40 protein-coding genes and 1 pseudogene (1 of these 41 cut by a window edge) are annotated in these 51348 nt (G+C 73.0%); 34 read left to right on the forward strand and 7 right to left on the reverse strand.

What is annotated here, in order from left to right:
• The 6 genes from AAW13_RS23350 to AAW13_RS23375 all read left to right on the forward strand — a co-directional run.
• On the forward strand, nt 1-344 hold the 3' portion of the coding sequence (locus tag AAW13_RS23350; protein WP_079178926.1) for an ABC transporter ATP-binding protein. 688 nt of this gene lie to the left of the window's left edge; the window shows 344 of its 1032 coding nt (coding positions 689-1032); its start codon lies beyond the left edge, outside the window; it ends in the stop codon at nt 342-344.
• Complete coding sequence (locus AAW13_RS23355; protein WP_052768441.1) at nt 341-1369, forward strand: ATP-binding cassette domain-containing protein; 1029 nt, start codon at nt 341-343, stop codon at nt 1367-1369. Before AAW13_RS23350 ends, AAW13_RS23355 begins: the two co-directional genes overlap by 4 nt.
• On the forward strand, nt 1366-3771 hold the full coding sequence (locus tag AAW13_RS23360) for an MGH1-like glycoside hydrolase domain-containing protein (RefSeq protein ID WP_052768440.1): 2406 nt from the start codon (nt 1366-1368) through the stop codon (nt 3769-3771). The genes AAW13_RS23355 and AAW13_RS23360 overlap by 4 nt, the downstream gene beginning before the upstream one ends.
• Complete coding sequence (locus AAW13_RS23365; RefSeq protein WP_046727092.1) at nt 3768-5381, forward strand: FAD-dependent oxidoreductase; 1614 nt, start codon at nt 3768-3770, stop codon at nt 5379-5381. The genes AAW13_RS23360 and AAW13_RS23365 overlap by 4 nt, the downstream gene beginning before the upstream one ends.
• Complete coding sequence (locus AAW13_RS23370; protein ID WP_079178927.1) at nt 5381-6424, forward strand: dihydrodipicolinate synthase family protein; 1044 nt, start codon at nt 5381-5383, stop codon at nt 6422-6424. Before AAW13_RS23365 ends, AAW13_RS23370 begins: the two co-directional genes overlap by 1 nt.
• Nucleotides 6425-6636: 212 nt before the next feature.
• Nucleotides 6637-8763: a golvesin C-terminal-like domain-containing protein gene (locus AAW13_RS23375; protein ID WP_046727091.1), complete on the forward strand. Its 2127-nt coding sequence runs from the start codon at nt 6637-6639 to the stop codon at nt 8761-8763.
• On the opposite strand, the gene AAW13_RS23380 is transcribed toward AAW13_RS23375, so the two are convergent.
• From AAW13_RS23380 to AAW13_RS23385, 3 genes are all read right to left on the reverse strand, one after another.
• Entirely contained in the window at nt 8743-10632 is a 1890-nt protein-coding gene (locus AAW13_RS23380) for an ABC transporter ATP-binding protein (protein ID WP_079178928.1), read from the reverse strand. The genes AAW13_RS23375 and AAW13_RS23380 overlap by 21 nt on opposite strands.
• 93 nt (nt 10633-10725) lie before the next feature.
• A complete protein-coding gene (locus tag AAW13_RS47460) occupies nt 10726-10854 on the reverse strand; it encodes a hypothetical protein (protein ID WP_276207598.1) in 129 nt (42 codons plus the stop codon).
• A gap of 251 nt (nt 10855-11105) precedes the next feature.
• Nucleotides 11106-11720, reverse strand: a complete 615-nt coding sequence (locus AAW13_RS23385) for a TetR/AcrR family transcriptional regulator (protein ID WP_046727090.1) — start codon at nt 11718-11720, stop codon at nt 11106-11108.
• A 119-nt stretch (nt 11721-11839) separates the two neighbouring features.
• On the opposite strand from AAW13_RS23385, the gene AAW13_RS23390 reads away from it, so the two are divergent.
• From AAW13_RS23390 to AAW13_RS23410, 5 genes and pseudogenes are all read left to right on the forward strand, one after another.
• A complete protein-coding gene (locus AAW13_RS23390; protein WP_046727089.1) occupies nt 11840-12586 on the forward strand; it encodes an SDR family NAD(P)-dependent oxidoreductase in 747 nt (248 codons plus the stop codon).
• Between the two features lie 59 nt (nt 12587-12645).
• Entirely contained in the window at nt 12646-12999 is a 354-nt protein-coding gene (locus AAW13_RS23395) for a nuclear transport factor 2 family protein (protein WP_046727088.1), read from the forward strand.
• Between the two features lie 127 nt (nt 13000-13126).
• Complete coding sequence (locus AAW13_RS23400) at nt 13127-13861, forward strand: DUF1345 domain-containing protein (RefSeq protein ID WP_046727087.1); 735 nt, start codon at nt 13127-13129, stop codon at nt 13859-13861.
• Nucleotides 13862-13888: 27 nt separating this feature from the next.
• Nucleotides 13889-14311, forward strand: a pseudogene (locus tag AAW13_RS23405) (OsmC family protein); the annotation flags it as partial.
• Between the two features lie 238 nt (nt 14312-14549).
• The gene (locus AAW13_RS23410) at nt 14550-15731 is read left to right on the forward strand and encodes a cytochrome P450 (RefSeq protein ID WP_046727162.1); all 1182 of its coding nucleotides are present in this window, start codon (nt 14550-14552) and stop codon (nt 15729-15731) included.
• 26 nt (nt 15732-15757) lie between these two features.
• On the opposite strand, the gene AAW13_RS23415 is transcribed toward AAW13_RS23410, so the two are convergent.
• Entirely contained in the window at nt 15758-16420 is a 663-nt protein-coding gene (locus tag AAW13_RS23415) for an aggregation-promoting factor C-terminal-like domain-containing protein (protein ID WP_206306266.1), read from the reverse strand.
• A 1031-nt stretch (nt 16421-17451) separates the two neighbouring features.
• On the opposite strand from AAW13_RS23415, the gene AAW13_RS23420 reads away from it, so the two are divergent.
• From AAW13_RS23420 to AAW13_RS23520, 21 genes are all read left to right on the forward strand, one after another.
• Nucleotides 17452-18930 carry a sugar transferase gene (locus AAW13_RS23420; RefSeq protein ID WP_046727085.1) on the forward strand — a complete coding sequence of 493 codons (1479 nt, stop codon included), beginning with the start codon at nt 17452-17454 and terminating at the stop codon, nt 18928-18930.
• A 73-nt stretch (nt 18931-19003) separates the two neighbouring features.
• Nucleotides 19004-20329, forward strand: a complete 1326-nt coding sequence (locus tag AAW13_RS23425) for a nucleotide sugar dehydrogenase (protein ID WP_046727084.1) — start codon at nt 19004-19006, stop codon at nt 20327-20329.
• Entirely contained in the window at nt 20319-21584 is a 1266-nt protein-coding gene (locus tag AAW13_RS23430) for a glycosyltransferase family 4 protein (protein WP_046727083.1), read from the forward strand. The genes AAW13_RS23425 and AAW13_RS23430 overlap by 11 nt, the downstream gene beginning before the upstream one ends.
• Nucleotides 21581-22951, forward strand: a complete 1371-nt coding sequence (locus AAW13_RS23435; protein ID WP_046727082.1) for a Wzz/FepE/Etk N-terminal domain-containing protein — start codon at nt 21581-21583, stop codon at nt 22949-22951. Before AAW13_RS23430 ends, AAW13_RS23435 begins: the two co-directional genes overlap by 4 nt.
• Complete coding sequence (locus AAW13_RS23440) at nt 22948-24480, forward strand: Wzz/FepE/Etk N-terminal domain-containing protein (protein WP_046727081.1); 1533 nt, start codon at nt 22948-22950, stop codon at nt 24478-24480. The genes AAW13_RS23435 and AAW13_RS23440 overlap by 4 nt, the downstream gene beginning before the upstream one ends.
• A 3-nt stretch (nt 24481-24483) precedes the next feature.
• Nucleotides 24484-26418, forward strand: a complete 1935-nt coding sequence (gene asnB / locus AAW13_RS23445) for an asparagine synthase (glutamine-hydrolyzing) (protein WP_046727080.1) — start codon at nt 24484-24486, stop codon at nt 26416-26418.
• 17 nt (nt 26419-26435) lie between these two features.
• Nucleotides 26436-28625 (forward strand): bi-domain-containing oxidoreductase, encoded by a 2190-nt coding sequence (locus AAW13_RS23450; protein ID WP_046727079.1) that lies wholly within the window; start codon nt 26436-26438, stop codon nt 28623-28625.
• Nucleotides 28622-30631 (forward strand): alginate lyase family protein, encoded by a 2010-nt coding sequence (locus AAW13_RS23455; RefSeq protein WP_071659656.1) that lies wholly within the window; start codon nt 28622-28624, stop codon nt 30629-30631. The genes AAW13_RS23450 and AAW13_RS23455 overlap by 4 nt, the downstream gene beginning before the upstream one ends.
• Nucleotides 30632-30641: 10 nt before the next feature.
• A complete protein-coding gene (locus tag AAW13_RS23460) occupies nt 30642-32183 on the forward strand; it encodes a right-handed parallel beta-helix repeat-containing protein (RefSeq protein ID WP_046727078.1) in 1542 nt (513 codons plus the stop codon).
• 1 nt (nt 32184) lies between these two features.
• Complete coding sequence (locus tag AAW13_RS23465; RefSeq protein ID WP_046727077.1) at nt 32185-33441, forward strand: membrane protein; 1257 nt, start codon at nt 32185-32187, stop codon at nt 33439-33441.
• A 2-nt stretch (nt 33442-33443) separates the two neighbouring features.
• On the forward strand, nt 33444-34685 hold the full coding sequence (locus AAW13_RS23470; protein WP_046727076.1) for a glycosyltransferase: 1242 nt from the start codon (nt 33444-33446) through the stop codon (nt 34683-34685).
• Nucleotides 34682-35917, forward strand: a complete 1236-nt coding sequence (locus AAW13_RS23475) for a class I SAM-dependent methyltransferase (protein ID WP_046727075.1) — start codon at nt 34682-34684, stop codon at nt 35915-35917. Before AAW13_RS23470 ends, AAW13_RS23475 begins: the two co-directional genes overlap by 4 nt.
• A complete protein-coding gene (locus tag AAW13_RS23480) occupies nt 35914-36699 on the forward strand; it encodes a sugar phosphate nucleotidyltransferase (RefSeq protein ID WP_046727074.1) in 786 nt (261 codons plus the stop codon). The genes AAW13_RS23475 and AAW13_RS23480 overlap by 4 nt, the downstream gene beginning before the upstream one ends.
• The gene (locus tag AAW13_RS23485; RefSeq protein ID WP_046727073.1) at nt 36696-37343 is read left to right on the forward strand and encodes a PIG-L deacetylase family protein; all 648 of its coding nucleotides are present in this window, start codon (nt 36696-36698) and stop codon (nt 37341-37343) included. The genes AAW13_RS23480 and AAW13_RS23485 overlap by 4 nt, the downstream gene beginning before the upstream one ends.
• Nucleotides 37344-37346: 3 nt before the next feature.
• The gene (locus AAW13_RS23490; RefSeq protein ID WP_046727072.1) at nt 37347-38372 is read left to right on the forward strand and encodes an NAD-dependent epimerase/dehydratase family protein; all 1026 of its coding nucleotides are present in this window, start codon (nt 37347-37349) and stop codon (nt 38370-38372) included.
• On the forward strand, nt 38360-39643 hold the full coding sequence (locus AAW13_RS23495; protein ID WP_046727071.1) for a DUF4910 domain-containing protein: 1284 nt from the start codon (nt 38360-38362) through the stop codon (nt 39641-39643). The genes AAW13_RS23490 and AAW13_RS23495 overlap by 13 nt, the downstream gene beginning before the upstream one ends.
• The gene (locus AAW13_RS23500; protein ID WP_071659657.1) at nt 39640-40938 is read left to right on the forward strand and encodes an MATE family efflux transporter; all 1299 of its coding nucleotides are present in this window, start codon (nt 39640-39642) and stop codon (nt 40936-40938) included. The genes AAW13_RS23495 and AAW13_RS23500 overlap by 4 nt, the downstream gene beginning before the upstream one ends.
• A complete protein-coding gene (locus AAW13_RS23505; RefSeq protein ID WP_046727069.1) occupies nt 40935-41882 on the forward strand; it encodes a glycosyltransferase family 2 protein in 948 nt (315 codons plus the stop codon). The genes AAW13_RS23500 and AAW13_RS23505 overlap by 4 nt, the downstream gene beginning before the upstream one ends.
• Nucleotides 41879-43105, forward strand: coding sequence for a polysaccharide pyruvyl transferase family protein (locus AAW13_RS23510; RefSeq protein WP_046727068.1), 1227 nt, complete (start codon nt 41879-41881; stop codon nt 43103-43105). Before AAW13_RS23505 ends, AAW13_RS23510 begins: the two co-directional genes overlap by 4 nt.
• Nucleotides 43102-43653: a dTDP-4-dehydrorhamnose 3,5-epimerase gene (rfbC, locus tag AAW13_RS23515; RefSeq protein WP_046727067.1), complete on the forward strand. Its 552-nt coding sequence runs from the start codon at nt 43102-43104 to the stop codon at nt 43651-43653. The genes AAW13_RS23510 and rfbC overlap by 4 nt, the downstream gene beginning before the upstream one ends.
• Nucleotides 43654-43660: 7 nt before the next feature.
• Nucleotides 43661-44986, forward strand: a complete 1326-nt coding sequence (locus AAW13_RS23520) for a glutamate-1-semialdehyde 2,1-aminomutase (protein ID WP_046727066.1) — start codon at nt 43661-43663, stop codon at nt 44984-44986.
• Between the two features lie 84 nt (nt 44987-45070).
• On the opposite strand, the gene AAW13_RS23525 is transcribed toward AAW13_RS23520, so the two are convergent.
• Nucleotides 45071-45736, reverse strand: a complete 666-nt coding sequence (locus AAW13_RS23525; protein ID WP_046727065.1) for a phosphatase PAP2 family protein — start codon at nt 45734-45736, stop codon at nt 45071-45073.
• Between the two features lie 388 nt (nt 45737-46124).
• Here AAW13_RS23525 and AAW13_RS23530 point away from each other — a divergent pair, with 388 nt between their 5' ends.
• Both AAW13_RS23530 and pntB read left to right on the forward strand, forming a co-directional pair.
• On the forward strand, nt 46125-47681 hold the full coding sequence (locus AAW13_RS23530) for a Re/Si-specific NAD(P)(+) transhydrogenase subunit alpha (protein ID WP_046727064.1): 1557 nt from the start codon (nt 46125-46127) through the stop codon (nt 47679-47681).
• A gap of 6 nt (nt 47682-47687) precedes the next feature.
• A complete protein-coding gene (gene pntB / locus AAW13_RS23535) occupies nt 47688-49154 on the forward strand; it encodes a Re/Si-specific NAD(P)(+) transhydrogenase subunit beta (protein ID WP_046727063.1) in 1467 nt (488 codons plus the stop codon).
• Nucleotides 49155-49230: 76 nt separating this feature from the next.
• On the opposite strand, the gene AAW13_RS23540 is transcribed toward pntB, so the two are convergent.
• Together AAW13_RS23540 and AAW13_RS23545 are read right to left on the reverse strand one after the other, a co-directional pair.
• Nucleotides 49231-50424 carry an LLM class flavin-dependent oxidoreductase gene (locus AAW13_RS23540; RefSeq protein ID WP_107483387.1) on the reverse strand — a complete coding sequence of 398 codons (1194 nt, stop codon included), beginning with the start codon at nt 50422-50424 and terminating at the stop codon, nt 49231-49233.
• 13 nt (nt 50425-50437) lie between these two features.
• Nucleotides 50438-51348: ATP-binding cassette domain-containing protein (locus AAW13_RS23545; RefSeq protein WP_143145036.1), on the reverse strand; the 911-nt coding region annotated here is incomplete at its 5' end.

Genomic DNA, 51348 nt, shown 5'->3' on the forward strand with positions numbered 1-51348 from the left:
GCCATGACCTGCGGGTCGTGTCGCACGTCGCCGAACAGGTCGTGGTCATGTACGCGGGCCGGGTCTGCGAACGCGGCCCCGCCCGGGCCGCGCTGCGTCGGCCCGCCCACCCCTACACCGCGGCCCTGGTGCGCAGCGTGCCCGCCGTCCGGACCCGGACCGCACTGGCCGCGCCGCTGCCCGGCGCCCCGGCGACACCGGCGAACCGGCCGGACGGCTGCGCGTTCCATCCGCGCTGCCCTCTGGTCCGTGCCCGGTGCCGCGACGAGACGCCGCAGGTACGGGAGGCGGCGCCGGGACGCTGGAGCGCCTGCCACTTCGCCGAGGAGGTGCTGGGGGAGTGAACGAAGGGGAGCGCCAGAGCGCGGGCACGCTGCTCGACGTACGTGACCTGCGCGTCAGTTACGCGGGGCGGGGGAGGGGGCGCCGGGGCGGGCGGGCCGCCGTGGACGGGGTGAGTCTGACGGTGACGGCCGAGGAGACGCTCGGGCTGGTCGGCGAGTCGGGCTCCGGCAAGACCACGGTGGCCCGCTGCGTGGCCGGGCTGCTCAGCCCCGGCGCCGGCACGGTCACCTTCGAGGGACGCCCGCTCGGCCGCGCGGGGCGCCGGCCGCCCGAACTCCAGCGCGCGGTGCAGATGGTGTTCCAGGACCCCCGGTCGTCGCTGAACCCGCGGATGACGGTCGCCGCGATCATCGCCGAGGTCTGGGGCACCCACCCGGTCACCGCGCCCCGGGGCGACCGCACGGCCGCACTGCACCGGCTCCTCGCCGGAATGGGGCTCGACCCCGAGGTGGCGTCCCGGCGCGCCGGGGACCTGTCCGGCGGCCAGTGCCAGCGGGTCAGCATCGCCAGGGCACTGGCGGTACGACCCCGGCTGCTGGTGTGCGACGAGGCCGTGTCGGCGCTCGACGTGTCGGTGCAGGCCCAGATCCTGCGGCTGCTCGCCGACCTGCGCGGCAGGCACCGGCTCGCCATGCTCTTCATCTCGCACGACCTGGGGGTGGTCCACCAGATCGCCGACCGGGTGGCGGTGATGAGCCGCGGCGTGATCGTGGAGGAGGGCCGGACCGACGAGGTGCTGACCGCACCGCGGCACCCGTACACCCGGGCACTGCTGGACGCGGCCCTCGACCTCGACGACACGGTGCGGGACGACGACACGGTGCGGGACGACGGCACGGTGCGGGACGACGACAGGGCGCGGGGCGACGGCAGGGTGCGGGGCGACGGCACGGTGCGGGGCGACTGCACGGTGCGGGATGACGGCACGGTGCCCCGTGACGGCATGCTGCCAGGTGACGGCACGGTGTGGGGTGACGGCACGGTGCGGGGTGACGGCACCGCCGACGGCGAGGTGGCCGTATGAGCGAGCAGGGGACGACGGCACGGCCCGCCACCGCGGTACCCGCGCCGACCGGCTGGAACACCTGGGACGTCCGCACGCACACCGGCATGAGCCGACTGCCGTCCGGACCGCGGCTGAGGCTCGGCCTCCTCGGCCCCGACGGCCCGGTGCTGGACGGGTTCACCTGGCGCGACGGCCTCGAACGGCTCGGACCGCACACCGTGGACGGCAGCCACGCCGAGGTCACGGTCCGGGCCGCGGGCCGGCGGCTGCGGCTGCTCTTCGCGGGCGGCCCGGGTGACGTCCTGCACGTCCGCGCCGAGACGACGGGCCGGCTCGTACTGGCACTGGAAGGCCTGACCGGCGCGAACGGCCCCCAGGCCGCATCCGTCGGGACAGGGGCGCCGCCGGAATCGCCCGGCGGGACCGGTGGGATCGGTGGGTCGACGGTTTTGCCTGGTGCGCCCGGTGGGGTCGGTGGGTCGGCGGTTTTGCCTGGTGTGCCCGGTGGGGTCGAGGGGGCGGCGGAGTCGGCTGATGTGGCTGGTGGGGCCGGGGGGACGGTGGGCTCGTCGGATGCTCCGGGCGGGAGCGGTGTGCCGGCAAGGGCGTCGGGAGCGGTCGGTGCCTATGTGGTCGGGGACGGGTGCGCGGGCGGGATGCGGTGGGCGGTCACCGCCTCGGCGCCCGCGCGGCGACTGGCGGGTCCGGCGGACGAGCTGCTGCTGGTGTTCGGCGGGCGCGGTGCCGGTTCCGGAACCGTGGACCTGCGGATCGCACCGGCCGGTGTGCCCGGCACGGTCGCCGAGACCGGTGGCGTGCTCGCGGCGGGCCGCGCCGCCGCCGACCGCACCCTGCCGCGTTCCGGAGGCTGGCTCGGTGCCGCCGCCGACGCCCTCACCAGGGCCGTCACCTGGAACACCGTCCACGCTCCCGATCTCGGCCGGGTCCTCACCCCGACCTCCAGGGACTTCGTCTGCGCCGCCCGGCAGGGCTTCTACGGCACCTGGGCCCTGCACGCCTGGGACACGTTCTTCACCGGTCTCGCCGCCTCGGCCGTCGACCGGGACTACGCGCGCGGCATCTTCACCCAGATCCTTCCGTACGCGGACCGGTCCGGCATGCTCCCGAACCGGGTCTCCGACGACCGGGGCCGCACCGACGACCGCTCACAGCCGCCGGTCGGCGCGCTGACGGTGCATCAGGCCTACCTGGCGGGCGGCCTGTCGGACGGGACCCGTGACACTGCGCTGCTCCACGCGACCTTCCCGGCGCTGCTGGCCTGGCACGACTGGTGGCCCAGGGCCCGCCGGGGACCGCACGGCCTGCTCGCCTGGGGCTCCGACCCGGTCGTGGGCGACCCGGGCTCGGCCACCCTCGACCGGGCCAGGCGGGAGTCGGGCCTGGACGACTCGCCGATGTACGACGAGGCCCGGTACGACCCGGTCACCCACACCATGGACCTCGCCGACGTCGGCCTGAACGCCCTGCACATCGCCGACGCCGAGGCCCTGGCGGAGATGGCCGGCCTCCTGGGGGAGGACGCGACCGCCGGCCGGCTGCGCGCCGAGGCCGCCACGGCCGCGAGGGCCGCCGACCTGCTCCTGTGGGACGGCGCGCGCGGCGGCTACCGCAACCTCACCTCGGCAGGCGTCCACGATCCGCACGTCTCACCGACGATGCTGTACGCGCTGCTCGGCGGATTGCCCGACGCCGGGCGGGCGTCCGCCGTCGCCGCCGACCTGCTGCGGCCCGAAGTGCTGGGCGGGGCACGGCCGTTGCCCAGCGTGGCCCGCGACGACCCCGGCTTCGCGGCGACCTACTGGCGCGGACGGATCTGGGCACCGATGGCCTATCTCGCCGTACGCGGGCTGCGGCGGTACGGGCTGACCGAGCTCAGCCGGCCGGTGGTGGGAGCGCTGCTGCGGCTGTTCCTCGACGAGTGGCGGGAGTACGGCCACGTCCGGGAGAACTATCCGGCCGTCGAGGGAGAGAACCTGACGGGCCTGGAGAAGCGTTCGGACGGACTGATGGCCTGGGGCGGCCTGCTGGCCTACCTCGCCTTCGGGGAACTGGCCGACGCGCGACCCGACGGGTGGCGGTTCGCCCACCCGGGCGAGCCGGCCGAACTGCGCAACCTGCCGCTCGGCGAGGGCCGCCTCGACGTCCGGGCGGCGGACCGGCTCACCGTCCGCCTCGACGGACGGGTGTTGCTGGACCTGGCGCCCGGTGTCGTCGTACACGCCTACCGGCGGACCGGCGACCGGGTCACCGGAACCGCCGAGGGCACCGGCGACCTGCTGGTGACCCCGCCCGGTGGTGGCCCGCCCGTGCGGTGGGAGGTGCGCGGCGGCGCCCGGAGCTTCGGTCTCGGCCCGGACGCCGAGGGCACGGGTGACGCGACCGAGGGGAGCGGCACATGAGCGAGCCGACGTCGGCTGCCGCGGACGTCCTCGTCGTCGGCGGGGGCCTCGGAGGTGTGGCGGCGGCACTGGCCGTCCTCGACCGGGGCCGTTCGGTCCTGCTCACCGAGGAGACCGACTGGATCGGCGGTCAGCTCACCAGCCAGGGCGTACCGCCCGACGAGCACGCGTGGATCGAGCAGTTCGGCGCCACCCGCACCTACCGTGCGCTGCGCGAGGCGATCCGCGACCACTACCGGACCTGGTACCCGCTCACCGACGAGGCCAGGCGGCGGCGGTACCTCAACCCGGGCGAGGGACGGGTGAGCGCGCTGTGCCACGAACCCAGGGTGGCCGCGGCGGTCCTGGAAGCCATGGTCGCGCCGTACCTGGCCGCCGGGCGGCTGCGGATCCGCCTCCGGCACCGCCCGGTGGCCGCCGCCGTGCACGGCGACCGGGTACGGTCCGTGGTCGTCGAGGGCCCGGACGGCACCCGGGTGGAGGTGGCGGCCTCGTACGTCCTGGACGCCACCGAACTCGGCGACCTGCTGCCGCTGACCGGCACCGAGCACGTGACCGGCTTCGAGTCGCGGCACGACACGGGGGAGCCGAGCGCGCCGGAGGAACCACAGCCGGCCAACATGCAGGCGTTCTCCTGGGTGTTCGCCGTCGACCACCTGGCCGGTGAGGACCACACCGTCGACCGCCCCGCCGGGTACGGCCGTTGGGCCGCCTACCACCCCCCGCAGTGGCCGAACCGGCTGCTGAGCCTGAGCGCACCCGACCCGAGGACGCTCGAGACCGTACCGCGCGGCTTCACCCCGAACCCCGACTCCGGGCCGGTCGTCGCCGACCAGAGCAAGGACGCCGGAGACCGGGAACTGTGGGAGTTCCGCCGGGTGTTCTCCAGGACGCTGTACCGGCCGGGCTTCGCCGCGAGCGACGTGACCATCGTCAACTGGCCCATGATCGACTATCTGCCGGGACCGCTGGTCGGGGTGGCCGACGAGGAGCGGGACCGGCATCTGGCGGGCGCCCGCGAGCTGAGCATGAGCATGCTCTACTGGTTGCAGACCGAGGCCCCCCGCCCCGACGGCGGCACCGGCTGGCCCGGGCTGCGGCTGCGCGGGGACGTGCTGGGCACGGCCGACGGGCTGGCCAAGGCGCCGTACATCCGTGAGTCGCGCCGGATCGTCGCCCGGCGCCGGATCGTGGAACAGGACCTGTCCCTCGCGGTGCGCGGCGAGCGCGGCGCGGTGCGGTACCCGGACACCGTGGGCATCGGGATGTACCGGATCGACCTGCACCCGTCCACCGGCGGCGACACCTACATCGACGTGGCGGGCAGCCCGTTCCAGATCCCGCTGGGCGCCCTGCTGCCGGTCCGGGTGCGCAACCTGCTGCCGGTGTGCAAGAACATCGGCACCACGCACATCACCAACGGCTGCTACCGACTGCACCCCGTCGAGTGGAACATCGGCGAGGCGGCCGGGACGCTGGCGGCGTTCTGCCTCGACAACCGGCTGGACACCGAGCAGGTGTACGAGGACCCCGCTTGGCTGCACCGCTTCCAGGACGAACTCACGCGCGCCGGCGTCGAACTGGCCTGGCCCGAGGTCAGGGGGTACTGATGGACGGTCGGGAAACGACCCGAAGGGGCGTGGAGCACGGCACGACCGGCCACGACGAAGCCACGGCCGGACGACGGCGCCCGGTGGCAGGGCGCCTCGCCGGCGGTGGGAAAGGGCAGACCGACGGCCGCGCCCTGCTGTCCGGTGTCATCGTCCCCCTGGTCACACCGATGGACCGCCCAGGACATCCCTCGGCCCGGGCCGCGGGTCCCCTGCTGGACGCACTCGCGGCGGCCGGCGCCCGCGGGCTCATGCTCTTCGGCAGCAACGGGGAGGGCCCGCTGCTGCCCACGGCGGAACTGGGCGCGTTCTCCGCGGCCGTGGCCCGCCGCTGGCGCGAACTCACCGGCGACGGACCGGTTCTGATCAACATCACCGCCCCCGGGACCGCCGAGGCGCTGGCCAGGGCGGAGTCCGTCCGGCCCGCCGAACCCGACGCGCTGGTGCTGAGCCCGCCCACCTACTTCCGCCACCGGCCGGACGAGATCCTCGCCCACTACACCGCCCTGGCCGGCCTCGGGGTCCCCGTCGTCGCCTACCACGCGCCCCGCTACGGCAACCCGCTCACCCCCGCCCTGCTCGACGAACTGACCGACCTAGCCCACCTGGTGGGCCTCAAGGACAGCTCGGGCGACCCCGCACTGTTCCGTCACGCCCTCACGGCGGCCCGCCGGCGCGACGACTTCGGGATCGGCCAGGGCGCGGAGACGCGGGCGCTGGACGCACTGCGACTGGGGGCCGACGGGGTGGTGCTCGGGGTGGCCAACCTGGCGCCCGGGGCCGCCGTCGAGCTGTACCGCGCCCACCGGCAGGGCCGGGACGCTGACGCGCGGCGCGCACAGCAACTCCTCAACGAGCTGCTGGCGTTGCACGCGGTACGGCCGGGCGTGCCGGCGGTGAAGGCTGTCCTGGCCGATCGGGGACTGTGCCCGCCGTACACCGCCGCGCCCCTCGTCCCGTGCTCCGACACGGAGCGCGAAGCGCTGCGCGAACTGCTCGCCCCTCACGACGAACATCTCGTACGAGCCCGACCACGGGTTTGACCACGGTCTGACCACGGGCCTGACTACGCGTCCGACCAGGGGTCCGGCCACGAGTCTGACTACGCGTCTGGCCAAGGGCCTGACCACGAGTCTGACCACGCGTCTGACCACGCGTCTGACCACGCGTCTGACCGGGGTCCGGCCGAGCTTCTGACCCCGCCTCTGATTGCGCGCCCGTGCCGCCCACCACCGCCCGGAAGGGGTGTCCCACCATGCCCGACAGCGGACCGCACCGCACCGCGATGAACCGCAGATCCTTCACCCGGGGCCTCGTCGGCGCCTCGGCGACGGCCGCGTTCGCCCCCATGGCCCCCGGCCCCGCGGCGCACGCGGCCGACGGGCCGGTCCCCGCGTCCGGTCCGCCCGGCGCCCTCTTCGACGAGCAGACGCTCTGGGACTCCGTCGAGGGTCCGCTCGTCAGCTACCACGTCCACGCCCTCGCCGTGCTGCCCGACGACACGGTCCTGGCCGTGTGCGAAGGCCGCCACGAGGTGTGCGACGCCGGTCCCCGCGATCTGCTGCTGCACCGCAGTACCGACGGCGGCCGCACCTGGGAGGCGAGCCGCACCCTGGTCACCTCCGTGGACGGCGCGTCCTGGGGCAACCCGGCGCTGGTGGTGGACCGCCGTACCCGGGAGGTCTTCCTCTTCTACATGCTCTCGCTCCGGCTGCCGCAGAACACCTCCTGCTCGGGCGACTCGGGCGACCTCTACCTGATCTCCAGCCGGGACAGCGGCCGGACCTGGGGCGAAGTCCGCAACCTGGCAGGCCTGTTCGACGGTTTCCCCTACAACTGGGCGCTGCACGGACCCGGTCCGGGCCACGGCATCCAGCTGCGCTCCGGGCGCCTGCTGCTCAACTGCGCGCACCGCAGGGTGATCGTCGGCAACACCGTGGCTCAGCGCTACTACGGCGTCGCGCCGATCTACAGCGACGACCACGGCGCCACCTGGCAGGCGACCGGCGAAGTGCCCGTACAGGTCGCCTACCCGATCAACGAGGCACGGCTGGTGCAGCGCGCGGACGGCAGCGTGTACGTGAACGGCCGCGCCGCTGCGGGCGGTGAGGGACAGCGCATCGTCTCCGTCAGCACGGACGACGGTCTGACCTGGTCGCCGCCGGCGTTCGACGGCGGCACCGGCTCGTTCAACGCGGTGGACGCCGGCCTGCTGCGGCTCACCGGCGGCCCAGGCAGCCACACGACCGGGCGGATCCTGTTCAGCCGGCCCGACTCACCCGTCAGACGCAACATGACGGTGTCGGTCAGCTACGACGAGGGTTTCTCGTACCGGTACCGGCGGGTCGTCAACGAGAACCGCTCCTTCTACTCGGACCTGGCCCGGCTCTCCGACGGCACCGTCGTGCTCCTCTACGGCTGCGACGGCGACTCGGCGAGCGTCCCCCAGCGGGTGAACGTCTGCCGTTTCTCGCTCGACTGGCTGACCGGGGGCCGGGACAGCCTGCGCCACGGCCCCCACTACCGGGAGACCGTCGTCGCCCTGGCCGAAGCCGGCCGCACCGTGACGGCCGGCACCGCGCAGACCGTCACCGACCCGCTCGCCCGCCGCGGCCAGCGCCTGACCTTCACCCCCGAACAGGTCGGCGACTCAGTGGAGTTCACCTTCCGCGTGCCGCGCGCCGGCGAGTACGAACCGATACTCCGGTACTTCCGGTCGGCGGACGGTGCCCTGGTCACCGTCACGGTGGACGGCACCGCACTGCCCGCCTTCACGATCGACACCACGGCGCAGTCGGCGGACGGCTTCGACCTGGCCCACCTCGGCAGCGCCCGCCTGCGCGCCGGACGGCACACCCTGCGCTGCACGGTGACGGGGACCGGCAGGGGCGGCGGAACCCGGCTCGGCCTGGACACGCTCAGCCTGGTCGAGGCGCCGGGGTCCGCCGACGTACGCGCGGAAGTGGTCGTGGACAACGACCGGCTGGGTTTCGAGACCGTCAGCGGCGGCTGGCCCACGGCGACGGCGGACCCGGGCTACTGGTCGGGCAACTACCGTACGGCGCCCGCGGGTTCCGGCGAGCGGAAGGTGCTCTGGCGGCCCGCCGTGCCCCTGGACGGCCGGTACGAGATCCAGGCGTCCTACCCGCCGTCCGCCGGCCGCGCGAGCAACGCCCCCTACACCGTCGTCCACGCGGACGGCACCGACACCGTACGGATCGACCAGCGGTCGGCGGGCACCACCGATCCGCGCGGCGGGACCTGGGTGCCGCTCGGGGAGTTCCGGCTGCGGGCCGGCCTCGGCACGTCGGTCGAGCTGACGAACGACGCCGACGGCCCGGTGGCCGCGGACGCGGTCCGGCTACTGGGCCCTGTGTCCTGACGCCCGCTCCGTCGCCGCCCCGAAGCCGTCTTCGACCGCCCCCGCCGTGGCCGGGAAGCTGCCGGCGCCCGGGGCCGTCCCGGTGGCCGTCCCGGTGGCGGTGCCGTCGGCGAGGTGCAGGACGAGGTCCGCCTGGGTGATCAGCCGCAGGTCATGGGTGATGAGAAAGGTGGTGCGGCCCGCGGTCAGCCGGCGCAACGGTCCCATCACACGGGCGGTCGCCAAGTCGTCGAGACCGGTGGTGGGTTCGTCGAGGACGAGTACCGGTGAGGTCCGCAGCATGGCCCGGGCCAGCGCGACGCGGCGCCGCTGACCGCCCGAGAGAGCACTGCCGCGTCTGCCGACGGGGGAGTCGTAGCCGTCGGGAAGCGCTGTGACGAAGTCGTGCGCGTCGGCGGCCACGGCGGCCGCGCGTACCTGTGCGTCGGTGGCGTCGGGCCTGCCGAAGGTGATGTTCTCGCGGACCGTGCCGTCGAAGAGCATGCTGTCCTGGGGCAACAGGGTGATGTGGCCGCGCACTTCGTCGACCGGGAGCGCGGCGATGTCCCGGCCGTCGAGCAGGATCCGGCCGTGGGTCGGTTCATGGAAGCGCAGCAGCAGCGCGGCCAGGGTGGACTTGCCCGCGCCGCTCGGGCCGGTCACCGCGACCAGCAGACCCGGCGGGACCTCCAGGTGGACGCGGTGCAGCACGGCACGGCGGGCGCCCGGGTAGCCGAAGCCGACGTCCTCGAAGGTGACGGATCCGCGGACGGGCACGGGCGGGGCGGCGGGAGCGGCTGCGGCGAGGGCCTCGCGGCCGGACGTGGGGTCCTGCGCGGGACCGGTGTGCAGGACCTCGACGAGGCGTTCGCAGGCGGCGGTGGCCGAGGACGCGCCGACGACCAGTTCGCCGAGTTCCTGAAGACGTGGGTGGAGGTAGCCGAGGTAGGCGGCGAAGGCGAGGAGCCCGCCGGTGCTCAGGTGGTGCACGGAGATCTGCCAGGCACCGGCACCGATGACGGTCAACACGCTGACCGTTTCGAGGAGTTCGCCGAGCGGGCCGTACACCGAGGACAGCCGGATCTGCCGGAGTCCGGCCCGCATCCAGGTGCGTCCCTCACGATGCACCTTGGCACGCTCGGCCTCCTGGCGGCTGTAGGCCTGTACCAGGGACATGTTGGCCAGGCTCTCCTCCAGGAGCGAGGCGAGCCGGCCGTTGCTGTCGCGCTCCGCACGGGTCGCGGTGCGCATCAGTGTGCCGAACGCCCGCGCGCCGAACCAGATGAGCGGGGCGGCGGCGAACGTGATCAGGGCCAGCCGCCAGCTCGTGCGCAGGGCCGCGACGGCGAAGACGAGGGCACTGACCGCGGAGGTGAGCAGTTCCACGGGCGCGGAGGCCACCAGCGTCTCGACCGCCTCGACGTCCCCGGTCAGACGGGAGACCAGGTCGCCGGTGCCGTAGCGGGCCAGGGTGTCGGGGGGCAACCGCTGGAGGTGCCGGAAGACCCGGTCGCGCAGGCCGAGGAGGAAGTGCTCGCTGGTCCACCCCGCCAGATACCCGCCGGCCGCGGAGGCGACGGCACCCAGTCCGGCTAGGGCCAGCCACAGGGCCGCCGGGTCCCAGAAGGCGCCGAGGTCACCGGGTGCGAGCACGTCGTCGGTGAGCTGCCCGGCGATCCCGATCGCCCCCGCGTCACACCCCGCCGACACCACCAGGAGCAGCGCCGACACCAGTACGGCGGCACGATTCCCGCTGACCAGGGGCCAGAACGTGCGGAACGCCGCCCAGGGCGAGAGCCGGGCGTGACGCGTCCGCGCCGAGGCCACGGTGACGGCGGGGGTGGCGCGGCGCGCCGCGGCGGACCTGTCGAGCGGTGCGGCGTCAGCCATGACCGGCCGGTACTCCCTGACTCCGTGGACGGGCCGGTGCCGCCCGCCCCCGAGGGGAAGGCGGTCCGGCCCCGGCACCGTCCGGCGGTCGAATTACTTGGCGTGCTTCTTGTGCTTGCGGTGGTGCTTCTTGTGGTGGTGCTTGTGGTGCGCCTCCTTAGCGGCACACCCCACTTCCTTCTTCTTGGCCTTCTTGGCCAGTGTGATCTTCGCGAAGGACACGGTCGTTCCTCCCATCTCAGGACCCGTGACCGGGTCTCGGACGCCGCTCACATGCGATCGAGCGCGGCTCGTACGGAAATACGGCGGCCGGGGTTCGGCCATTCAGCAGGGAAGTTGAGCGTCCAATGAGATTCCCTTACCGAACCCACAACCTGAAATCCGCGTCAAATGAACGGTGTTCGAGAGTTCCTGCGGCATTTCGCGCCCGTGGCCCGGAAAGCGCGGCGGACCCGGAACGGGACCCCCGAACGTCAGGCGTCCGCGTCCGCCGCGGCGTGGCCGGGGACGGCGCGCAGGGCGATGTCGACGGTGGCGTGGAGCGCGGCACGCTCCGCGCCGGCCGCCGCGTGCACGGCGTTGCCCTCGCTGACGACCATGACGTAGCGGGCCAGTGCGACCGGATCGGTGTCTGCGGGCAGGTCGCCCTCCGCGACCGCGCGGGAGAGCCGGTCGGCCAGTGCCTGTTCGCCGGTGAGGCGGCTCGCGGCGAGGAACTCGGCGACGCGGCCGTTGTCGCCGCCGTCGGCGAGGCCGCCCTGCACGGACAGGCAACCGGCCGGGCGGTCGGCACGGGTGATCGCGTCGACGTTGGCGTGCAGGAAGGCCGCGATGACGGCGTACCCCGTGGGCCGGGTGAGCGCCTCGCGGGCATAGGCCATGTCCGCCTCGGCGTACCGGTTCACGGCACGGCGGAACAGCTCCTCCTTGTTGCCGTACGCCGCGTACATGCTCGTGCGGTTGATGCCCATGGCGTCGGTGAGGTCGCTCAGCGACGCACCCTCGTACCCCTGGCGCCAGAAGACCTCCACCGCGCGGTCGAGCGCCGCGTCCGCGTCGAAGCCCCGGGGCCTGCCCCGCTCCGCCATGCTCACCCCCGTTCCCAGGTGTCCCGAAAATTTTAACCGAGCGGTACGGAAATAACCGGGGCGGGTCCGCCGTTCTTCAGTACCGAACGGTACAGAAACCCTTCTCAGGAGGAACCATCATGGGACAGCTCGACGGCAGGACCGCTCTCGTCACCGGCGCCACCTCGGGCATCGGCCTCGCCGCGGCCCGGCGGCTCGCCGCCGAGGGAGCGCACGTCTTCCTCACCGGCCGGCGCCAGGAGGCCCTGGACGAGGCGGTGGCCTCGATCGGCGACCGCGCCACCGGAGTGCGCGCGGACGTCGCAGACCTCGCCGACCTCGACCGGCTGTTCGCCGCCGTCGCGGAGCACGGCGGCCTCGACATCGTCTTCGCCAACGCCGGCGGCGGCTCCTTCGCGGCCCTGCCCGACGTCACCTGGGAGCACTACGCCGACACGTTCAACACCAACGTCGGCGGCACCCTGTTCACCGTGCAGAAGGCGCTGCCGCTGCTCAGGCCGGGCGCCTCGGTCATCGTGACCAGCTCCAACATCGACACCAAGGGCGCCGCCTCGTTCGGCGTCTACGCCGCCAGCAAGGCCGCCCTGCGCTCCCTCACCCGCAGCTGGGCCGCCGAACTCGTCGGCCGGAACATCCGGGTCAACAGCATCGCCCCCGGCCCGGTCGAGACCCCGGGGCTCAGCGGTCTGGCCGGTGACCCCGCGGCCGCCGAACAGCTCCTCAAGGGTCTCGCGGCCGGCGTGCCGATGAACCGGCTGGCGCGCCCCGAGGAGATCGCCGAGACCGTACTGTTCCTGGCGTCCGACGCCAGCAGCTACATGACCGGCGCGGAGATCTACGTCGACGGCGGAGCCAGCCAGATCTGACCGGGTCCCGCGAGAGCGCGATCCGGCGACCCCGCCCCCCGAACCCCGCAAGGAGCAACATGCACACCGTCCCCGACCTGCTCGCCGCCAACCTGCACGGCGTCTTCGGCAACCGTGACGCCCGTACCCGGCGCGAGACGATCGAGCGGATCTACACCGAGGACGTCGTCTTCACCGACCCCGAAGGCGTCACCACGGGCTGGGACGCCCTGGAGGACAAGGCGCGGGCACTGCTCGACAAGGTGCCCGCCGACTTCGGCTTCACCGAGGACGGCCGCCGCTACGCCGGACCGCACGACGGAGCACTCGCCTGGGCCTTCGGTCCCGAGGGCGAGCCGGCGGTGCGTGGCATCGACGTGATCACCGTCCGCGAGGGCCGGATCGCCGCCGTGCTCACCATGTTCACCGTCTGATCCCACCACCCGCGGCCCGCCGCGTCCGCGCCCCGCGCCGGCCTGTCGCCGGCCTGTCCCCGGTCCGTCCCCGGTCACGTTTGTGCCGGACGACGGACCGGGCGGTCGCCCCGGGACAATGAACCCCATGAGCGACCGTATGAGCGACGCCGAGGACAGGCTGGCCAGGATCGAACGGCGGCTGGAGACGGGCGGTCACGACATCGTGCCCGCGTGGCGCCGGGCCACCCACGGCGAGCCGCGGTGGGCCGTGACCGCCGTCATCCTGGTCGCCGTGGCCATCCAGCTCATGCTGCCGCACCGGCTCGCCCTCCAGCCGTACTGGGTCCTGCCGGCCCTGGAGATCGTGCTGCTGGCCGGCCTCATCGCCGGCAACCCCCGCCGGGTGGAGCCCCGTACCCGATGGCTGCGTCTGGTGGGGCTGGCCCTGATGGGCCTGATCAGCCTCGCCAACGGCTGGGCGGCGGTCCGGCTGGTGGCGGGCCTCGTGAACGGCACCGAGGGCGAGGACGCAGGCCCGCTGCTGCTGACCGGCGGCGGCATCTGGCTGACGAACGTCATCGTGTTCGCCCTCTGGTACTGGGAGTGGGACCGCGGCGGACCGATGGAGCGGGTCCGCGGCCGGCGCCAGTACGCGGACTTCCTCTTCGTGCAGATGCAGAGCCCCGAGACCGCTCCGGCGGACTGGGAACCCGCCTTCCTGGACTACCTGTACCTGTCCTTCACCAACTCCACGGCCTTCAGCCCGACCGACGTGATGCCGCTGTCGCGCTGGGCCAAGATGCTCATGATGTTGCAGTCCTCGGTCTCCCTGGTGACGGTGGTCCTGGTGGTGGCCCGGGCCGTCAACATTCTGCACTGACGGCAGGGGTGTCCTAGGTTCTTCGGCATGAGCGAAGACACCTCGCGGTCCGTGACGGTCCGACGCACCGCCACCGGCCGCTACACCGCGACGAACCCCCGCGGCGGCACGATCGCCTTCGGTACCGGTGAGGGCACCGGGTTCACCCCGGTGGAGCTGCTGCTCGCCGCGATCGGCGGCTGCACGGCGGCCGATGTCGACGTCGCCACCAGCCGGCACACCGAACCGGCCGGATTCACGGTCACCGTCAGCGGCCACAAGGTCACCGACGACGACGGGAACCGCCTGACCGACCTCGCGGTCCGCTTCCACGTCGCCTTCCCGGACGGCGCCCCGGGCGACCGCGCCCGTGCCATCCTGCCCCGGGCGGTCGCCGTCTCCCACGACCGGCTGTGCACCGTCAGCCGCACGATCGAGGCGGGCACACCGGTCACCGTGTCGATCGAGGACGGGCCAGCCGGGGACGGCCCCGCCGGGGATGGGCCGGTCCAGGACGGGGCTGCCGGGGGCAGGCCGGTCCAGGACGGGTCCGCCGGGGATGGGCCGGTCCAGGACGGGCCAGCCGGGGACGGGCCGGTCGTGGACGGGCTCATCGTGGACGGGCCGGGCGGCCGCTGATCGGCCGGTCGAAGTGCCGTGGTTACGATGGCGCGTGAACGGTTTCCCCTCGTCCCGGCCGGACGGCGCGCTGAGCACCGCCGTCGCGTTCCCCCTCGGCGCCTCGACCACGCTCGCCGAACTCGCCCGGGACCCGCACCCGCGCCTCGCGCGGCTGCGCGCCCACGAACCGGTGTCGTGGCTGCCCGAGCTGAACGGCTGGCTGGTCACCCGACGCGACCTCGCGCTCGACGTGATGCGGGACTCCGTCACCTTCACCGTCGACGACCCCCGTTTCACCACCGCGCGGGTCGTCGGGCCCAGCATGCTGTCCCTGGACGGTGCCGAGCACGCCCGGCACCGGGAGCCCTTCGCCGCTCCCTTCCGGCCCCGCAGAGTGCACGACGGCTTCGCCGACTTCATAGAACGCGAGACCGACCGGCTCATCACCGCCCTGGAACCGGCGGGCGCCGCCGAACTGCGCCGCACCTTCGCCGGGCCCCTCGCCGTGGCCGTGGTCACCGAGGCCCTCGGTCTGGTGGGTACCACCACCGACACGGTGCTGGCCTGGTACGACGCGATCGTCCGGTCCGTCTCGGACATCACGGAGGGGCTGACCGCGGGCCCGGCCGGTCCCGCCGCGTACGCGGAGCTGCGGGCCGCCGTCGAGGCCACCGTCGCCGACCGGGACGCCGCCTCGCTCCTCGTCGCCGCCGCCGGGCGGCTGGACGCGGCCGAAGTCGCGTCCAACGCGGCGGTCATGATGTTCGGCGGCATCGAGACGACCGAGGCGATGATCACCAACGCCCTGCTCCACCTGCTCGGCGACCCCGGCCAACTGGCCCTGGTGCAGGCCGATTCCGGTCTGCTGGACGGAGCCGTCGAGGAGTCCCTGCGCCTCGAACCCGGCGCGGCGGTGGTGGACCGCTACGCCACCCGGGACACCGTGCTCGGCCCGGCCGCCGTCCGCCGCGGCGACCTCGTCAGCGTCTCCCTGACGGGCGCCAACCGTGACCCGGCGGTCTTCTCCGACCCGGACCGCTTCGACGTCCGCCGCGCCGAGGCCCGCCTCCAACTGGCCTTCGCCCACGGGCCGCACCACTGCGTCGCCGCGCACCTGGCCCGCCTGGAGACCCGTGTCGCCCTCCGGCGCCTGCTCGAACGCCTTCCCGGGCTGCGCCTCGACCCGGCCCGGCCCGCCGCGCCGTACGGCCTGGTCTTCCGGAAACCGGCCGCCCTGCACGTGCGGTGGGACACGCCGGCCCGACGGTAGGGTGCGTCGGCCGGCAGGCGTGCGGGTCAGTACGCGTGGTGGACCTGCCAGAAGGCCCAGGCCTGGCAGGGGCTGCCGTAGGTGGTGTTCATGTAGTTGAGGCCCCACTTGATCTGGGTCGCCGGGTTGGTCTGCCAGTCGGCGGCCACGGAGGCCATCTTGGAACCGGGCAGCGCCTGCACGAGACCGTAGGCCCCGGAGGAGGGGTTGACCGCCAGGTAGTTCCAGGTGGACTCGTGGTCCACGATGTTGCTGAAGCACTGGAACTGGCCGCTTCCCACGATCTGCGCGGCCATCGCCTTGAGCTGCGCCACGGTGTAGGAGCTCTGCACCGCGAAACTGGCCGTGGGATCGCCGGCCGCGGCCTTGGCCTCAGCACGTTTCCTGGCCTCGGCCTGCTTCGCCTCGGCCGCCCTGGCCGCCGCCGCCCGGGCGGTCTGCTCGGCCGTCTTCCTGGCGCTCACGTCCGCCTGCACGGCCATGGCCTCGGCCTGCTGCGTCACGGACGCCGTCTGCACCCGGGCCTGCTGCCCCACGGGGATGTCCTGGAGGAGGGTGGCGTCGGCCTTCGGCGCCTCACTGGCACCGGTGTCCGTGCTGCTGGCCGAGGCGACACCGGCGACGCTTCCGACAGCGGTGACCGCGGTGGCGGAGACGACCGCGAGTCCCCGGACTGACATACGGCTCACGCGTGTCCCTCCTCTTCACCCGTGTCACCCCACGCTGCGTGGTGAACTACGGAAGCATCCGGCTTGCCGGGCAACACAGTTGGCATACTCTTGCGCGCTTGCCCGGCCCGCGCAATCGCGGAGGAAGTGTGGATGCTCACACGCCGGCGTCGGGGCGGTGCCGTACCGAGGCGACGGCGCTGTCGTTCCGTGATCGTTTCGGTACGGCGAATGCTCCGCGATCGCGCCGCGAAGGGGCGGCAAATGTGTGGCAGATGTGCGGATCGGGGTCGTTCTCGATCGACTGCGGAACTGCGGCCGGACCCGCGTTCGCTCGGTGGCGGTCCTCCTCATGATCCCGGACGGGCGACGGGCGCATGCCCGCCGCCGCGACCGCCGCCCCGTTTCCACCGGCAAAAATCGGCCGAACAGGGGGTGTATGTCGGTCAGTTGGCGGAGGGAATCCGCCTCGTGGACGCAGGGGCCGACGGCCCGGTGACCTCGAGTCACCGAAGGTCACAGGGCGCGTCGCGCGTCGCCGAGGGGTGCGTGAGCGGTCGACGGACTGTTGACCAGGTTTCAAATCATGAGCACAAATTCCACACAGCCCCCTCTTCATACGGGCGTTGATGGTCTAGATTGACCGTGCTTCGCATGCTGGGACACGGGGCGACAAATGATGATCTATGGGTCCTTCGGTACGGAGGACCGGTAGCCGCGTCTCCGGCGTCGGACGTGGGGGTGATCAACTCCTGGGGCCCGGGAGGGGCTTCGGATGCGGGGAGCATCCAAGGCCGCGACGGGTTCCGGAGGCGTTTCGAGAGCCAGGGAGGGCATGCGGGTCCGCCGCGGCAACGGGCGGATCCGGTCGGGAAGCGCTGAAGCAGCCGGGATGTCGTACGCGGAGGGCGGGGGCCGTCCGCGGGAGGAACAGCGCGGCGCGGGGAGCCGGGGGGCCTTCCGCAGGGCGGAAGCGCGCGGGAGGCGGGGGCCTCCCGGAGAGGAACCGTGTCAGGGCACCATGTCGAACCACTGGGGACCGGGGGGTTTCTGTGCGGCAGGGGGGACTAGTCGGCCCTTTTCCGCCGGCGCGAGGGCGCCTGGCGAAAGGGATCAGCAGCGGGCCGGCGATCGAGTGGGAGCAGCGGTACCGCCGTACCGTGATCGTCAGCGACACCCTGGCCACCGCCTTCGTGGTGGCGGGGATAGGAGAGTTCTTCGGGGCCAGGGACGCGGCCAACTGGCACGAGAAGTGGGGGATCCTCGCGTTCGGCACCGAACTGCTGGTGCTGGGATCGCTCGCGGTGGGCCGGTCGTGGGCGCCGGCCGTACTCGGCCAGGGTGCCGAGGAGTTCCGGCGGCTCGGCCGCTCACTGTTCGCGGCGACCGTCGTACTGGCGCTCGGCGGGATCGCCCTCACCTCGCGCAACATCAAGCTCTGGATCTTCGTCGCGATCCCCGCGATCGCGCTCGTGACCATGACCGCGCGGTATCTGCTGCGCCTGTGCCTGCACAGACGGCGGAAGGAAGGGCGCTGCCTGAGACCGGTGCTCGCCGCCGGCAGCCCCGCCACCGTGTGCGACCTGATCACCCGGACCCGCAAGTTCCCGCACATCGGCTGGCGGGTGGAGGCGGTGTGCACGCCGGACGGCCGCGGGCTCGAAGGTGACGAACTGGAGGGTGTGCCGGTCGTCGGCCGCCTGACGGACGTCGCCAAGCATGTCCGGCACGACGGCTACCGCGTCGTCGCGGTCACGCCTGACCCGCACTGGACGCCGGACCGGTTGCAGCGGCTGGCCTGGAACCTCGAAGGCAGCGACGCCGAGATGGTCGTCGCCCCGGTGCTGATGGAGGTGGCCGGTCCGCGGCTGCACGTCGACGCGGTGCTCGGGATCCCGCTGCTGCGGGTCAGCCTGCCGACCTTCACCGGAGGCCGCCGGGCGATCAAGGAGGTCGTCGACCGGGTCGGCGCGGCGGTCCTGCTGATGCTGTTCGCGCCGCTGATGGTCTTCGTCGCACTGCTCGTGCTGGTGGACAGCAGGGGGGGCGCCTTCTACCGCCAGCGCCGGGTCGGCAAGGACGGCCGGGAGTTCACGATTCTCAAGTTCCGCACCATGGTCGTCGGGGCGCACCGGGCCCGTACCGAGCTCACCGACCGCGACGAGGGCGCGGGACTGCTGTTCAAGGTCCGCCGTGACCCGCGGGTCACCCGGGTCGGGGGAGTGCTGCGCCGCTACTCGATCGACGAACTCCCGCAGCTGTTCAACGTGTTGGCCGGAGCGATGTCGCTGGTCGGCCCGCGGCCGCCGCTGCCGGAGGAGTGCGCCGCGTACGACCCGGACATCCGGCGGCGGCTGCTGGTCAAGCCCGGACTCACCGGCCTGTGGCAGATCAGCGGACGCAGCGACCTGCCGTGGGAGGAGGCGGTCCGCCTCGACCTGCGGTACGTGGAGGACTGGTCGCTCGCCCTCGACACGGTGATCTTGTGGAAGACCATGCGCGCGGTGCTCCACGGACAGGGGGCCTACTGATGCTCGGGGGGCGTCGGCAGGCCGGCGCGCGGACCGCAGGCCACAAGGGCCTGCCTGGGGGGAGGGACGGAACATGAGAGTCAGCGTCTTCGGGCTCGGCTACGTGGGCTGCGTATCAGCCGCTTGCCTGGCCGGCATGGGTCACGAGGTCATCGGGGTGGACGTCAACCAGGTGAAGGTCGACCTGGTCAACGACGGCAGGTCCCCGGTGGTGGAGGAACGTATCGGCGACCTCGTCGCCGAGGTCGTGCGGAGCGGAGCCCTGCGCGCCACCGGCGACGTCCGCGAGGCGGTCCTGGGCAGCGAGGTGTCGCTGATCTGCGTGGGCACCCCGTCGGAGCCCAACGGCAGCCTGTGCACCACCTACCTGGAGCGGGTCACCGAGCAGATCGGCACCGCGCTGGCCGAGAAGGCCGGGCAGGGCGGACGGCACACCGTCGTGTTCCGCAGCACCATGCTCCCGGGCACCTGCCTGAACCTGCTGGTGCCGATCCTGGAGAAGCACACCGGCGGCACCGCAGGGGTGGACTTCGGGGTCGCCGTCAACCCGGAGTTCCTGCGCGAGGGCACGAGCGTGCGGGACTTCTTCGACCCGCCCAAGACCGTCATCGGCGAACTCGACCCGGGCAGCGGCGACACGCTGCTGAAGCTGTACGACGGCCTGCCCGGCGAGGTGTTCCGGGTGCCGGTCCCGACGGCCGAGGCGATCAAGTACGCGGACAACGCGTTCCACGGCCTCAAGATCGGGTTCGCGAACGAGCTGGGCGCGGTGTGCCAGGCGCTCGGCGTCGACTCGCACCAGGTGATGGACGTGTTCCTGGCCGACCGCAAGCTGAACATCAGCCCCGCCTACCTGCGTCCCGGCTTCGCCTTCGGCGGCTCCTGCCTGCCCAAGGACCTGCGCAGCCTGGTCCACGCGGCACAGCGCGCCGACGTCTCCGTACCCATCCTCGCCCACGTGCTGACCTCCAACTCCGACCACCTCCAGCGCGCGGTGGACCTGGTCGAGCGCACCGGCAAACGCCGGGTCGGCCTGTTCGGGCTGTCCTTCAAACCCGGCACCGACGACCTCCGCGAAAGCCCGCTGGTCGAGCTGGCGGAGCGGCTGTTCGGCAAGGGGTACGACATCAGGATCCACGACGCCAACGTGAGCCTGTCCCGGCTCATCGGAGCCAACCGCGAGTACATCGAGACCCGGCTGCCGCACCTCGCGCAGCTGCTCGCCGACTCCGTCGACGAGGTGCTGGAACACGCCGAGGTGTGCCTGGTCGGGACGAAGGACCCGGCGGTGCTGTCGGCGCTGCCCCACGGCGAAGGCCCGGTGATCGTCGACCTCGTCCGCCTTCCCGACGCCGAGACGCGCCGGACCGAACCGGGATACCTGGGCCTTGCTTGGTGACGCGACAGGCGGCGACGGCTCCGGCCGGCGCGCGCTGATCCTGGTGGAGAACCTGTCGGTGCCGTTCGACCGGCGGGTGTGGCAGGAGTGCACGACACTGCGCGACGCGGGCTGGACGGTGGACGTCATCTGCCCGCAGGGCAGCAAGCGCGACACCGAGCCGGAGGCGGAGATCGACGGGGTGCGGATCCACCGCTACCCGTTGCGCGCGGCCACCGGAGGGCCCGCCGGCTACCTGAAGGAGTACGGATCGGCGCTCTGGCACACAGCCCGGCTGGCCCGCAAGGTCGGCCCGGTCGACGTGGTCCACGCCTGCAACCCGCCGGACCTGCTCTTCCTGCCGGCGCTGTGGCTCAAGCGGCGCGGCGCACGGTTCGTCTTCGACCAGCACGACCTGGTACCCGAGCTCTACCTCTCCCGGTTCGGCCGCGGCGAGGACCTGCTCTACCGCGCCGTGTGCGCCCTGGAACGGCGGACCTACCGGGCCGCGGACATCGTCCTCGCCACCAACGAGAGCTACCGGGAGGTCGCGATACGCCGCGGCGGCCGGCGGCCCGAGGACGTCTTCGTGGTACGCAGCGCGCCCGCGATCGACCGGTTCCAGCCGGTGCCGGCCGAGCCGGAGTTGAAGCGGGGCAAGCCGTATCTGCTGTGCTACCTCGGCGTCATGGGTCCGCAGGACGGCGTCGACTACGCCCTGCGGGCCCTCGCGAAACTCCGCGACGAGCTCGGGCGGACCGACTGGCACGCGGTGTTCGTCGGCTCCGGCGACGCCTTCGACGCGATGGTGGAGCTGTCCCGGCGGCTCGGGCTCGACGACCAGGTGCAGTTCACCGGACGCGTTCCGGACGCCGACCTGGTGCGCTACCTGTCCACCGCGGACGTCTGTCTCTCCCCCGACCCGCGCAATCCGCTCAACGACGTGTCGACCATGAACAAGGTCCTCGAGTACATGGCGATGGGCCGGCCGATCGTCTCCTTCGACCTGAAGGAGGCGCGGGTCTCCGCCGGTGAGGCCGCCGTCTACGCGCCCGCCGACGACGAGGCCGAGTTCGCCGGGCTCGTCGCGCTGCTCATGGACGACCCGGACCGGCGGGCCCGGATGGGCAAGATCGGCCAGGAGCGGGTCAGCGGGCCGCTCTCCTGGCAGAACTCGCAAGCAGCGCTGCTCGCCGCCTATACCGCCGCCTGCCGGGACCACACCCCGGTGTCGGCGGTCGAACATGCACGAACAGGGAAGAGGCAGCGCAGTTGAGCGAGGAATCGATACGTCTGGTCACCATAGGCCGGATATTCCGTCGGCGCTGGCGGCTGCTCGCCGTCCTCGCCGTCGTGGGCGCACTCGTCGGTTACGGCACCTCCGTGGTGTTCCCGCCGCGGTACACGACGTCTGCGTCGGTCCTGCTGCCGGGTCAGTGGGAAGAGCGCGAACTGCTGACGCAGGTCGACATCGCGACCAGCTCGACGGTGGTCGACCGGGCGGCCGCCACGCTCGACTGGAAGGGCGTCAGTGGCGCCGAGCTCCAGGACCAGGTGGCCGCCGCGGCCGCCGACGGCAACATCATCAAGATCTCGGGCACCGCCGACACCCCGAAGCGCGCCCAGCAGCTCTCCGACCAGGTGGCCGCGCAGTTCGTGAAGTTCGCCTCGCGGATCGCGGGCGGCGGCACCGACTCCGCGGCCGCCACGGAGGCCGAGGCACTGCGCAACCAGGTGGAGGAGACCAACCGCCGCATCACCGACCTGGCCGACGCGGCCGACCCCGGGCAGACCGTGGAGGGCGTGCAGGCCCGGACGGAGCTGGAGAAGCTCAGCACCTCGCTGGAGGAGGCCATGACGAAGCTGGACGAGGCCGACCCGGCGAACAACAAGGCCGGCATGGTCGTCATGGGACCGGCGGCCCGGCCGGCCGGCGAGGCACCGCCCACCCGGCTCCAGCTCGTCCTCGCGGGCGCGGTGCTGTTCTTCCTGCTCGCGGTCGTCGGCCATCTCGCCGCCGCCCGGATGAACCGCCGGCTGCGCACCGAACCCGAGATCACCGCGGCGCTGGGCGCGGCGCTGCTGGGCACCGTAGAGGTGCCCGGCGAGAAGCGCGGCGCGCACCGGCCGCGAGCCGGTGGCGCGCGCGCCCGGCTCCGCCGGCTCCTCGGCACCGACACCCGGTGGGACCTGCCCGCCCCGCAGCGGTCCGACGACGAGGCCGGCCGCCGGCTCCGCTACCGGCGGGTGTGCGCCCGGCTCCGGGACCAACTGCCGGCCCCCCGTCGGCTGCTGGCGGTCGTACCGGACGGCGACGAGGCCGCCCGCCGGGCCGCCGGACAGCTCGCCGCCGAGGCCAAGAGCGATCCGCGGCTGCGGGTGGTGGAGGTCTCCGTGGACCGGCCGATCGTGCCGGACCGCGACACGGAGTCCGGTGCCCTGGTCGTCCTCAGCGCGGGCAACTGGACCGCCGAGGAGCTCGCCGGCATCGCCGAGGCCTGTGCGGACGGCGGCCACGAGGTGCTGGGCATCGTCCTCGCCGCCCCGGTCCACGCCCGCGACACCCGGTCCGCCGGCCCGCCGCCGGACGACGCCACCCTCGCCCTCGCGGTGCCCGGCCAGGCGACGGGAGGTGCGGTGTGACCACGAGCACGCCCGCGGAGCCGTCGCCCGCCGCTCCGCTTCTCGACCTCCAGGCACTGGTGGTGTCGGTGCGCAGGCGCCGCCGCCTCTGGTGCGCCATGGCGCTCGTCGGCCTGCTGATCGGTGCCGCGCTGGCCGTCCTGATGCCACCGTCCCCGACCGCCACGACCAAGGTGCTGGTCGCGCACGCCGAGGACCAGCCGAACGACACCGGAACCCTGATCCGCACCGACGTCCAGCTGCTGGGGACCACGCAGATCGCCGACAAGGCCCTGAAGTCCCTCGGGTCCTCGGAGAAACCCGAGGACTTCATGCAGGACTACCGGGGTACCGGCCTGACCAACAACCTGCTGGAGATCACCGTCACGGGCGACAGCGACGCCCAGGCGGTGGCCCGCGCCAAGGCACTGGCCGACGCGTTCGTCACGGACCACGTGCAACGGATGCGGGAGACCGCCCAGGCCGAGGCCAAGGCGCTGCTCGACCAGCGTGACCGCATGCGGGACGAACTCGCCCAGGTCAACAAGGAGATCGGCGGCCAGTCGGCGGACAGCGACCCGAAGGCCTCCGCCACCCTGGAGTCGCTCTTCGCCCGCCGCGCCGAACTCAACTCGCGTATCGCCGACTTCGACGAGCGCGCCGCGGACGCGCGGACCGGCACCCCCCAGGTCGTCGCCGGCACCCAGATCGTGGACGCCCCGCGGGCGCTGCGGCACTCCCTGCCCAAGGCCGTCGTCACGGACGCCGTGATCGGGTTCGTCCTCGGACTCGTCCTCGGTCTCGCGCTGGCCGCGGTCGGCACGGTGGTCGCGGACCGCCCCGTGCTGCGCCGGGACATCGCGGCGAACCTGGGCGCCTCGGTCATCGCGGAGCTGCCCCGCAGGTCGGGCAGGCCGTGGCGGCGGCGACGCACCCGGCTGACCCGCGAACGGCTCACCGCGACCCTGGCCCGCACCACGCGCGGCTCCGCGGAACCGGTGTCACTGCTGGAGCTGGGCTGCGCGCGCAACACGGGCGCGATCGCCCTGGACCTCGCCAGGGCCCTCGCGGCGGAGGGACCGGTGACCGTCGTCGACGCCCTGCCCCGCCCACAGCTCTCGGGCCGCCGCCCGAAACCGGGAGACCCGACGGTGGTCGGCGCCGAACGTGCCGCGGCCCTGTCGCCCCAGGAGCGGCGGATCGGCGTCGGCTCGGTGGCGCCCGGGACCGCCTGGACCGACCTCCAGTACCTCGGCACCCGGACCGTGCTCGTGGTGCGCGCCGGGCACGGCAGCGCCGCATGGCTGCACACCGTGGCACGGCAACTCGCCGACCAGCACGTCCCGGTGATCGGTGTGGTCCTGATCGACCCCGACCCCCGGGACCGCACCGACGGCACCCTGTGGGACGGGCTGCACACCGCGCTGCGCGGCCGCAGCGAGCGGCCGGCCCGGCAGCCGGAGCCGGAGCCGGGGACGGGCCGGCGACGGGCGGAGCGGCAGCCGGTGTGGGCCGCCCGGGGCCCGGACAACGACCAGGAGGCGCGGTAGCACATGTGTGGCATCGCAGGCACTTACCGATGGCCGGACGGCAAGGCCGTGACCGACCGCCTCACCGACACCCTCGCCCACCGCGGCCCGGACGGGGCGGGCCGCTACAGCCACCCCGCGGGCGACGGCGAGGTGCAGCTCGGGCACCGCCGCCTGGCCATCATCGACCTGTCCGACACCGGCGCGCAGCCGATGGTCTCGGACGGTCTCGTCCTGACGTACAACGGCGAGCTGTACAACGCGCCCGAGCTGCGTGCCGAGCTGGCGGCCGGCGGGGTGCGCTTCCGCGGCACCTCCGACACCGAGGTCCTCCTGGAGGCCTGGCGGCGCTGGGGCACCGACTGCCTGCCCCGGCTGCGCGGCATGTTCGCGTTCGGTGTCTTCGACGAACGCACCGGTGAGCTGGTGCTCGTCCGCGACCAGCTCGGCATCAAGCCGCTGTTCCTGCTCCGGCGCGGCGGGGGCCTGGTGTTCGCCTCCGAACTCAAGGCACTCGCCGTCGCCACCGGCGGCAAGCTGGAGGTGGACGACGCGGCCCTGGTGGCGTCGCTGCTGTACTACTGGGTCCCGGACTCCCGGTGCGCGTTCCGCGAAGCGGAGAAGCTGCCGCCCGGGAGCTGGCTGCGGTGCCGGCCCGACGGCCGGGTGGAACGCGGCAGCTTCTGGAACCTGAAGGACGTCGCCGCCGAGGGCCGGGAACGGGCCCTGGCCGGCGAGCGGCCGGACCTGGCCGCCGTCGTCGAGGAGTCGACCCGGCGGCACCTGCTCTCGGACGTACCCGTGGCGACCTTCCTTTCCGGCGGCCTCGACTCCAGCTACCTGACCGCGCTGGCGGCCCGCCACCAGCCGGGCATCTCCGCCTACACGATCGGGTTCCGCGCCGAGGACGCCAGGTTCGAGGCGATGCCGGACGACCTGCGCTACGCCCGGCAGGTCGCCGAGCGGTTCGGGGTCGACCTGCACGAGATCGAGATCGCGCCGGACGTGCTCGACCTGCTGCCGCGGATGACGTACCACCTGGACGAGCCGATCGGCGACCCCGCCGCGATCAACACGTACCTGATCTGCTCGGCCGCGCGCGAGGCCGGGGTGAAGGTGATGCTCTCCGGGATGGGCGCGGACGAACTGTTCGCCGGGTACCGCAAACACCTGGCCAACCTGATCGCGCTGCGCTACCAGCGGGTCCCGCGGCCCCTCAGGCGCGGGGTGTCCGGGGCCGTGGACCGGCTGCCGGTCGCGACGAGCCGCCGCGGGTACCGGTCCGTGCGCTTCGCGAAGCGCTTCCTCTCCTTCGCCGACCTGCCGGAGGAGACCGCCTTCCGGCGCAGCTACACCATGTACGACCAGGAGGAGCTGCTGGCCCTGCTCGATCCGGACCTGGCCGGGACGGTCGACGACGTGCTGACCGAGCACGCCGACGTCTACCGGGACAACGACCTGGACGACTTCGTCAACCGGATGTGCCTCACCGACGCCCGGATGTTCCTGCCCGGCCTGAACCTCACGTACACGGACCGCTCCAGCATGGCCGCCTCGACCGAGGTACGCGTGCCGTACGTGGACGTCGAGGTGGTGAAGGCGGCGTTCGCCGTGCCCGGCGACCGAAAGATCGTCGGACGACAGGGCAAGGCCGTCCTCAAGGAGGCGGCCACCTCGATCCTGCCCAGGGAGATCGTGTACCGGCCCAAGGGCCTGTTCAGCGCCCCGCTGCGGGCCTGGATGAGCCGGGACCTGGCACCGCTGGTGCGCGAGGTGGTCAACGACGGCGAACTGGTCCGTGCCGGCTTCCTGCGCCGTGACGCGCTCGCCCGCATGGTCGCCGAGGACGCCGCCGGACAGCAGGACTTCTCCAAGCATCTGTGGCACGTACTGACCCTCGAGTACTGGTATCGCGACGCGACCTCTGGGTCCGGCCAGAGCACTCGGCAAACGGCTTAGGAATCAGGGGAGTTCCGGTGAAACAGGTTGTACAGAACTACAAGAGCGGCGAGCTGGCGGTGCTCGACGTTCCGGTGCCCGGGTGCAAGCCGGGCGGTGTGCTGGTCCGCAGCGCCTATTCGCTGATCTCCACCGGCACCGAGCTGATGAAGGTGTCCGAGGCCGGCATGTCGATGCTGGGCAAGGCCCGCTCCCGGCCGGACCAGGTGGCCAAGGTGATGCAGAGCGTGGCCACCAACGGGGTGCCCGCCACCTACCGCAAGGTCATGGGCAAGCTGGACTCCTACACACCGCTGGGCTACTCGCTGTGCGGGGTGGTCGAGCAGGTCGGCGCCGGCGTCGACGACGTGAAGGCGGGCGATCTCGTGGCCTGCGCCGGCAACGAGCACGCGCTGCACGCCGAGTTGAACTGGGTACCGAAGAACCTCTACACGCCGGTGCCGGACGGCCTCGCGCCGCGCCACGCCGCCTTCGGCACCGTCGGGTCGATCGCGATGCAGGGCGTCCGCCAGGGCGAGCCGCAGCTCGGCGAGGTGGCCTTGGTCATCGGCCTCGGCCTGATCGGACAGCTGGTGGTCCAGCTCCTCACCGCCGCCGGCGTGCGGGTCGTAGGCGCCGACCCCGACCCGTCGCGCTGCGAACTCGCCGCCCGGCTGGGCGCCGTGGCCTGCGACGACCCGGCGTCCGCGGCCCTGGAGGCCGCCGTCGCCGAACTCACCGACGGGCACGGCGTGGACCAGGTGTACCTGGCGGCCGGAGGCGGCAGCAACCAGCCCGTCGAGCTGGCCGCCCGGCTCTGCCGCGACCGCGGCCGGGTCGTCGACATCGGCAAGTGCCGCCTGGACCTGCCGTGGAACGCGTACTACGAGAAGGAGCTCGACGTCCGGTTCTCGCGGTCGTACGGTCCCGGCCGCTACGACCCGGAGTACGAGCTGGAGGGACGCGACTACCCGATCGGCTACGTGCGCTGGACCGAGCGCCGCAACCTCGCGTGCTTCCTGGACCTGGTCGCCCGTGGCCGCGTCGACGTGGAGCCGCTGGTCTCCCACGTCGCCGACTTCGACGACGCGGTCGACACGTACCGGCGTCTGAAGGACGGCGAACTGAAGGCCGTGGCCGTGCTGTTCAGGTACCCGGAGCAGACGCAGGACACGGGCGGGGCGCCGGAGGCGGCGGAACCCGTGATGGCCGTGCCCGCCGTGCGGGCGAAGCCGGCTCCGGCCCGCGCCGCCGGGAAGCCGGTGAAGGTGGCGTTCGTGGGCGCCGGGAACTACGCGACGTCGATGCTGCTGCCGCACCTGGCCCGGCGCGAGGGCGTCGAGCTGTCGACGGTGGTCACCACGACGGCGCTCTCCGCGGCCAACGCGCAGCGGAAGTTCGGCTTCGCCGAGGCGACCACCGACCTCGACGCCGTGCTCGGCGACAAGTCGGTCGACGCGGTGTTCGTGGTCACCCGGCACAGCTCGCACGCCGAACTGACCCGCCAGGCGCTGCTGGCCGGCAAGACGGTGTTCGTGGAGAAGCCGCTGGCCCTCACCGAGGACGAACTGGCCGGCGTCCTCGCGGCGGTGGAGGAGTCCGGCAACGACCGGCTCCAGGTGGGCTTCAACCGCCGCTTCGCACCGCTGCTGACGGAGGCCAAGCAGCGCCTCGGCGTCCGGACCGGTCCGGCGAGCCTGCGCTACCTGGTCAACGCGGGCCGGCTCCAGCAGGGCAGCTGGTACCTCCGCCAGGGCACCGAGGGCTCACGGTTCGAGGGGGAGGGCGGCCACTTCGTCGACACGGCGAGCTGGCTGCTCGACGCCGACCCGGTCTCCGTCTACGCGGTCGCCGCCTCCGGCAACGACGACCTTCAGGTCGTACTGCGCTACCCGGACGGGTCGACGGCCACCCTCAGCTACGTCACCACCGGCGCGCCCGGCTTCCCCAAGGAGACGCTGGACCTGGTCGCGGACGGCAAGGTGCTGCGGCTCGACGACTTCGTCCGTGCCTCGGTGTACGGCCCGAAGCGGTGGGTCAGTTCACGACTGCCCAAGGCCCGCGACAAAGGCCAGAACGCCGAACTGGCCGCTTTCGTCAAGGCCGTGCGCACCGGCGGGCCGATGCCGGTGCCGTTGGAGTCGCTGGTCGCGACCACGGCGGCGACCCTCGCCGTGCGGAGCGCCCTCGCCGCCGGCGCGCCGGTGACGCTGGAGCGGGCCCGATGACCGTGAGCTCGGGGAGTGCGGGCTGGTACCTGCGGCGGCTGTCCGCCATGGGGCCGGCGGAGGTCGTGGGCCGGGCCGGCGACACGCTGCGCAGACGCCGTTGGCGGACCGCCCAGCCGCACTGCCCGAACGTGACCGGTGCCCGGTTCACCGCGGTACTGCCCGCCGGGACGATCGCCGCCCTGCCCCCCGACGCCGCGAAACGTCTCGTCGCGGAGGCGGACCGGCTCATGGACGGGCACGCCGAGTTCTTCGGGGTGGTGCGCCACGACCTGACCGACCCGGACTGGTGGCTCGACCCGAAGACCGGCCGCCGGGCTCCCGAGGGTTACGCCTTCGACGTGCCGTACCGGAGCGAGGACGCGGTCGGGGACATCAAGCAGATCTGGGAGCCGTCCCGGCACCAGTACCTCACCCTGCTCGCCGCCGCCTACGCGGTCACCGAGGACGAGCGGTACGCCGTGCGCGTGGCCGAGCACCTGCGGTCGTGGTGGCGGGCGAACCCGCCGCTGCGGGGCGTCCACTGGCTCAGCGGTATCGAGCTGGGCATCCGGCTGCTGTCCTGGGTGTGGATCCGCCGGCTGCTGGACGGCTGGTCCGGCGCGGCGGCGCTCTTCGAGGACAACCCGGTGGCGGTGCACCAGATCTGGCACCACCAGCGCTGGCTGGCGGCCTTCCCCAGCCGGGGCTCCTCGGCGAACAACCACGTCATCGCCGAGGCCGCCGGGCAGTTCGCCGCGGCCTGCGCGTTCGACTGGTTCCCCGCGTCGGGACGCTGGCGGGCCGACGCGCTGCGGTCGCTGGACCGGCACCTGCGCGGCAACACCCACCTTTCCGGCCTCAACCGGGAACTGGCCACCGAGTACCACGGACTCGTCCTCGAACTCGGCCTGGCCGCCGTGGCCGAGGCGGACGCCGCAGGCGTACCGGTGCCCTCGTCGGTCCGCCTGGTGCTGCTGCGGATGACCGACGCGCTCGCGGCCGTCGTGGACAGCCGGCTGCGGCCGCCGCGCCAGGGCGACGCGGACGACGGGCACGGGCTGGTCGTGGACGGCGCCGGCACCGACCGCTGGGGCTCGCTGCTGGCCACCGGCGACGCCGTGTTCGGCCGGCTCGCCTGGTGGCCGGCGGTGACCGGCACCGACGTGCGCACCACGCTGCTGGCCGCGCTCATCGAACCCGGTGCGCTCTCCGTGCCCCGCCCGGCGGACCGGCCCGCGCACTTCGCCGACGCGGGCATGACGATCCTGCGCGGGCCGGGCGAGATCTGGTGCCGCTGCGACGGCGGTCCGCACGGCTTCCTGTCCATCGCCGCGCACGCCCACGCGGACGCGCTGTCCGTGGAGGTCCGGTACGACGGGGTCGACGTGCTCGCCGACCCGGGGACGTACTGCTACCACGGGCAGCCCGAGTGGCGGCGGTACTTCCGTTCGACCCTCGGCCACAACACCCTGGAACTGGACGGCGGCGACCAGTCCGTCTCCGGCGGCCCGTTCCTGTGGACCCGGCACGCGCGGAGCCGGGTCCTGGCGGCGGACCCGGCGCGCTGGAGCGCCGAGCACGACGGCTACCCGGGCTCCGTGCACCGCCGGCGGGTGGAACTGATCCCGGAGAGCCGGGAGTTGAGGATCGTCGACGAGGTGCGCGGCCCGCGCCGGGAGGTGCGCCTCGCGTTCCACCTCGGTCCGGCGATCACCGCGGAGCTGGCGGGAAGCCGGGCACAACTGACCTGGACCCGGGACGGAGAGGACCACTCGGCCGTGCTCGACCTGCCAGGGCAGCTGTCCTGGCGGGCGCATCGCGGCGAGACCGAGCCGCCGCTGGGCTGGTACTCCGCGGGATTCGGGCGCAAGGAACCCACCACGACGCTGGTCGGAACCGGCGCCGGCACGGGCACCGGTGCCGCGGACGGCGCGGACGGCGCGGACGGCGCGGACGGCGCGGACGGCGCGGACGGCGCGGACGGCGCGGGCGGCTTCACCACCGTGCTCAGGTTCGGCGGCTAGGGAGAGGTACGTGCGGATCAAGAGAGGGCCCTGGGCGTGGGCGGCGGCGCCGCTGACGCTGGCCCTGCTGACGGCGACCGGCTGCGACGGCACGCCGGACGCCCCGGCGGCGCGGCCGACCGCCGCGCCGTCCACGTCGACGTCCGCGGCCCGGGCCGTGGCCCGGGTGTGCGCCGACCCGGCGGCCGGACCGGTGAAGGCCCCCGCGGGCGCGGTGACGGTCGACCCCGCGGTCGTCGGCGACCTGGCGGCGAAGACCAAGAGCAGCCCGGCGAACACCACCTTCTGGCTCCGGCCGGGCACCCACCGGCTCGCCCCGGACCGCTACGCCCAGGTCGTCCCCAAGAAGGGGGACCGCTACCTCGGCGCGCCCGGCGCGGTGCTCGACGGCCGGAAGAAGAACCAGTACGCGTTCACCGGCACCGCTCGCGACGTCACCATCCGCTACCTGACCGTGCAGCACTTCGTCGCACCGCAGAACGAGGGCGTGGTCAACCACGACTCGGCCGACGGCTGGGTGATCGAGCACAGCACGGTCCAGGACAACTCCGGGGCCGGACTGATGGCCGGTGCCCACCAGCGGGTGCGCGCCAACTGCCTGCGCGACAACGGGCAGTACGGGATGAACGCGTACAAGGGCGGCGGCGGCATCCGTGACCTGGTGGTCGAGGACAACGAGATCGTGGGCAACAACACCGACGACTGGGAACGCCGGCAGCAGGGCTGCGGCTGCACCGGAGGCATCAAGTTCTGGGCCGTCGACGGCGCGGACATCCGCGGCAACTGGGTGCACGACAACCACGGAGCCGGGTTGTGGGCGGACACCGACAACAACGACTTCCTGATCGAGAACAACGTGCTGGACGCCAACGCCGGTGCCGCGCTGATCTACGAGACCAGCTACAACGCGATCATCCGGAACAACACGATCCGGCGGAACAACTGGGTCGAGGGCCGCAGGTACGCCGACCGCGGCGACAACTTCCCGTACGCGGCCGTCTACCTGTCCGAGTCCGGCGGCGAACCACGCGTCGAAGCCCGTACCGACAAGATCGAGATCTACCGGAACGTGCTGGAGAACAACTGGTCCGGGATCACCCTGTGGGAGAACGCCGACCGCTTCTGCAACAGCCCGGCCAACACCTCCTCCGGTGACTGCACGCTGCTGGTGAAGAACACCGACCGCTGCGCGGAACCGGCGATCGCCAGGGCGCCGCTCTACTCCGACTGCCGGTGGAAGACCCAGCGGGTGGACATCCACGACAACCGCTTCGTGCTCGACAAGTCCGTGATCCAGTGCACGGAGCTGTGCGACCGCATGGCGGTGCTCTCCAACTACGGAACCTATCCCGACTGGTCGCCGTACAAGGGCGAGAAGGTCGCCGAGGCGATCACCCACCGGCAGGACAACCACTGGCACGACAACGTCTACCTCGGACCGTGGCAGTTCGTCGCCTACGACCCGAGCCGGGTCCTCGACTTCGACGACTGGCAGGGCACGGACTACCGGCAGGATGCGGGCAGCACCCTCCGTCCCCGGGCGGGTGGTTGAGATGGACAGCCGGCTGAACACCCGGACGGGCGCGCCGTCCGGCACCGGACAGGCACCGGCCGGCGCACCGCGGATCGTCGGCGCCGTCTGGGGGCTCCTGGTCCTCAACACCCTCGGCTCCGCCGGGGCGAAGACCATCGTCCCGCTGCCCCGCTCCCTCATCCAGATGGTCACCATGGGCGCCCTGGTCGCCGCGTTCGCGCTGGCGCTCGCGGTCAATCTCCGGCTGCGCATCCGGCCGAGCGCCTACCTGCTCCTGCTCACCCTGCTGCTGGTGTCGAGCGTGATCTCCAGCGCGAACCTGGAGTCCGGGTTCGGCGCGCTGTTCCGCTGCTTCCGGCTGGCCCTCTTCATCGGCACCCTGTGGCTGCTCAGTCGCTGGTGGGACGGCAGCCTGACCTTCGTCCGGCACCACATCCGCGCCTACTTCGCGGTACTCGGATCGGTGGCCGCCGGCCTCGTGGTCTCGCCGGGAGCGGCCCTGCCCGACCTGTACGGCGGCCGTCTGGTCGGCGCGTTGTGGCCGCTCACCCCGCCGCAGATCGGGCAGTACGCGGCCGTGATCATCGGACTCACCGTACTGCTCCTGCTGGGCGGCCGGACCGACAGGACGAGCGCCGCGGTGGTCATCGTGCCGTCCTTCGTCCTGCTCGCGCTGACCCACACCCGGACGGCCACGCTCGGTCTGTTCCTCGGACTGGCACTGGCCATCGGCTCGCTCATCCTGACCAGCGCGGCCGCCCGACGGTTCTTCACCTGGGCGGTGCTGTGCGCCGTGGTGGCCGGGGTGGGGTTCGCCTCCGCCCTACAGACCTGGTTCCTGCGCGGACAGAGCAAGGAGAACTTCTCCAGCCTCACCGGCCGCGCCAAGGTCTGGGACGCCCTGCTCTCCGCGCCCCGGTCGACCTCGGAGCAGCTGCTCGGCGTGGGCCTGGGCGACAAGTCGTTCGGCGGCCTGCCCATCGACAACAGCTGGCTGGCCGTCTACAACGAGCAGGGCCTGGTCGGCGTCACCCTCGTCGCGGTGGTCATCGTCGTACTGGGCGCCGTCGCGCTGCTGCGGCCCCCGTCGCTCCAGCGGGCCTGCGCGATCTTCCTGATCGGCTACTGCGCGATCGCCTCGTACACCGAGGCCGGCCTCGGCGACGCCTCGCCGTACCTGCTGCATCTCGCCGTCGCCGCCTCGCTGCTGGCGGCACCCGCCGCCGCGGCACCGCCCCCGGCGCCCGAACCCGCCGGACGATCGGAGGTGACCTGACCATGCACGTCCTCGTGGTGCACAACCGCTACGGCTCGGCGCAGCCGAGCGGCGAGAACAAGGTCGTCGATCAGGAGGTCGAGCTGCTGCGCGCGGCCGGCCACCGGGTCGAGGTGTTCGAGCGGCGCAGCGACGACATCGCAGGGCGGTCGCTCCTCGGCAAGGTCGCGGTGCCGCTCCTCGTCCCGTGGAACCCGGCGGTCCGCACGGAACTCGCCACCCGGCTGCGTACCGAGCGGCCGGACGTCGTCCATGTCCACAACGTCTTCCCGCTGCTGTCGCCCGCGGTGCTCGCCGCGTGCGCCGACGCCGGGGTGCCCGCCGTCGCCACGCTGCACAACTACACCCAGGTCTGCCCACCCGGCACGCTGCAACGGGACGGCCGGCCGTGCACCGAGTGCGTCGGTTCCACACCCCTGCCCGCCGTCCGGCACGGCTGCTACCGGGGCTCCCGCCTCGCGACGGTGCCGCTCGCGGTCAGCCTGTCGGCCAACCGGCGGCGCTGGTGGTCGGGCGTGGAGCGGTTCCTGTGCATCTCGGCGGCCCAGCGTGACGTCCTGGTGCGGTCCGGCATGCCGGCCGAGCGGCTGGCGGTGAAGCACAACTTCGTGCCCGACCCGGGCCTGTGCCGGGAGGGCGCGGGAGAGCACGTGCTCTATCTCGGCCGGCTCGCCGAGGCCAAGGGCGTACGGCTGCTCATGACCGCGTGGGACGAGCTCGCGGCCGGCGGCGGGGTGGGCGTGCCGCTGGTGATCGCGGGCACCGGGCCGCTGGAGCGCGAGGTGACCGACTGGGCGGCGGGCCGGGACGACGTGCGCTACGCCGGCCTGCTGGACACGGCGGAGTGCCGCAAGGCCGTCGCCGGAGCGGTCGCCGTGGTGGCGCCCTCGACCTGGCTGGAGGCGTTCGGCCTGGTGGTCGTGGAGGCGATGGCCGCCGGGGTGCCGACCGTCGCCGCCGGTCACGGCGCCTTCGTCGAACTCGTCGAGGACGGGGTCACCGGGCTGCTGCACCGGCCGGGCGAGTCCGCCTCGCTCGCGTCCCGCATACGCCGGATCGCGGCCGACCCGGCCCTGGGCCGGGAGCTGGGCCGGGCGGCCCGCCGGCGCTACGAGCAGGGCTTCAGCCCGGCCGTCGGGCTGGCGCGCCTGGAAGAGGAGTACCGCACCGCGATCGCGGGTCGGTCAGCACAGGCCCGCGACGGGGGAACCCGCGCGGGCAGGGGGGATGGGGACAGCAGATGACACGATGCCGACTCTGCGGCTCGGAAGCCATGGCGAGCGTCGTCGACCTCGGGGCGACGCCGCCGTGTGAGAGCTTTCTCGCCGCGGACCAACTGGACGAGCCGGAGCCGGCGTACCCGCTGCACCTGCGGGTCTGCACCGACTGCTGGCTCGCGCAGCTGCCGCCGCTGATCACGCCGGAGGAGACGTTCAAGGAGTACGCCTACTTCTCCTCCTACTCGACCTCCTGGGTGGAGCACGCGCGCACGTTCGTCGCCGGCGCGGTGGAGCGGCTGCCACTCGGCCCGGACGCGTTCGTGGTCGAGGTGGCGAGCAACGACGGGTATCTGCTGAGGCACGTGGTGGACCAGGGGATCCGCTGCCTCGGCATCGAGCCGTCCGTGAACGTCGGCGCCGCGGCACGCGAGGCGGGGGTGCCCACGCTCACGGAGTTCCTCTCCCCGGACACCGGCGCCGCCGTCCGCGCCGAGCACGGCCCGGCGGACCTGGTCGTCGCGAACAACGTGTACGCGCACATCCCCGACGTGGTCGGGTTCACCAAGGGGCTGCGCGCCCTGGTCGCCGACGACGGCTGGGTCTCCATCGAGGTGCAGCACCTGCTGACCCTGATCGAGGAGAACCAGTACGACACGATCTACCACGAGCACTTCCAGTACTACACCGTCGCGTCCGCGGTCCGGGCCCTGGCGAGCGGCGGACTCGCCCTCGTGGACGTCGAGTTGCTGCCGACCCACGGTGGCTCCGTCCGGCTGTGGGCCCGGCCGGCCGAGGCGGCCGGCGAACCGACCCGGCGGGTGGCCGACGTACTGGACCGGGAGAAGGCCGCCGGGCTCCAGGAGCTGTCCGGGTACACCGAGTTCTCCGCCCGGGTGGCCAAGGTGCGCCGGGACCTGCTGCGGTTCCTCATCGACGCGGCCGACCGCGGCGAGACGGTCGTCGGCTACGGCGCCCCGGGCAAGGGCAACACCCTGCTCAACCACTGCGGCATCCGCCCCGACCTGCTCGCGTACACGGTCGACCGCAACCCCTACAAGCACGGCAGGTTCACCCCCGGCACCCGCGTCCCGATCCTGGCGCCCGAGCGGATAGCCGCCGACAAGCCGGACTACGTCCTCGTCCTCCCGTGGAACCTGCGGGCCGAACTCGTCGAGCAACTGGCCTTCGTGCACGAGTGGGGCGGCCGGCTCGTCTTTCCCATCCCGGAACTGAGCATTGTCGAGGTGAAGTCGTGAAGGTCGTCCTGTTCTGCGGCGGTTACGGGATGCGGATGCGCAACGGCACCTCCGACGACGTGCCCAAGCCGATGGCGATGGTCGGACCGCGCCCGTTGATCTGGCACGTCATGCGCTACTACGCGCACTTCGGGCACACGGAGTTCATCCTGTGCCTCGGCTACGGGGCCCACCACATCAAGGACTTCTTCCTCAACTACGAGGAGACGACGTCCAACGACTTCGTGCTCAGAGGCGGGCGGACCGAGCTGCTGTCCACCGACATCTCCGACTGGACGATCACGTTCGCGCAGACCGGGATCGAGTCACCGATCGGGGAACGGCTGCGCCGCGTGCGCCACCACCTGGACGGCGACGAGATGTTCCTCGCCAACTACGCCGACGTCCTCACCGACGCCCCGCTGCCGGAGATGATCGACCGGTTCGCCGAGCGTGACGCGGGGGCGTCGATGATGGTGGTGCCGCCCCAGTCCTCCTTCCACTGCGTGGAGCTGGGCGAGGACGGCCTGGTGGGCGGCATCACCGCGGTGAGCGAACTGCCCCTGTGGGAGAACGGCGGTTACTTCGTGCTCCGCCAGGAGATCTTCGACCACATCCCGGAGGACGGTGACCTGGTCGCCGACGGCTGCGCCCAACTGGCCAAGCGCGGCCGACTGGTGGCCCACCAGCACCGCGGCTTCTGGAAGCCGACCGACACCGTGAAGGAACGCGCCGCGCTCGACGCCGACTACGCCCGGGGCGACCGCCCGTGGGCCGTGTGGGAGCAGGGGGTGCGCGCGTGATCCGGCTCGGGGCCGGGTCCCCGGACGCGATCGTCGCGGTGGGGGCCCACTGCGACGACATCGCGATCGGCGCCGGCGGCACCCTGCTCGCCCTGTGCCTCGCACGGCCCGGCCTCCGGGTCGACGCGCTGGTGCTCTCCGGCGGCGGCACCGAACGCGAGCAGGAGGAACGGGCCGCGCTCGCCGCCTTCTGCCCGGGTGCCGACCTGCGGCTGACCGTGCTCAAACTGCCGGACGGCCGGATGCCCGTGCACTGGGACGAGGCGAAGGCCGCGGTCGAGGAGCTGCGCGCGCGGACCGACCCGGACCTGATCCTGGCCCCGCGCGCCGACGACGCCCACCAGGACCACCGCGGCCTGGCGCAGCTGATACCCACCGCCTTCCGCGACCACCTCGTGCTCGGCTACGAGATCGTGAAGTGGGACGGCGACCTCGGCCGTATGACGGCCTACCAGCCACTGTCCACCGAGGTCGCCGACGAGAAGGTGCGGCTGCTACAGGAGCACTACGCCTCGCAGCGGCACCGGCCGTGGTACGACCGGGAGGCCTTCCTCGGCCTCGCGCGGATCCGCGGCATCGAATGCCACGAGCGATACGCCGAAGCGTTCGCCGTCACCAAACTCAAGCTCAACCTGGGGGGTTGAACCATGCGCGTACTGCTGACCGGACACCAGGGATACCTGGGCACCGTCATGGCCCCGGTCCTCGCCGCCGCCGGACACGAGGTCGCCGGCCTCGACGCGGGCCTGTTCGCCGACTCGGTACTCGGCCCGCACCCCGCGGACCCGCCTGGAACCCGGGTGGACCTGCGCGACGTCACGGCCGAGCACGTGGCCGGCTTCGACGCCGTGATCCACCTGGCCGCGCTCTCCAACGACCCGCTCGGCTCGCTGGCGCCGGAACTCACCTACGACATCAACCACCACGCGTCCGTCCGCCTCGCCCGGCTGGCCCGCGAGGCCGGGGTGCGGCGCTTCCTGTACGCCTCGACCTGCTCGGTCTACGGCGCCGCCGGGGGCGCCGACCTGGTGACCGAGGACGCCCCGCTGCGCCCGGTGACGCCGTACGCGGAGTCGAAGGTACGGGTCGAGGACGACCTGCACGCGCTGGCCGACGACGACTTCACCCCGGTGTTCATGCGCAACGCCACCGCCTTCGGCTACTCGCCCCGGCTGCGCGCCGACATCGTGCTGAACAACCTGGTGGGCCACGCCCTCCTGTCCGGCGAGGTCCTGGTGCTCTCCGACGGCACCCCCTGGCGCCCGCTGGTGCACGCCGCCGACATCGCACGGGCCTTCACGGCCGCGCTGACCGCGCCGCGCGAGGCGGTGCACGACCGGGCGTTCAACATCGGCAGCGAGACCAACAACGTCACGGTCGCCGAGATCGCCGAGCAGGTCGCCGAGGCGGTCCCCGGCGCCAAGGTGAACATCACCGGGGAGAACGGCGCCGATCCGCGGTCCTACCGGGTGGACTTCTCCCGTTTCCGCGCCGCGATCCCCGGCTTCGACTGCGAATGGACGGTGAAGCGAGGCGCGCTCGAACTCGCCGACGCCTACCGGAAGTTCGCCCTGAGCCGGGAGGACTTCGAGCAGCGCTTCACCCGCCTCGCCGTCCTGCGCGCGGCGTCCGAGGCCGGCACCGTCGACGACACGCTGCGGTGGCGCCGGTGACCACGCAAGGCGACCAGCTGTACGCCCTGGTGGAGCGGCTGTACCCGCTCTGCCGGAGCATCACGGGCGACGGTGTGCGCGCCACCCTGGACATCGTCGGCGAGTACATCCCGCTCCAGGTGCACGAAGTGCCGACCGGGACGCAGGTGCTCGACTGGACGGTGCCGCAGGAGTGGAACATCCGGGACGCGTACATCGCCGACAGCGCCGGCCGGCGGGTCGTCGACTTCGCCGCGTCCAGCCTGCACGTGCTCGGCTACAGCGTCCCGGTGTCGGCGACCATGCACCTCTCCGAGCTGCGCGAGCACCTGCACACCCTGCCGGACCAGCCGTCCTGGGTGCCGTACCGCACCAGCTACTACAAGCCGGAGTGGGGCTTCTGCCTGGCCCAGGACACCCTGGACGCGATGCCGGACGGCGAGTACGAGGTGTGCGTCGACTCCACCCTCGCCGACGGCCACCTCACCTACGCCGAGCACGTCGTCCCCGGGCAGGTGGCCGACGAGGTGATCGTCTCCTGCCACGTCTGCCACCCGTCGCTGGCCAACGACAACATGGCCGGCGTCGCGGTGGCGACGTTCCTGGCCCGGGCGCTGGCCGAGGAGACGCCGTACTACACCTACCGGTTCATCTTCGCCCCCGGCACCATCGGGGCGATCACCTGGCTGGCCCGCAACGCGGAGCGGGTCGACCGGGTCAAGCACGGCCTCGTGCTGGCCTGCGCCGGGGACCCGGGCCAACTGACATACAAGCAGAGCCGACGCGGCGACGCCGAGATCGACCGGGTGCTGCGGTACGTGCTGACCGCCTCCGAACGCCCGCACCGCGTCACCGAGTTCACCCCGTACGGCTACGACGAACGGCAGTACTGCTCGCCCGGGTTCAACCTCGGCGTCGGCTCGCTCACCCGGACCCCGTACGCGGGCTACCCCGAGTACCACACCTCGGCGGACAACCTGGACCTCGTCTCCCCGGCGGCCATGGCGGACACCCTCGCCGTCTGCCGGGAGGCGTTCGCCGTCCTCGACCGCAACCGGCGGTACGTGAACCTCAGTCCCCACGGCGAGCCGCAGCTGGGCCGGCGCGGGCTGTACGACGCGCTCGGCGGCCGCAGCGACACCAAGCAGGCCCAGATGGCCATGCTCTGGGTGCTCAACCTGTCCGACGGCGAGCACAGCCTGCTGGACGTGGCCGAGCGGTCCGGGCTGCCGTTCGACACCGTGGCCGCCGCGGCCGACGCCCTGCGCGGCGCCGACCTGGTCAAGGAATGACGCCCATGACCACCCAGGGGGAGAAGACGACAGCACCGGCCGGGTCCGCCAGGCGGGCCCTGGTCGGCCGGCTGTCCTGGGGCCTTGCCGACCAGGCGGCCTCCAGCATCAGCAACTTCGCGGTGGGCATCTACGTGGCCCGCTCGCTCGGGGTGACCGCGTTCGGCGTGTTCAGCCTGGCCTGGGTGACCTACGGCGTGGTGCTCAACGTCTCCCGTGGCCTGGCCACCGACCCGCTCGTGGTGCGCTTCAGCGGCGTCCCGGACACCTCCTGGCGCGGGGCGGTGACCCGCGCGACGGGTACGGCACTCGGAGTCGGCACGACCATCGGCGTGGCGTGTCTGGCGGCCGGGCTCGGGCTCGGCGGCCGGGTGGGGCCCGCGTTCGTCGCCCTCGCCGTCATGCTGCCGGGGCTGCTGCTCCAGGACGCCTGGCGGTTCGCGTTCTTCGCCGCGGGCGCCGGGCGGAAGGCGTTCGTCAACGACGTGGTGTGGGGCATCGCGCTCGTCCCGGCCATGGTGGTCGCGGCCCACGTGGACACCGTGGCCGCCTTCGTGCTCGCCTGGGGCGCGTCCGCCACCGTCGCCGCGGGCTACGGCTACGTGCAGTCCGGCATCCGGCCCCGGATCGCCGAGGCACGCGGCTGGCTGCGCGAACAGCGTGATCTCGGCTACCGGTACCTGGTCGAGAACGTCAGCCTCAGCGGCGCGAGCCAGCTGCGGGCGTACGGGCTCGGCGTGATCGTCGGCGTCGGCGCGGTGGGCGCGGTACGGGGCGCCGAACTCCTGATGGGCCCGTTCCTCGCCGTCCTGATGGGCCTCTCCCTGGTCACCGTCCCGGAGGCGGCACGGGTGCTGCGCCGGGCCCCGCACCGACTCGGCAGGTTCTGCCTCCTGCTCGGCGGCGGCCAGGCCGCCGGAGCGCTGCTCTGGGGCTCGGCGCTGCTGCTGATGCCGGGCCGGCTCGGCGGCCTGGCACTCGGCGACGTCTGGCACTCCTCCTCGCACCTCATCGTGCAGATCACCCTCAGTGTCGCGGGCGCGGGCCTCGGCACCGGCGCGGCGGCCGGGCTGCGCGCGCTCGGCGCGGCCCGGCGCAGCCTGCGCTGCCAGCTGTTCGCCTCCGTCTGTTACGTCGGCGGCGGGCTCGGCGGGGCGGCCCTCGCCGGCACGGCCGGCTCGGCCTGGGGTGTCGCCGCCGCGACCGTCGGCAGTTCGGCCGTGTGGTGGCTGCAACTGCGGTCCGCCCTGCGCGAGCACCACCACAACCCCCTCCCCGAAGTGAGGACCACATGACCGCCCGACCCAGGCTGAGCATCGGCCTGCCCGTGTACAACGGCGAGGAGTACCTGGCCGAGTCGTTCGACGCCCTGCTCGGCCAGACCTACGAGGACTTCGAACTGGTCGTCTCCGACAACGCCTCGACCGACGGGACCGAGGACATCTGCCGCAAGTACGCGGCGCAGGACTCCCGCATCCGGTACCTCCGGCTGCCCCGGAACATCGGCGCCACGCCGAACCACAACCGGGTGTTCGCCGAGTCCCGAGGCGAGCTGTTCAAGTGGGCCTCGCACGACGACCTCTACGGGCGCGACCTGGTCCGGCGCTGCGTGGAGGCGCTGGACGAGCGGCCGGACGTGATCCTCGCCCACACCGACCAGGCGGTCGTCGACGGCGACGGCCAGGTGACGGTCCCCTACGAGTACACGCTCGACACCGGCTCGCCGCACGCGCCCGAGCGCTTCCGCAGTCTGCTGTTCGAGCCGGGCGGCGACGACTTCTACGGGGTGATGCGGGCCGACGTGCTGCGCCGGGTGAAGCCCATGGACAGCTACCACCACGCGGACCGCACGTTCGTCGCCGAGATCACCCTGCACGGGCGCTTCCACCAGGTGCCCGAGCTGCTGTACTTCCGCCGCGACCACCCCACCCGCGCCGAGCGGGCGAACCCGTCCAAGCGGTCCCGGTGCGTCAACCTGGACCCGCGCCGGGCAGGGCTGCTGCACCCGACGCCCCGGCTGCTCGCCGAGTACGTCTGGGGCTTCGCCTCGGCGATCCGGCGCGCACCCCTGTCCCCGGCCGACCGGCGCGCCTGCTACCGCCACCTGGCCACGTGGATGACCAGCCGCGTCCGGCCGGGCGCCGGCGAACGGGTCGAGGACCGCGCCCCGGTCGACCCGGCCCTGCTCACCGTCTCCGTCGACGCCCTCGTCGCCGGCCGCGAGGGGAGGCGGGCATGACGTCCGCGGACGGAACGCCGGTGCGCGTCGGCCTGTTCGGCCTGCTCGGCTCCGGCAACCTCGGCAACGACGGATCGCTCGAAGCCCTCCTCGGCTACCTGCGCGCCGAGCACCCGGAGGCGGTCGTCGACGCGCTGTGCGGCGGGCCCGAGGCCGTGACGGCACGGTTCGGGATCCCCGCCACCCGGCTGCACTGGAACCGCGCGGAGTACCGGACCGCGTCCCGCGCGGGCGCGATCGCCGCGAAGGGACTCGGCAAACTCGTCGACGTCTTCCGCACCGCCGCCTGGGTGCGCCGGCACGACGTGGTGATCGTGCCGGGCATGGGCGTCCTGGAGGCCACCCTGCCGCTGCGTCCGTGGGGCTTCCCGTACGCGCTGTTCCTGCTCTGCGCGAGCGGCCGGCTGCTCGGCACCCGGGTCGCGCTGGTCAGCGTCGGCGCCGCCGAGATCGGCAACCGGCCCACCCGCGCCCTGGTGCGCTGGTCGGCACGGCTGGCCGCGTACCGGTCGTACCGGGACGCCCAGTCCCGTGCCGCGATGCGGGCGATGGGCGTGGACACCGCACGCGACGAGGTCTACCCGGACCTGGCGTTCGCCCTGCCGACCCCGCCGGCGAGCGCGCCCTCCGGTACGCCCGGCCCGGTCTGTCTCGGCGTCATGGACTTCCACGGCGGCAACGACGACCGCGACCGGGCCGAGGAGATACACCGGCGGTACCTCGACGGGACGATCACCTTCGTCCGCACGCTCGTCGCGGAGGGCAGACCGGTCAGGCTTCTCACCGGCGACCGGTGTGACCGGTCGGTGGTCGCCGCGATCCTCGACGCCGTCGACTCACCGCTGGTCACCGCCGCCGAACCGGCTTCGCTGGCCGACCTGATGAACGAGATGGCGGCCGCGGACACCGTGGTGGCCGTCCGTTACCACAACCTGATCTGCGCGCTGAAGACCGGGACGCCCGTGCTCGCGCTCTGCTACGCGGCGAAGAGCGACGCGCTCATGGACCGGATGGGCCTCGGCGCCTACTGCCACCCGGCACGCGAGGTCGACCCCGACCGGCTGCTCGAACAGTTCCGGGACCTGGAGAAGCACGCGGCGGAGCTGCGGGGGACCCTCACCGAGCGGAACCAGGTCGCCACCCGGCAACTCGACCACCAGTTCACCGCCCTGAGCACGAACCTGTTCCCGGCGGACGCCCACGCCCAGCGGAAGGCACCATGAGAGCGACCCAGGTCCCGGAGATCGCCGGCGCCCACCTGTTCGAGCCGACGCCGTACACCGACGAGCGCGGCTTCTTCTGCCGTACCTTCGACGCCGACGTGGTCCGCTCGGTCGGCCTGGACCCGCACGCCTTCGTCCAGGACAGCGTGTCCCGTTCGGTCCGGGGCGTGCTGCGCGGCCTGCACCTGCGCTCCGGCGCCGGCGAGGCCAAGCTGGTGCGGTGCTCGTACGGCAGGATCTTCGACGTCGTCGTGGACCTGCGGCAGGACTCGCCGACCTACCTGAACCGGGCCTTCTTCGAACTGTCGGGTGAGACGCAGCAGACCGTGTACATCCCGGCGGGCTGCGCGCACGGCTTCCAGGCTCTTACCGAAATCGCGGACACCTCTTACCGTATCGACCGTGAGCACGATCCGGCCGAGGACGTGACGATCGCCTTCGACGACCCGGAACTCGCCATTCCCTGGCCGCTGCCGGTGGCACTGATGTCCCAACGGGACCGGGAGGCGCCGAGCCTCGCCGAGGTCCTGAAGCACAGAGAAAGCTGAGGTCCCCGTGGACACCCAAGAGCTTCACCTGCCCCTGTCGCGGACAGCCAACGAGAGGCTGCACGCCGTGATCCCCGGGGGCGCGCACACCTACGCCAAGGGCGACGACCAGTACCCGGAGAACCTGGCCCCGGTCATCAGCCACGGCAGCGGTGCCCACGTATGGGACGTCGACGGCAATCGCTACATCGAGTACGGCTCCGGCCTCCGGTCGGTCAGCCTCGGCCACGCCCATCCGCGGGTGCTCGAAGCGGTACGGCGGGAACTCGACCGGGGCAGCAACTTCGTCCGGCCGTCCATCGTGGAGGTGGAGGCCGCGGAACGCTTCCTGGCCACCGTGCCGACCGCCGAGATGGTGAAGTTCGCGAAGAACGGCTCCGACGCCACCACCGCCGCGGTGCGCCTCGCCCGCGCCGTCACCGGACGACCGCGGGTGGCCCTGTGCGCCGACCACCCGTTCTTCTCCGTCGACGACTGGTTCATCGGCACCACACCGATGTCCGCCGGCATCCCGGCGGCGACCACCGAACTCACCGTCTCGTTCCCCTACGGAGACCTGGCCGCCACGGAGGAACTGCTCACCCGCCACGAGGGCGAGGTCGCCTGCCTCATCCTGGAGCCGGCCACCCACACCGAGCCGCCGCCCGGGTACCTGGCCGGCCTGCGCGAACTGGCCGACCGGCACGGCTGCGTCCTGGTGTTCGACGAGATGATCACCGGCTTCCGCTGGTCCGAGGCGGGCGCCCAGGGCCTGTACGGCGTGGTCCCCGACCTCTCGACGTTCGGCAAGGCGCTCGGCAACGGATTCGCCGTCTCCGCGCTGGCCGGCCGCCGTGACCTGATGGAACGGGGCGGACTGCGCGATTCCGGCGACCGGGTGTTCCTGCTGTCCACCACCCACGGCGCGGAGACCCACTCCCTGGCGGCCGCGATGGCCGTGCAGACCACCTACATCGAGGAGGGCGTCACCGCGCGGCTGCACGCCCTCGGCGAGCGGCTGGCCGCCGGCGTCCGCGACGCCGCGGCCGCCATGGGCGTCGGGGACCACGTCGTCGTCCGGGGCCGGGCCAGCAACCTGGTCTTCGCCACCCTCGACGAGAACCTGCGGCCCTCGCAGCGGTACCGCACCCTGTTCCTGCGCCGGCTCCTCGCGGGCGGGGTGCTCGCCCCGTCGTTCGTGGTGAGCAGCGCCCTCGACGAGGCGGACATCGACCGCACCGTCGACGTGGTGGCGGAGGCGTGCGCGGTGTACCGGCGCGCCCTGGACGCCGCCGACCCCACGCCCTGGCTGGCCGGCCGAGCGGTGAAACCCGTGTTCCGCCGCCTGGCGTGAACTGACGTCAGCCGCACCCCGGCCACCCCGAGCCGGCCAGTCCGTCGGCCGGCCAGTCCGTCGGTCAGTCCCTCGGCCGGCCGGTCAGTCCGTCGGCCGTGCGGTCAGTCCGTCGGCCGTGCGGTCGAGCAGCCAGGCGGTCGCCGGTACCACCGCCAGGGCGGTGCACCAGCCGCCCAGGGCGTCGGTCGGGTAGTGCGCCCCCAGGGCGACCTCCGCCCAGCCCATGGTGGCGCCGGCGACCAGCGCCGCGGCGAGCACGAGTGACGTGCCGGCCGTCCTGCCGAGGCCGAGCCGGTCCGTCGCGAGCAGCGCCGCCATGAGGGCGAGGGCGGTGAAGAAGGCCGTGTGCCCGCTCGGGTACGACAGGTTGCCGGGGCCGTGGATGGTGCGTCCCACCAGGTGCTTGAGCAGCGTGGTCACCCCCACGGTCACTCCGACGCCGGCCACGACGAGCACCGCCGCGCGAGGACGGCGCAGCAGCAGGCAGCCCGCCACGCAGGCCACGACCACCAGCACCGATCCCACGGGTTCCCCCAGGAAGTCCAGGGTCAGCGCGACGTACCGCCACGGCGGCCGCACGCTGTCCGCTGTCGGCCGGACGAACCACCTGTCCACCCTGGCGGGCTCGCCGTGGCCCGCGTACCGCACCCCGAGAGCGACGACCACCAGCGTGGCGAGCGCCGCGACCAGCCCGAGCCACCCGCGCAGCGCCGCGGGCAACACCACATGCGCAGGCCCGCCGGTCACCCGTTCACCACGCGGCCGGTCGCGGACCGGGCCGGCCCGGCCCGCAGGTGCGCTTCCGTCCGGCGATCCCACGCGAGCCCCCCGCCGTAGTGCCCTGGCCGAGGGCGATCGGGATCAGTCTCCGTCCGTCACCCTAACCAACAAACCGACGGGTTGGAGTCGTTCAGGACACGGCGAACCCGCCGACGAGCCGCCGGCCGCCGTGCGCCGGTGCGGCGGCCGAACGGCGGAACGGCGACCGTGGTGTGGAACACACCTCGATCGTGCCGACTGCCGGGGCGACTTCGGCGGGTAGGTTCCTACGGTCCTCGTCCACGGGCACCCGGCCCGCGGACGCCCTTCGACCGCGGACCCGTCAAACCCGCCTCCCGAGGTGACAACAGAAGACATGTCTGCACAAGAATCCGCACCCCACTCGTCCCAGCGCATCGGCGTCGTGGCCGAGTCCGCCCCCGGCGAGACACGTGTCGCCGCCACCCCGTCGACCGTGCGCCAACTGCTGGGCCTCGGCTACCAGGTCGTGGTGGAGTCAGGCGCCGGCGCGGCCTCCGGCTTCGGCGACCAGGCCTATCTCGACGCCGGCGCCGAGCTCGGCGTCGCCTGGGACGCCGACCTCGTCCTGAAGGTGAACCCGCCGTCCGACGCGGAGATCACCCGGCTGCGGCAGGGCGCCACGGTCGTGGCCCTGCTGGCCCCCGCACAGACACCGGAACTGCTCACGGCACTCGCACGGGCCGGGGTGACCGCCCTGGCGCTGGACGCCGTGCCGCGGATCTCCCGCGCCCAGTCGATGGACGTGCTCTCGTCCATGGCGAACATCGCCGGCTACCGGGCGGTCGTCGAGGCCGCGCACGTCTTCGGCCGGTTCTTCACCGGACAGGTCACCGCCGCCGGCAAGGTGCCCCCGGCGAAGGTACTGGTCGCCGGCGCGGGAGTGGCGGGCCTCGCGGCGATCGGGGCCGCGTCCAGCCTCGGCGCCGTCGTCCGCGCCACCGACCCGCGGCCCGAGGTCGCCGACCAGGTGACCTCGCTGGGCGGCGAGTACCTCCCGGTGGACGTCGCCCAGGAGGCGAGCACCGACGGCTACGCCAAGGCCACCTCCGAGGACTACGACCGCGCCGCCGCCGAGCTGTACCACCGGCAGGCCCAGGACGTGGACATCGTGATCACCACCGCGCTGATCCCCGGCCGGCCGGCGCCGCGGCTGCTGTCCGCCGCGGACGTGGCGGTGATGAAACCCGGCAGTGTCATCGTGGACATGGCCGCGGCCCAGGGCGGCAACGTCGAGGGAACCGTGCCGGGGCGGGCGGTGGTCACCGACAACGGGGTCACCATCATCGGGTACACCGACCTCGCGGCCCGGCTGCCCGCCCAGGCCTCGCAGCTGTTCGGCACCAACCTGGCCAACCTGCTCAAGCTCGTCACCCCCGGCCGGGACGGGCGGGCGGTCATCGACTTCGACGACGTCGTGCAGCGGGCCGTGACCGTCGTACGGGACGGCGAGGTCACCTGGCCGCCACCACCCGTGCCGGTCTCGGCGGCGCCCGCCGCACCGCCCGCGCCGGCCGCCGCCGCGCCGGAACGCAAGGAGCCGAGGCTCACGCCCGCGCGCCGCTTCGGCCTGATCGGGCTCGGCATGGTCGCCCTGTTCCTCCTGGTCGCCTTCGCCCCCGCCCAACTCGCCGGGAACTTCACGGTGTTCGCGCTCGCGGTGGTCATCGGTCACTACGTCATCGGCAAGGTGCACCACGCGCTGCACACGCCCCTGATGTCGGTGACCAACGCGATCTCCGGGATCGTCGTCATCGGCGCCCTGCTCCAGATCGGGCACGAGAGCCGGATCGTCACCGTGCTGTCCTGCGTGGCGATCCTGCTGACGAGCGTGAACATCTTCGGAGGTTTCGCCGTCACCCGCCGCATGCTGTCGATGTTCTCGAAAGGCTGAGCCGAGATGACCTCCCTGACGGCATCCCACGCGGCGGACCTGGTCGCCGCCCTGTTGTTCATCCTCAGCCTGGCCGGGCTCTCCCAGCACCGCACCTCCCGCGCCGGCGTCGTCTACGGCATCGCCGGCATGGCGCTCGCCCTGACCGCCACGGTCGTACTGGCGGCGCAGAGCATCACCGCGGGGGCGGTGACCCTCGTCGTGCTGGCGATGGCGCTCGGCGCGGCGCTCGGCCTGTGGCGCGCCCGTCGCGTCGAGATGACGCAGATGCCCGAACTGATCGCGGTGCTCCACAGCTTCGTCGGTCTGGCCGCGGTACTGGTCGGCTGGAACAGCTATCTGGAGGTGGAGGCGCACGGCGCGGCACAGACCGCCGTCGGCGCCGACCTGCTGGGCATCCACCACGCCGAGGTGGTCATCGGCGTCTTCATCGGCGCGGTCACCTTCACCGGCTCGGTCGTCGCGTTCCTGAAGCTCTCGGCGCGCATCGAGTCCCGCCCGCTCACGCTGCCGGGCAAGAACGCGCTCAACCTCGGAGCGCTCGGCGCCTTCGTGGCCCTGACGGTCTGGTTCACGATCAGCCCGGACCTGTCGTCGATGATCGCGGTGACCGCGCTGGCGCTGGTACTGGGCTGGCACCTGGTCGCCTCGATCGGCGGCGGTGACATGCCCGTCGTGGTCTCGATGCTGAACAGCTACTCGGGGTGGGCGGCGGCCGCGGCCGGCTTCCTGCTCGACAACAACCTGCTCATCGTCACGGGCGCGCTGGTGGGATCCTCCGGCGCCTACCTGTCGTACATCATGTGCAAGGCGATGAACCGGTCCTTCCTGTCGGTCATCGCGGGCGGCTTCGGCATCGAGGCGCCGTCCGGCTCCGGGGGCGAGCAGGGCGAGCACCGCGAGATCCGGGCCGCGGAGGCGGCCGAGGCACTGGCCCAGGCCCGCTCGGTGGTCATCACCCCCGGCTACGGCATGGCCGTCGCCCAGGCCCAGCACCCGGTGGCCGAGCTGACCCGCCGGCTGCGCGAGCGGGGCGTCGAGGTCCGTTTCGGCATCCACCCGGTCGCCGGGCGGCTGCCCGGGCACATGAACGTGCTGCTGGCCGAGGCGAAGGTCCCGTACGACATCGTCCTGGAGATGGACGAGATCAACGACGACTTCGCCGCGACCTCGGTGGTCCTGGTGATCGGCGCCAACGACACCGTCAACCCGGCCGCGATGGACGACCCGGCGAGCCCCATCGCCGGCATGCCGGTGCTGCGGGTCTGGGAGGCGGAACAGGTCATCGTCTTCAAACGGTCCATGGCCTCCGGCTACGCGGGCGTGCAGAACCCGCTCTTCTTCCGCGAGAACAGCAGCATGCTCTTCGGCGACGCCAAGCAGAGCATGGAGGACATCCTGACCGCGCTCGGCACGGACGGCCGGACGACACCGACGCCGGCCACCCGCCAGGCGACCACGGCCGGCCGCTGACGGACGAGGACCGTGGCCGGCCGGGAGCCGGACCGGCACGGCCACGGTCCCGTGCGCCGAATTCCCCGATCCGGCCTCAGGGTTCGCTCCGGTCGGCTCCGGCCGCCCGGGGTTCCGGTTCCACCCGGTGGCGCGGCGCCGACCAGTACGCGGCGCCGGCCGCGGCGCGTTGGACGTCCTGGGCGGCAGGAGCCGGCGGGCCGCCAGATCCTCGGCCGGCCGTCCCGGGCGCGGCCGCGGCGGGGGCGGGCCCACCGGCGGCGGGACGCCAGCCCAGCTCCGGTGCGACCAGGTGCCGTACGTCGTGCAGGATCTGCTCGTACTCCTCGCGGTGGAACTCGTACGGCAACTCCAGCCGCAGTTCGCTCACCTCGGCCAGGACGGGGTCGGCGGCCAGCCGCTCCAGGATCTGTTCGGCGGTGCCCACGACGTCCGGCGCGAACAGGGTCCGCCGGGGTCCCCGCGGGCCGAGGGTGCGCTCGTGACGGCTCGCCGCGTAGGCGCGGTAGCGGGCCCGGGTGCGCGCGTCGGCGCCGTCCAGGGGCACGATGACCCGGCCCAGCGCCACCCGCGTGGCACGGCCCGCGGGCAGCGACCGGCGGTACTCGGTGAGCAGGCCCAGCTGGGCGGTGGTGAAGTCGTCGGTGCCCTCGCCGGTGACGATGTTGCCGGACAGCAGGGCGAGGCCCTGTCCGGCGGCCCAGCGCACCGAGCGCAGGCTGCCCCCGCCGTACCAGATACGGCGGGCCAGGCCGGGGTTGTGCGGTTGCAGGCGCGGGCGCTGGACGTTGCCCGGGGAGTGGATGACCGTGTCCGGGCCGCCGAGGTAGTCACCGCGCAGGTTCTCCACGACCCGGGCGATCCTGCCGTACGACAGGTCGAGGCCGCGCCAGTCGCCGTCGTGCACCAGGTCGCCGAGCAGGTCGGCGTGCGGCATCCCGGTGCTGAAGCCGACCTGGAGCCGTCCGGCCGACAGCACGTCGGCCAGCGCCAGGTCCTCGGCGAGACGGAACGGGCTCTCGTAGCCGATGGGGATGACGGCGGTGCCCAGTTCGATCCGCTCGGTGCGCTGCCCGGCCGCCGCCAGGAACACGGCGGCCGAGCCGACCCCGTGTTCGAGGTGGCGCTGGCGGATCCAGGCGCCGTCGTAGCCGAGCCGCTCGCCGTACCCGAAGAGCCGGAGGGTCTCCTCCAGGCCGGTGCGCGGGTCGTCGTCGGCGAAGTTGCCCGGGGTGAGGAAGGCCAACGAGGAGATGGTGGGAGTGCTCATGCGATGCCGGTCCTCAGCTGGTGGTGGTCTCGACGGCGGGGGAGGGGACCCGGCCGCCGGGGATCGCCGCGAGCAGTTCGCGGGTGTACTCGTGGCGGGGATCGGTGAACAGGTCCTCGGGCGGCCCCGTCTCGACCACCCGCCCGGACCGCATCACGGCCACCTGGTGCGCGATCTGCCGTACGACGGCCAGGTCGTGCGAGATGAACAGGTAGGCCACGCCGGTCCGGTCCTGCAACTCGGCGAGCAGGTCGAGGACCTGGGCCTGGACGGAGACGTCGAGCGCCGAGACCGGTTCGTCGCACACCACCAGGTCGGGTGAGAGGGCCAGGGCCCGCGCGATCGCCACCCGCTGGCGCTGTCCGCCGGACAGCTCCGCCGGACGCCGCTCCAGGGTCGCGGCAGGCAGGGCCACCCGGTCCAGGAGTTCACGGGCGCGGGTCAGCCGGGAGGCGCGGTCGCCGACCTTGAAGGCGCGCAGCGGCTCGGTGACGACCTCGCCGATGGAGAAACGCGGATCGAGGGAGGCGTACGGGTTCTGGTAGATCAGCTGGGCCCGGCGGCGCAGTTCGCGGACCTGGCGGGGCCCCGCGGCGGTGACGTCGGTGCCGTCGAAGAGGACCTGTCCGGAGGTGGCGTCGGCCAGCCGGAGGACCAGCCGGGCGGTGGTGGACTTGCCCGAGCCCGACTCGCCGACCAGCGCGAGGGTCCGGCCGCGGTGCAGGGTGAGGCTGACGTCGTCCACGGCACGCAGGGTCCGGCTCTCACCCCCGGCCCGCGGCAGCCGGAACTCCTTGACCAGGTTCCGGGCCTCGACCAGCGGCACCGCCTCCGGAGCCTGTCCCCGGGCCACGTCCACGGCCGCGACCGGCAGCGGGGCGCGCGGGACGGCGGTGGCCGGTGGTGGGGTGCGGGGGACGGGGG

The sequence above is a fragment of the Streptomyces humi genome (assembly GCF_001005085.2).
Classification (GTDB): Bacteria; Actinomycetota; Actinomycetes; order Streptomycetales; family Streptomycetaceae; genus Streptomyces; species Streptomyces humi.

Bases quoted from the DNA above. Each gene is read 5' to 3' on its own strand.
- AAW13_RS23360 (WP_052768440.1), top strand. From the start codon at position 1,366: ATGAGCGAGCAGGGGACGACGGCACGGCCCGCCACCGCGGTACCCGCG.
- AAW13_RS23365 (WP_046727092.1), top strand. From the start codon at position 3,768: ATGAGCGAGCCGACGTCGGCTGCCGCGGACGTCCTCGTCGTCGGCGGG.
- AAW13_RS23370 (WP_079178927.1), top strand. From the start codon at position 5,381: ATGGACGGTCGGGAAACGACCCGAAGGGGCGTGGAGCACGGCACGACC.
- AAW13_RS23375 (WP_046727091.1), top strand. From the start codon at position 6,637: ATGCCCGACAGCGGACCGCACCGCACCGCGATGAACCGCAGATCCTTC.
- AAW13_RS23380 (WP_079178928.1), bottom strand. From the start codon at position 10,632: ATGGCTGACGCCGCACCGCTCGACAGGTCCGCCGCGGCGCGCCGCGCC.
- AAW13_RS23385 (WP_046727090.1), bottom strand. From the start codon at position 11,720: ATGGCGGAGCGGGGCAGGCCCCGGGGCTTCGACGCGGACGCGGCGCTC.
- AAW13_RS23390 (WP_046727089.1), top strand. From the start codon at position 11,840: ATGGGACAGCTCGACGGCAGGACCGCTCTCGTCACCGGCGCCACCTCG.
- AAW13_RS23395 (WP_046727088.1), top strand. From the start codon at position 12,646: ATGCACACCGTCCCCGACCTGCTCGCCGCCAACCTGCACGGCGTCTTC.
- AAW13_RS23400 (WP_046727087.1), top strand. From the start codon at position 13,127: ATGAGCGACCGTATGAGCGACGCCGAGGACAGGCTGGCCAGGATCGAA.
- AAW13_RS23425 (WP_046727084.1), top strand. From the start codon at position 19,004: ATGAGAGTCAGCGTCTTCGGGCTCGGCTACGTGGGCTGCGTATCAGCC.
- asnB (WP_046727080.1), top strand. From the start codon at position 24,484: ATGTGTGGCATCGCAGGCACTTACCGATGGCCGGACGGCAAGGCCGTG.
- AAW13_RS23455 (WP_071659656.1), top strand. From the start codon at position 28,622: ATGACCGTGAGCTCGGGGAGTGCGGGCTGGTACCTGCGGCGGCTGTCC.
- AAW13_RS23465 (WP_046727077.1), top strand. From the start codon at position 32,185: ATGGACAGCCGGCTGAACACCCGGACGGGCGCGCCGTCCGGCACCGGA.
- AAW13_RS23470 (WP_046727076.1), top strand. From the start codon at position 33,444: ATGCACGTCCTCGTGGTGCACAACCGCTACGGCTCGGCGCAGCCGAGC.
- AAW13_RS23475 (WP_046727075.1), top strand. From the start codon at position 34,682: ATGACACGATGCCGACTCTGCGGCTCGGAAGCCATGGCGAGCGTCGTC.
- AAW13_RS23490 (WP_046727072.1), top strand. From the start codon at position 37,347: ATGCGCGTACTGCTGACCGGACACCAGGGATACCTGGGCACCGTCATG.
- AAW13_RS23500 (WP_071659657.1), top strand. From the start codon at position 39,640: ATGACGCCCATGACCACCCAGGGGGAGAAGACGACAGCACCGGCCGGG.
- AAW13_RS23505 (WP_046727069.1), top strand. From the start codon at position 40,935: ATGACCGCCCGACCCAGGCTGAGCATCGGCCTGCCCGTGTACAACGGC.
- AAW13_RS23510 (WP_046727068.1), top strand. From the start codon at position 41,879: ATGACGTCCGCGGACGGAACGCCGGTGCGCGTCGGCCTGTTCGGCCTG.
- rfbC (WP_046727067.1), top strand. From the start codon at position 43,102: ATGAGAGCGACCCAGGTCCCGGAGATCGCCGGCGCCCACCTGTTCGAG.
- AAW13_RS23530 (WP_046727064.1), top strand. From the start codon at position 46,125: ATGTCTGCACAAGAATCCGCACCCCACTCGTCCCAGCGCATCGGCGTC.
- pntB (WP_046727063.1), top strand. From the start codon at position 47,688: ATGACCTCCCTGACGGCATCCCACGCGGCGGACCTGGTCGCCGCCCTG.
- AAW13_RS23540 (WP_107483387.1), bottom strand. From the start codon at position 50,424: ATGAGCACTCCCACCATCTCCTCGTTGGCCTTCCTCACCCCGGGCAAC.